At 59.2% G+C, this 57671-nt stretch carries 51 protein-coding genes and 1 tRNA gene (1 of these 52 running past the window's edge); 14 read left to right on the forward strand and 38 right to left on the reverse strand.

What is annotated here, in order from left to right; translation table 11 throughout:
- Nucleotides 1-91: 91 nt before the first annotated feature.
- The 7 genes from tadA to treP form a co-directional block, all read right to left on the reverse strand.
- Nucleotides 92-589 carry a tRNA adenosine(34) deaminase TadA gene (tadA, locus tag ACWIKB_RS16825; RefSeq protein WP_403019940.1) on the reverse strand — a complete coding sequence of 166 codons (498 nt, stop codon included), beginning with the start codon at nt 587-589 and terminating at the stop codon, nt 92-94.
- Nucleotides 589-1965: a multicopper oxidase family protein gene (locus tag ACWIKB_RS16830; protein ID WP_475268254.1), complete on the reverse strand. Its 1377-nt coding sequence runs from the start codon at nt 1963-1965 to the stop codon at nt 589-591. Before ACWIKB_RS16830 ends, tadA begins: the two co-directional genes overlap by 1 nt.
- 336 nt (nt 1966-2301) lie before the next feature.
- Nucleotides 2302-2601 carry a PTS sugar transporter subunit IIB gene (locus ACWIKB_RS16835; protein WP_475268256.1) on the reverse strand — a complete coding sequence of 100 codons (300 nt, stop codon included), beginning with the start codon at nt 2599-2601 and terminating at the stop codon, nt 2302-2304.
- A 2-nt stretch (nt 2602-2603) separates the two neighbouring features.
- Nucleotides 2604-5129 carry a phosphoenolpyruvate--protein phosphotransferase gene (gene ptsP, locus ACWIKB_RS16840; protein ID WP_475268257.1) on the reverse strand — a complete coding sequence of 842 codons (2526 nt, stop codon included), beginning with the start codon at nt 5127-5129 and terminating at the stop codon, nt 2604-2606.
- A 151-nt stretch (nt 5130-5280) separates the two neighbouring features.
- Nucleotides 5281-6504 (reverse strand): carbohydrate porin, encoded by a 1224-nt coding sequence (locus tag ACWIKB_RS16845; protein WP_475268259.1) that lies wholly within the window; start codon nt 6502-6504, stop codon nt 5281-5283.
- 95 nt (nt 6505-6599) lie between these two features.
- A complete protein-coding gene (gene treC, locus ACWIKB_RS16850; protein WP_475268261.1) occupies nt 6600-8249 on the reverse strand; it encodes an alpha,alpha-phosphotrehalase in 1650 nt (549 codons plus the stop codon).
- Nucleotides 8250-8369: 120 nt separating this feature from the next.
- The gene (treP, locus tag ACWIKB_RS16855; RefSeq protein WP_475268263.1) at nt 8370-9812 is read right to left on the reverse strand and encodes a PTS system trehalose-specific EIIBC component; all 1443 of its coding nucleotides are present in this window, start codon (nt 9810-9812) and stop codon (nt 8370-8372) included.
- 236 nt (nt 9813-10048) lie between these two features.
- Between treP and treR the strand changes: the two genes are divergently transcribed.
- Entirely contained in the window at nt 10049-10753 is a 705-nt protein-coding gene (gene treR, locus ACWIKB_RS16860) for a trehalose operon repressor (protein WP_163912275.1), read from the forward strand.
- 134 nt (nt 10754-10887) lie between these two features.
- Nucleotides 10888-15174, forward strand: coding sequence for a membrane-targeted effector domain-containing toxin (locus tag ACWIKB_RS16865; protein WP_475268265.1), 4287 nt, complete (start codon nt 10888-10890; stop codon nt 15172-15174).
- 74 nt (nt 15175-15248) lie between these two features.
- Here the strand turns inward: ACWIKB_RS16865 and guaA are convergent, their stop codons facing one another.
- The 4 genes from guaA to ACWIKB_RS16885 form a co-directional block, all read right to left on the reverse strand.
- Nucleotides 15249-16826, reverse strand: coding sequence for a glutamine-hydrolyzing GMP synthase (gene guaA / locus ACWIKB_RS16870; protein ID WP_054045341.1), 1578 nt, complete (start codon nt 16824-16826; stop codon nt 15249-15251).
- Nucleotides 16827-16909: 83 nt separating this feature from the next.
- A complete protein-coding gene (gene guaB, locus ACWIKB_RS16875) occupies nt 16910-18379 on the reverse strand; it encodes an IMP dehydrogenase (RefSeq protein ID WP_123368331.1) in 1470 nt (489 codons plus the stop codon).
- A gap of 210 nt (nt 18380-18589) precedes the next feature.
- A complete protein-coding gene (locus ACWIKB_RS16880; RefSeq protein WP_475268267.1) occupies nt 18590-19138 on the reverse strand; it encodes a sugar ABC transporter ATPase in 549 nt (182 codons plus the stop codon).
- Between the two features lie 162 nt (nt 19139-19300).
- Entirely contained in the window at nt 19301-20068 is a 768-nt protein-coding gene (locus tag ACWIKB_RS16885; RefSeq protein WP_475268269.1) for a sulfite exporter TauE/SafE family protein, read from the reverse strand.
- Nucleotides 20069-20169: 101 nt separating this feature from the next.
- Between ACWIKB_RS16885 and ACWIKB_RS16890 the strand changes: the two genes are divergently transcribed.
- From ACWIKB_RS16890 to leuA, 4 genes are all read left to right on the forward strand, one after another.
- Nucleotides 20170-21120: a LysR family transcriptional regulator gene (locus tag ACWIKB_RS16890; protein WP_475268271.1), complete on the forward strand. Its 951-nt coding sequence runs from the start codon at nt 20170-20172 to the stop codon at nt 21118-21120.
- Nucleotides 21121-21209: 89 nt separating this feature from the next.
- The gene (gene xseA, locus ACWIKB_RS16895; RefSeq protein WP_475268272.1) at nt 21210-22589 is read left to right on the forward strand and encodes an exodeoxyribonuclease VII large subunit; all 1380 of its coding nucleotides are present in this window, start codon (nt 21210-21212) and stop codon (nt 22587-22589) included.
- 3 nt (nt 22590-22592) lie between these two features.
- Nucleotides 22593-23414 carry a peptidoglycan DD-metalloendopeptidase family protein gene (locus ACWIKB_RS16900; protein WP_475268274.1) on the forward strand — a complete coding sequence of 274 codons (822 nt, stop codon included), beginning with the start codon at nt 22593-22595 and terminating at the stop codon, nt 23412-23414.
- Between the two features lie 479 nt (nt 23415-23893).
- A complete protein-coding gene (leuA, locus tag ACWIKB_RS16905; RefSeq protein WP_054045357.1) occupies nt 23894-25576 on the forward strand; it encodes a 2-isopropylmalate synthase in 1683 nt (560 codons plus the stop codon).
- A gap of 180 nt (nt 25577-25756) precedes the next feature.
- Here the strand turns inward: leuA and ACWIKB_RS16910 are convergent, their stop codons facing one another.
- The 21 genes from ACWIKB_RS16910 to trmJ form a co-directional block, all read right to left on the reverse strand.
- Nucleotides 25757-26548: an amidohydrolase gene (locus tag ACWIKB_RS16910; protein WP_475268277.1), complete on the reverse strand. Its 792-nt coding sequence runs from the start codon at nt 26546-26548 to the stop codon at nt 25757-25759.
- Complete coding sequence (locus ACWIKB_RS16915; RefSeq protein WP_475268279.1) at nt 26536-27684, reverse strand: pyridoxal phosphate-dependent aminotransferase; 1149 nt, start codon at nt 27682-27684, stop codon at nt 26536-26538. The genes ACWIKB_RS16910 and ACWIKB_RS16915 overlap by 13 nt, the downstream gene beginning before the upstream one ends.
- Before the next feature lie 230 nt (nt 27685-27914).
- The gene (gene der, locus ACWIKB_RS16920; protein WP_475268280.1) at nt 27915-29384 is read right to left on the reverse strand and encodes a ribosome biogenesis GTPase Der; all 1470 of its coding nucleotides are present in this window, start codon (nt 29382-29384) and stop codon (nt 27915-27917) included.
- Nucleotides 29385-29524: 140 nt separating this feature from the next.
- Entirely contained in the window at nt 29525-30676 is a 1152-nt protein-coding gene (bamB, locus tag ACWIKB_RS16925; RefSeq protein WP_475268282.1) for an outer membrane protein assembly factor BamB, read from the reverse strand.
- Complete coding sequence (locus tag ACWIKB_RS16930; protein WP_213938435.1) at nt 30669-31310, reverse strand: tetratricopeptide repeat protein; 642 nt, start codon at nt 31308-31310, stop codon at nt 30669-30671. The genes bamB and ACWIKB_RS16930 overlap by 8 nt, the downstream gene beginning before the upstream one ends.
- A gap of 40 nt (nt 31311-31350) precedes the next feature.
- The gene (gene hisS, locus ACWIKB_RS16935; RefSeq protein WP_475268284.1) at nt 31351-32640 is read right to left on the reverse strand and encodes a histidine--tRNA ligase; all 1290 of its coding nucleotides are present in this window, start codon (nt 32638-32640) and stop codon (nt 31351-31353) included.
- Between the two features lie 23 nt (nt 32641-32663).
- Nucleotides 32664-33773: a flavodoxin-dependent (E)-4-hydroxy-3-methylbut-2-enyl-diphosphate synthase gene (ispG, locus tag ACWIKB_RS16940; RefSeq protein ID WP_213938437.1), complete on the reverse strand. Its 1110-nt coding sequence runs from the start codon at nt 33771-33773 to the stop codon at nt 32664-32666.
- 3 nt (nt 33774-33776) lie between these two features.
- Nucleotides 33777-34793 (reverse strand): RodZ domain-containing protein, encoded by a 1017-nt coding sequence (locus ACWIKB_RS16945; RefSeq protein WP_475268286.1) that lies wholly within the window; start codon nt 34791-34793, stop codon nt 33777-33779.
- The gene (pilW, locus tag ACWIKB_RS16950; RefSeq protein WP_475268288.1) at nt 34793-35551 is read right to left on the reverse strand and encodes a type IV pilus biogenesis/stability protein PilW; all 759 of its coding nucleotides are present in this window, start codon (nt 35549-35551) and stop codon (nt 34793-34795) included. Before pilW ends, ACWIKB_RS16945 begins: the two co-directional genes overlap by 1 nt.
- 17 nt (nt 35552-35568) lie before the next feature.
- Entirely contained in the window at nt 35569-36711 is a 1143-nt protein-coding gene (rlmN, locus tag ACWIKB_RS16955; protein WP_054045377.1) for a dual-specificity RNA methyltransferase RlmN, read from the reverse strand.
- A 28-nt stretch (nt 36712-36739) separates the two neighbouring features.
- Nucleotides 36740-37165 (reverse strand): nucleoside-diphosphate kinase, encoded by a 426-nt coding sequence (gene ndk / locus ACWIKB_RS16960; protein WP_007916882.1) that lies wholly within the window; start codon nt 37163-37165, stop codon nt 36740-36742.
- A gap of 92 nt (nt 37166-37257) precedes the next feature.
- The gene (iscX, locus tag ACWIKB_RS16965; RefSeq protein WP_017340315.1) at nt 37258-37458 is read right to left on the reverse strand and encodes a Fe-S cluster assembly protein IscX; all 201 of its coding nucleotides are present in this window, start codon (nt 37456-37458) and stop codon (nt 37258-37260) included.
- Between the two features lie 14 nt (nt 37459-37472).
- Nucleotides 37473-37814: an ISC system 2Fe-2S type ferredoxin gene (gene fdx, locus ACWIKB_RS16970; protein WP_427634536.1), complete on the reverse strand. Its 342-nt coding sequence runs from the start codon at nt 37812-37814 to the stop codon at nt 37473-37475.
- Nucleotides 37814-39679 carry a Fe-S protein assembly chaperone HscA gene (hscA, locus tag ACWIKB_RS16975; RefSeq protein WP_475268290.1) on the reverse strand — a complete coding sequence of 622 codons (1866 nt, stop codon included), beginning with the start codon at nt 39677-39679 and terminating at the stop codon, nt 37814-37816. Before hscA ends, fdx begins: the two co-directional genes overlap by 1 nt.
- 51 nt (nt 39680-39730) lie before the next feature.
- The gene (hscB, locus tag ACWIKB_RS16980) at nt 39731-40252 is read right to left on the reverse strand and encodes a co-chaperone HscB (protein ID WP_123509360.1); all 522 of its coding nucleotides are present in this window, start codon (nt 40250-40252) and stop codon (nt 39731-39733) included.
- 8 nt (nt 40253-40260) lie between these two features.
- Complete coding sequence (iscA, locus tag ACWIKB_RS16985) at nt 40261-40584, reverse strand: iron-sulfur cluster assembly protein IscA (RefSeq protein WP_007903589.1); 324 nt, start codon at nt 40582-40584, stop codon at nt 40261-40263.
- A gap of 34 nt (nt 40585-40618) precedes the next feature.
- Nucleotides 40619-41005, reverse strand: a complete 387-nt coding sequence (iscU, locus tag ACWIKB_RS16990) for a Fe-S cluster assembly scaffold IscU (protein WP_003443374.1) — start codon at nt 41003-41005, stop codon at nt 40619-40621.
- Nucleotides 41006-41089: 84 nt separating this feature from the next.
- Nucleotides 41090-42304, reverse strand: a complete 1215-nt coding sequence (locus ACWIKB_RS16995; RefSeq protein ID WP_475268293.1) for an IscS subfamily cysteine desulfurase — start codon at nt 42302-42304, stop codon at nt 41090-41092.
- Between the two features lie 50 nt (nt 42305-42354).
- The gene (gene iscR / locus ACWIKB_RS17000; RefSeq protein ID WP_121734138.1) at nt 42355-42846 is read right to left on the reverse strand and encodes a Fe-S cluster assembly transcriptional regulator IscR; all 492 of its coding nucleotides are present in this window, start codon (nt 42844-42846) and stop codon (nt 42355-42357) included.
- Between the two features lie 239 nt (nt 42847-43085).
- Nucleotides 43086-43862, reverse strand: a complete 777-nt coding sequence (cysE, locus tag ACWIKB_RS17005) for a serine O-acetyltransferase (protein ID WP_475268295.1) — start codon at nt 43860-43862, stop codon at nt 43086-43088.
- Between the two features lie 2 nt (nt 43863-43864).
- Entirely contained in the window at nt 43865-44635 is a 771-nt protein-coding gene (trmJ, locus tag ACWIKB_RS17010) for a tRNA (cytosine(32)/uridine(32)-2'-O)-methyltransferase TrmJ (RefSeq protein WP_054613614.1), read from the reverse strand.
- Between the two features lie 146 nt (nt 44636-44781).
- Between trmJ and suhB the strand changes: the two genes are divergently transcribed.
- Nucleotides 44782-45597 (forward strand): type III secretion system regulator SuhB, encoded by an 816-nt coding sequence (suhB, locus tag ACWIKB_RS17015; RefSeq protein ID WP_008147729.1) that lies wholly within the window; start codon nt 44782-44784, stop codon nt 45595-45597.
- Nucleotides 45598-45850: 253 nt separating this feature from the next.
- On the opposite strand, the gene ACWIKB_RS17020 is transcribed toward suhB, so the two are convergent.
- The 6 genes from ACWIKB_RS17020 to queA form a co-directional block, all read right to left on the reverse strand.
- Entirely contained in the window at nt 45851-46399 is a 549-nt protein-coding gene (locus ACWIKB_RS17020; RefSeq protein ID WP_054045393.1) for a glycine zipper 2TM domain-containing protein, read from the reverse strand.
- Nucleotides 46400-46520: 121 nt separating this feature from the next.
- On the reverse strand, nt 46521-47435 hold the full coding sequence (gene secF, locus ACWIKB_RS17025; protein ID WP_403028794.1) for a protein translocase subunit SecF: 915 nt from the start codon (nt 47433-47435) through the stop codon (nt 46521-46523).
- Between the two features lie 9 nt (nt 47436-47444).
- Nucleotides 47445-49313 carry a protein translocase subunit SecD gene (gene secD, locus ACWIKB_RS17030; protein WP_475268299.1) on the reverse strand — a complete coding sequence of 623 codons (1869 nt, stop codon included), beginning with the start codon at nt 49311-49313 and terminating at the stop codon, nt 47445-47447.
- A 63-nt stretch (nt 49314-49376) separates the two neighbouring features.
- Entirely contained in the window at nt 49377-49715 is a 339-nt protein-coding gene (gene yajC / locus ACWIKB_RS17035) for a preprotein translocase subunit YajC (protein ID WP_003185175.1), read from the reverse strand.
- A gap of 43 nt (nt 49716-49758) precedes the next feature.
- Nucleotides 49759-50874 carry a tRNA guanosine(34) transglycosylase Tgt gene (gene tgt / locus ACWIKB_RS17040; RefSeq protein ID WP_161807656.1) on the reverse strand — a complete coding sequence of 372 codons (1116 nt, stop codon included), beginning with the start codon at nt 50872-50874 and terminating at the stop codon, nt 49759-49761.
- 5 nt (nt 50875-50879) lie between these two features.
- The gene (gene queA / locus ACWIKB_RS17045) at nt 50880-51944 is read right to left on the reverse strand and encodes a tRNA preQ1(34) S-adenosylmethionine ribosyltransferase-isomerase QueA (protein ID WP_462036318.1); all 1065 of its coding nucleotides are present in this window, start codon (nt 51942-51944) and stop codon (nt 50880-50882) included.
- 107 nt (nt 51945-52051) lie between these two features.
- Between queA and ACWIKB_RS17050 the strand changes: the two genes are divergently transcribed.
- From ACWIKB_RS17050 to ACWIKB_RS17080, 7 genes are all read left to right on the forward strand, one after another.
- A tRNA-Leu gene (locus ACWIKB_RS17050) sits at nt 52052-52136 on the forward strand.
- A gap of 164 nt (nt 52137-52300) precedes the next feature.
- Nucleotides 52301-53542: a tyrosine-type recombinase/integrase gene (locus ACWIKB_RS17055; RefSeq protein WP_475268302.1), complete on the forward strand. Its 1242-nt coding sequence runs from the start codon at nt 52301-52303 to the stop codon at nt 53540-53542.
- A gap of 506 nt (nt 53543-54048) precedes the next feature.
- The gene (locus ACWIKB_RS17060) at nt 54049-54366 is read left to right on the forward strand and encodes a helix-turn-helix transcriptional regulator (protein ID WP_223450880.1); all 318 of its coding nucleotides are present in this window, start codon (nt 54049-54051) and stop codon (nt 54364-54366) included.
- Complete coding sequence (locus ACWIKB_RS17065) at nt 54363-54668, forward strand: hypothetical protein (RefSeq protein ID WP_123368306.1); 306 nt, start codon at nt 54363-54365, stop codon at nt 54666-54668. Before ACWIKB_RS17060 ends, ACWIKB_RS17065 begins: the two co-directional genes overlap by 4 nt.
- Nucleotides 54669-55199: 531 nt before the next feature.
- Nucleotides 55200-55490: a hypothetical protein gene (locus ACWIKB_RS17070; protein WP_475268305.1), complete on the forward strand. Its 291-nt coding sequence runs from the start codon at nt 55200-55202 to the stop codon at nt 55488-55490.
- The gene (locus ACWIKB_RS17075) at nt 55487-55774 is read left to right on the forward strand and encodes a DUF3077 domain-containing protein (RefSeq protein WP_475268307.1); all 288 of its coding nucleotides are present in this window, start codon (nt 55487-55489) and stop codon (nt 55772-55774) included. The genes ACWIKB_RS17070 and ACWIKB_RS17075 overlap by 4 nt, the downstream gene beginning before the upstream one ends.
- Nucleotides 55764-57671: the 5' portion of a DUF927 domain-containing protein gene (locus ACWIKB_RS17080; RefSeq protein WP_475268309.1), read on the forward strand. 975 nt of this gene lie beyond the right edge of the window; 1908 of the gene's 2883 nt are visible here — the first part of the coding sequence; the start codon lies at nt 55764-55766; the stop codon falls past the right edge of the window. The genes ACWIKB_RS17075 and ACWIKB_RS17080 overlap by 11 nt, the downstream gene beginning before the upstream one ends.

The following is a 57671-nucleotide window of genomic DNA, read 5'->3' on the forward strand; positions in this document are numbered from 1 at the left end:
TTGCTCGCGAAAGCGATAGATCAGTCAACATCTCTGTTGAATGTTAATCCGCATTCGCGAGCAAGCCCGCTCCCACATTTTTGATCGGTGTTTACTCGGCGGGCTTGGCTCTTCGGGCCTTGAAGAATTCGCTCAGCACCGCGCCACACTCTTCGGCCAACACCCCGCCCTCAAACAACACCCGGTGATTCAAGAATCCCTGGGTAAAAAACTCTCCCTGGCTCTGCACAATCCCGGCCTTGGGCTCCAGGGCGCCGTACACCACCCGAGCGATGCGCGAATGCACGATCAGGCCGGCGCACATGCTGCACGGCTCCAGGGTCACGTAGAGGGTGCTGCCGGGCAGGCGATAGTTGCTGGCGGCCAGGGCGGCGGCGCGGATCGCGACCATCTCGGCGTGGGCGCTGGGGTCGTTGCCGCTGATCGGGCAGTTGAAGCCGCGACCAATGATTTCCCCGTCCTGCACCAGCACCGCGCCCACCGGCACTTCGCCGAGGGCCGCGCCTTTAGCGGCGAGGGCCAGGGCTTCGCGCATGAAGTCGCGGTCACGGCTGCGGTCGATGATCGCGGCGGGACGAATCTGACGCATCACGCCACCTCGATAGCGGCCATCAGGCCGGTTTCCATGTGGTCGATCACATGGCAGTGGAACATCCAGATCCCCGGGTTATCCGCCACCAGCGCCACTTGCGCGCGCTCGTTCTTGCCCAACAGGTAGGTGTCGGTGAAGTACGGGATGACCTTGTGCCGGTTCGAGGCAATCACCTTGAAGCTCATGCCGTGCAGGTGAATCGGGTGCTGATACTGAGTCATGTTCTTCAATTCGAAAATGTAGCTCTTGCCCTTCTCAAGCTTGGCAATCGGGCGGTCGGCGCAGGTCTTGTCGGTGATGTCCCAGGCCTTGCCGTTGATCTGCCACAGGCTCGGCGGCTTGCCGTTGTCGACGTTGACCGACACCGAGCCCACCCATTCGAAATTGAAGTTGAGTTTCTCGGCATTGGCCAGGTCCGGCTCGGCCACCGGGTTGGCGGGCAGCGCGGGCGGCCATTGGGTCGGTGCGTCGGTGTTCGCCACTGAACGCAGCGTGCCCAGGCGCACCGGGCCATTGCGCAAGGATAGCTCTTCACCGGCCGGCGGGGCCTTGATCGCCAGGCAGATGCGCATGCCCGGGCCCAGCCAGTATTCCTTGCCCAACGGGCGCGGTTCGATGGGATTGCCGTCCAACGCGTAGATCTGCGCTTCGACGCCGGGGATGTTGAGGCGATAGGTCAGGGTGTTATCGAGATTGAGCAAGCGCACCCGGGTGATTTGCCCGGCAGGCAAGTCGATCACCGCTTGCGACACGCCGTTGATGGTCGACAACCGCCCCGCCGTGCCACCGCGCGCCGCTTCACGCGGAATGCTGAAGGCAACGAATGCGCCTTCTTCGTCGACGTGCCAACTCTTGAGGCTGAGGGTTTTTTCGTACTTGAAACCGGTGGGTTCGCGCTCCTCGATGATCAGCGGACCGACCAGGCCGCGACCGAGTTCTTCGCTGCTGTTCACGTGCGGGTGATACCAGTAGCTACCGGCGTCGGGCACGCGGAATTTGTAGTCGAAGTACTCACCCGGCAACACCGGCAGTTGCGAGACATAGGGCACGCCGTCCATTTCCAGCGGCAGGCGAATGCCGTGCCAGTGGATGGTGGTCGCGACCGGCAGGTGGTTAATGAAGCGCACCCGCAGCCATTCACCCTGACGCACGCGCAACTCGGTGCCCGGTGCCGACGGACCGAAGGCCCAGGCCTCGGTCTTGTGCCCGGCCACCAGTTCGACGTCCAGCGGCGCCGCAATCAGTTCGTAGTCGTGGCCCGCGTCGGCGTCGGCCATCTTGCCCAACCAGTAACGCGACGCGCCACCGGCCCCCACGCCAACCACCACAAGACCGGCCAGACCACCGAGTATTTGTCGACGGGTAAAGGACATGAACTCAACTACCTCACGTATCAGCGACAGGCCTGGGGCCCGCAAAAGGCGAATACGATACACCTGCGGTTGAGAAACAGTAAGGGCGGGGCGGCGGATGGCCGCAGGCGTCTGCAAGGGCCCCCCCTCACCCTAACCCTCTCCCCAGAGGGTAGAGGGGACTGACCGAGTTGATCTTGGAGCTACATCGACCTGAAAAACCGAGTCGAACTCAGGTTTGTCTTCGCGATTTAATGTCGAACTCTGAACCTGAAAACCATGGAGATCTGCTCCCTTTCCCCCCTCTCCCCTCTGGGGAGAGGGCTGGGGTGAGGGGTCGCTCTTGACCCTGCCCACCTAACGCACAGCAACCACCAATCCCATCAACAAATGCACCACCCCGTCATCCAGCAGCATGACCCCCGGCACACCCGACCGATTCAATGCCTGCCGGTCCATCTGCCCCACATCCCGCAACTCCACCCGCACCCGCGTCAGCGCCACGGGCCTCTGCGACTTGAGGTTATCCACCCCGCCCAACGCGGCCACGACATCCGCGGCCAAAACTGCGACCGGTTGAACAGCCTGCTTGGGCTCATCCACCACCAGATCCGGGGTCAACGCTTTCCAGAACGCCCGCTGCATTTTCTCGAACATGCTCAGTTCTCCAGAACCAGTGAAGTATCGACCGTCGCCTCGTGATACAGCCGCAACGCCTCGCGCACCTGCTCGGCGCTTTCCAGCCCCAGCACTTGCTGGGCGATGGCCTGGCAATCCACCAGATCCACTTCCCGCACCGCCGCTTTGACCGCCGGAATCAGCGGCACGCTCACCGACAACTCATCCACCCCCAACCCCAGTAACAACGGAGTCGCCAGGGTTTCCGAGGCCAGCGCGCCACATACGCCGACCCATTTGCCGTGGGCATGGGCCGCTTTGACGGTGCTGGCGATCAAGCGCAGGACCGACGGGTGAAAGCTGTCGGCCTGACTGGCCAAGCGCGGATGATCGCGGTCCATGGCCAGGGTGTATTGGGTCAGGTCGTTGGTGCCGATGGAGAAGAAGTCCACCTCGGGCGCAAACAGGTCCGCCATCAACGCGGCGGCCGGCACTTCGATCATGATCCCCAGCTTCGGCAGTTCCGTGAGGCCCAGCGCCAGCGCCTCTTCTTCCAGCAGTTGCCGGGCCAGACGCAACTCCGATAGCTGCGCGACCATCGGCAGCATGATGTGCAAACGGGCGAGCCCGGCACTGGCGAGAATTGCCTTGAACTGGTCCCGCAGCAGTTGCGGACGCTCCAGACATAAGCGAATCCCGCGCATGCCGAGGAACGGGTTGGTTTCGCTGTCCATCGGTACGTAGGCCAGCGGCTTATCGCCGCCGACATCCAGGGTTCGCACCACCAGATTGCGCGTTGGCCCCAGCGCGCGGGCGATGGCGCTGTAGGTGGACGCCTGTTCGTCATGGCTCGGCGCGTGGTTGCGATCCAGATACAGAAACTCCGAACGCAACAACCCGACACCTTCGCCACCGAGGGTCATGGCCTGCTCGGTTTCAGTCAGCGAGGCGACGTTGGCCGTGACCTCGATGTGATGACCGTCGCGAGTACACGCGGCGAGCGAGGCATTCGCGAGTTCATGCTGATGACGTTTCTGTTGTTGCTGACGATTGGCTTGCAGTTGCGCGATGGCCGTCAAATCCGGATCAAGCTGCAACTCGCCCTTGTCGGCATCGAGCAACACTTGCGTGCCGTCGGCCAGTGCCAGCACCTGGACCGGCAAGCCACAGATCGCCGGCAAACCAGCGGCCCGGGCCAGAATCGCGACATGGCTGGTGGCGCCGCCACCGACCGTGGCGAAACCCAGCACCTTGCGGGTATCGAGCCCGGCGGTCTGGGACGGCGTCAGTTGTTCGGCGATCAGGATCGCCCCTTCCGGCAACTCCATGGCACGATCCTGCACGCCAAGAATTCGCTTGAGTACGCGCTGACCGACATCCGTCAGATCTGCCGCGCGCTCCGCCAGCAATGGGCTGCCGAGACCTTTGAACAGCGCTGCGGTGGCCTCGGTGGCAGCCCGCCAGGCGAACGCTGCACTTTTGCCCTCGCCGATCAGCGACTGAGCCTGATCCAGCAGACTCGGGTCTTCGAGCAGTTCCTGATGCGCCTTGAAGATTTCGGCCTGAGCGTCGCTGGTGGCGTTGTCGCGCAGTTGCTGCAAACCCAGAATCGCCTCAGCCAATGCGCGAGACAAATGCTCGCGCTCAACCTGCGCGCCCTTGCCGAACTCGCTCACGTCCAGCGTCGGCTCGGCAATCTGCACCACCCGGCCAAACGCCGAACCCGCCGAGGCGCAGACCCCACGCAACACGGTCAGCGTCGAGGTCGCGACCGTCTCCTCAGCTGCCACCGTCACCGTTTCCCCGCAACCTGAGACCAGCAACTCGGCCAGGGTCTTGATCGCCGCTTCAGCATCAGAACCCGCCGCGCTGACTTGCACAATGTCACCGTGGGCCGTCTGCAACGCCATAATCGCCACCAGGGATTTGGCGTTAGCACTGTCCTGTTGTTTATGCAGACAAATGCTCGCAGAAAAGCTTTTCGCCGCTTGGGCAAACACTGCCGCCGGACGCGCGTGCAAGCCGTTCGGGTTAGCCAGTGTCACCGGTTTGGAGAACAGCGCTTCGCCCTCGTCCACCGGCACCTCTTCGGCCGCAGGCCCGGTGCTGTTCAATCCCAGCAACGGCTGGCCGCTTTCGACCAGGCCCGTTTCGGGCACCAGCCAGGTGAACGGTTCGCCACTGACCACCAGCATCAAGGTCAACAAACTGCGCGCGTGCAAGGCGATGTAGTCGGCATCGAATTCAATCAGCGCCTGCCCCGCTTCGACACGCTGGCCCTCTTCCACCAACCGCGTGAATCCCTTGCCCGCCAGGTTCACGGTGTCGAGGCCGATGTGTATCAACACCTGCACGCCATTGTCGTCGGTGATGCTGACGGCATGACCACTGGCCTGCACATTGCTGATCACCCCGGCCAGCGGCGCGCACAAAGTTTGCGAAGTCGGGTCGATGCACAAACCGTCACCGATCACGCGGCTGGAGAACACCGGATCGGGCACCTGGTCCAGCGGCATCAGCACGCCGGACAGTGGCGCGAGCAGTTGCAAATGTTGGGGTGTGGCCATGACGTCACCTGCTGTTTTGTTCTTTTGAAAGACGCTTGCGATACCCGGTAGGAGCTGCCGAAGGCTACGATCTTTTCTTTTGGACTCGCTTGAGTCAAAAGCGAAAGATCAAAAGATCGCAACCTTCGGCAGCTCCTACAAAGTTATGCGTTTATTTCCACCAGTACTCGACCTGCAATCCGACGTTCGCACCGTGGCGCGCCGTGCCGAAGGCGCCGGTGTCGGACAACGCCGAACCCGCCGCCAGTTCATTGGCCGCCCGTTTGGCCGCCTCGTTCCAGCTCGCATAGGTGTAATACAGGCGCACCTCGGGGCGCGCCCAGAATTCCGGGCCCTTGGGCGACCAGGTCGGGGCGAAGGTAAATTTGCTCAACTTGCGCGTTCCGCCGGGTGCATCGACCTGATCGTGACCCAGTTCGGTCACCAGTTTAAATTGCTCGGTAATCGCATAGGCCGGGCGCACGCCGATGGACATCCAGTTCTGGTCTGCGCCGTCCGGGCGAATATCTTTCTGATACACCGCCTCGATCTGCCCGCCAAAGCGCGGCGTCACCTGCCAGTCGAAGAACTCCACCACGCGATAGCTTTTGTTGCTGTCGTCGAGCTTCACGTTACCGGTATACCCCAACCCGGTGCCGGGGCCTTCGCCGTACTGGAAAGCCAGTTTGTTCTTGCCGCCGAGAAAGCCCTTCTGCACATGCTGAGCGGTAACCGCCCAGCCACGGTGCGCATCGCGGCTGTCGGGCTTGTCGATGTAGCTCAGGCCCAGTTCCAGCTCGCCGCCGGGGTTGGTGTCGAACCCGGCGACGTTGAAGTCATGCCGGTTGATGTAGTCCTTCTGGTACAGGTTGTCCTTGCGCGAGTAGGCGTAGCTGTATTTCAGATCGCCGATCAACACGTCTTCGATACCGCCGCCGGTGGCGCTCTGGTTCCAATAGTAGAAGTCGGAAATGTGGATATCGTTCCGCTTGTAGTAACGCCGACCGGCCCAAAGAGAACCGCCATTGAGGCTCGGCAGGTTCGACCACTGCGCATACATCTGTGGCATGCGCACCGAGCCGTTGTCCCCGTTGAAGGTCAGGTCCTTGTCGTACTGGTTATACAGCGAAGCCATGCCGTCAACACTGAGCACCGAGCCATCGTCCAGGGTGTACAGGTCTTGTCGCAGTTCCAGTTCGGCGTACTGTTCGCATTCGTTGCCCAGACGGTATTTGGTCTGCGCGCCCGGTAGTTGAAAACACTGTTGTTTGCCGCTATTGACCGAAGTCCCGACGCCGCTGCGCAAGTAACCGGCGAACTCCAGCGCCTGGGCCGACAGTGGTAAAGCAAGGCACACGCCCGCCGCGACAAGGCTGCGATTTATTGTTGTTTTCAAGAGCCACCCCATTATTTTTATTGTGTGCTACAGCAAAAAACGGCGCGCAAAACTCCCCCGCGCAGCGTTCTGCGTGTTTTTTAAACTGATGTTTTTTAGTGGTTAGTCAGGTGCAATACGAACGACTCAAAGGGCCGTAGAAACACCTGCCGATTGCGCGGCGGACAATCCGGGTAGTTGCTGATGACCAGGCGTTGCGACATCGCTTCGCTGATCACCTCAACCGGCAATTCAACTTCGCACGGTGTGCCGTAGAAGTTGTTCAGCACCAGCAATCGCTCGCCATGGCCTTCCCTTGTGTATGCCCAGATTTGCGTATGCTCCGGCAGCAATTGCCGGTACACGCCGTCGGACACAAGGGCTTCTTCGCGGCGCAACGCAATCAACCGGCGATAGTGATGCAACACCGAATCCGGGTCGTCGAGTTGGCTGGCGACGTTGATCTGCGCGGCGTTGGCCGGCACGCTGATCCACGGTTCGGCCACGCTGAAACCGGCGTTCGGCTCGGCATTCCAGTGCATCGGCGTACGGCCGTTGTCCCGGGATTTCTGCATGATGGCTGCCATGTTGTCGGCATCGCTGACACCGGCGTCGCGCTGGAGGCGATGGATGTTCAGGGTTTCGACATCGCGGTACTGGTCGATGTGATCGAAGCCTGGATTGGTCATGCCCAGTTCTTCGCCCTGGTACACGAACGGCGTGCCCTGGAGAAAGTGCAGCGCCGTGCCGAGCATCTTCGCCGACACCACCCGATGCTCGCCGTCATGACCAAAACGCGACACCACTCGCGGCTGATCGTGGTTACACCAGAACAACGCGTTCCATCCGCCGCCGGCCTGCATGCCAGTCTGCCAATCCGAGAGAATGCGCTTGAGTTGCAGGAAGTCGAAGTCGGCGCGAATCCACTTTTGCAGGTTCGGGTAATCAACTTTCAGGTGATGAAAGTTGAAGGTCATCGACAGTTCTTTCGACTCTGGCCGCGAGTAACGAATGCAGTGTTCAAGGCTGGTGGAAGACATTTCGCCAACGTTGATCAGGTCATGTCCTTCAAACACTTCGCGGTGCATTTGCTGCAGGTATTCATGAACGTTCGGGCCGTCGGTATAGAAACGCCGACCGTCGCTGTTGTCCTCGGGAAAATCCGCTGGTTTGGAGATCAGGTTGATCACGTCCAGACGGAAACCGCCCACGCCTTTGTCGCGCCAGAACCGCATCATCTTGAAGACTTCGGCGCGCACCTGCGGGTTGTCCCAGTTCAGGTCAGCCTGGGTGTGGTCGAACAGGTGCAGGAAGTACTGGCCGGTCTGGGCTTCGTACTCCCAGGCGGAGCCACCGAACTTGGATTCCCAATTGTTCGGCTGGTCGCGCCAGATGTAGAAGTCGCGGTACGGGTTGTCGAGGCTGCTGCGGGCCTGCTGGAACCAGGTGTGCTCGATGGAGGTGTGGTTGACCACGATATCGAGCATCAACTTGATCCCGCGCTTGCCGGCCTCGGCGATCAGCAATTCGCAGTCGGCCATGGTCCCGTAGCTCGGGTCGATGGCGTAGTAATCGCTGATGTCGTACCCGTTGTCGCGTTGCGGCGAACGCAGGAACGGCGTGATCCACAGGCAGTCGACACCCAGCCAGTGCAGGTAATCGAGCTTGGCCACGACACCGAGCAAATCACCCGTGGGGTTGCCGGCATGGCTGTGGAAGCTTTTCGGGTAGATCTGGTAGATCACCGAACGTTGCCAGTCTTGCATGGCTGGGTTCCTTCAATTGGATGTGTATTGGCCTTGAGGGCCTCTTCGCGAGCAAGCCCGCTCCCACATTTTGGAATGCGGTCAACCTGTGGGAGCGAGCCTGCTCGCGAAGGCGATCGATCAAGCGACCCGAAAACCCGGCCGAACAATCTTCATGCTCAACCCGCAGGTCAAAACAAACGGCACGACCATGGCGATAATCATCCCGATCACAAACATCGGAATGAACTGCGGAATGATCGAGATAAAACCGGGCAAGCCACCGACACCAATCGCCGAGGCCTGGACCTTGTTCAGCGACAGGAAAATGCAGCCCAACGCCGACCCGATCAGCGCCGAATAAAATGGAAATTTGTAGCGCAGGTTGACGCCAAACATCGCCGGTTCAGTGATGCCGAAATAAGCAGAAATCGCCGAGGTCGAGGCCATGCTTTTGTCCCGCACGTTGCGGGTCATGTAGAACACCGCCAGTGCCGCACTGCCCTGGGCGAGGTTGGACATGACGATCATCGGCCAGATAAAGGTGCCGCCCTGAGTGGAAATAAGTTGCAGGTCCACGGCAAGGAACATGTGGTGCATGCCGGTGATCACCAGCGGCGCATACAGCAGGCCGAAAATCGCCCCGCCAACCATCGGCGCCAGGTCGAACAGTGTGACCACGCCTTCGGTGATCAGAATCCCCAGATGCCGGGTCACCGGGCCAATCACCGCCAGCGCCAGCACACCGGTGACGACGATGGTGGTGATCGGCACCACCAGCAATTGCACGGCGTTCGGCACTCGCGCCCGCAGCCATTTCTCGATGACGCTCATCACGTAAGCGGCCAGCAGGATCGGCAGGATCTGCCCTTGATAACCAACCTTCTCGATTTTGAACCAGCCGAAAATATCGAAGTACGGGAGGCTCTGACCATCGAGCCCGGCGACCGCTTTTCCGTAGTTCCAGGCATTGAGCAGGTCCGGGTGCACCAGCATCAGGCCGAGCACGATGCCAAGAATTTCGCTGCCACCAAATCGCTTGGCCGCTGACCAGCCCACCAGGGCCGGCAGGAACACGAACGAGGTGTTGGCCATCAGGTTGATCAGGCTCCAGACGCCATCCAGATCCGGATACGCATCAAGCAGGGTCTTGCCCTCAATGAACATGCCCTTGGCGCCGATCAGGTTGTTGATGCCCATCAACAGGCCGGCAATGATCAGCGCTGGCAGGATCGGCATGAACACGTCGGAGAACACCCGCACCAACCGTTGCATGGCGTTGATCTTGTCGGCGCTCTTTTGTTTAACGTCGGCGATGGTCGACGCGGCGAGGCCGGTTTGCCGGCGCAGTTCGGCGTAGACCTTTTCCACTTCGCCAGGACCGATGACCACCTGGAACAGGCCACCGGTGAAGAACGAACCCTTGACCAGATCGATCTGGTTCAGCGTGGCGCTGTTGACCAGGCTTGGGTCCTTGAGGGCCAGGCGCAAGCGGGTGACGCAGTGCGCGGCCTGCTCGAGGTTGTCGCTGCCACCGAGGCTGTGCAGCAGCTCGCAGGCGATATTCGGATAGTCGTGGCTCATGCTTGTTCTTCCGCTGTAGTTTTTTGTTATTGGCAGCACGCCGAAACGAAAAGTACTCGTCTGTACGAGTTAAAGCAACAACTCGTACAGACGAGTTTGATTTTGTTTGCCTCGAACCCGACCGGCGGCGAAATTTCCTACCTCTGAAGTCAAAGAAACCTATTGCCGCATGGACAAAGCCCTACCCTGCCCTTAAGGTTCCAAGCCTTGAGTACAGCGCGGCATAGAGCCATCCCATGAGTAAATACAACCAGATCTACACCGATCTGCTTGCCAGCATCACCACCGAACGTCTGGAACGCGGCGCACGCTTGCCTTCCGAAACCGAGTTGATGGACAGCTATCAGGCCAGTCGCGGCACCGTGCGCAAGGCCATCGAGCAGTTGCAAGAGCGCGGCTTCGCCCAGAAAGTCCACGGCAAAGGCACCTTTGTGCTGTCGACCAACCCGATCGAATTCCAGCTCGGCGGTATCGTCAGTTTCCAGGAAACCTATCCACGGCTGGGCAACGACGTCAGCACCGAAGTGGTCGAGTTCGATCAGATACCGCTTGAAGGCGCGCTGCTGGAACACATCCAGGCCGAAGCCGGCAGCCTGATCACGCGGATCAAACGGGTGCGGCGCATCGACGGCAAACGGGTGATCCTCGACATCAACCATTTCGTCAGCGATGTGATCCCCGGCCTGTCACGGGACATCGCCGAACAATCGATCTACGCCTTCATCGAACAGACCCTGCAACTGCAAATCGCCTACGCCCAGCGCACCATCGAAGCGGTGCCCCGCAGCAAGGACGACCAGTTGCTGCTGGACCTCGACGGCCAAAGCCACGTGATCGTGGTCAGTAACCAGACGTTCCTGCAGGATGGCCGCCAGTTCGAGTACACCGAGTCGCGGCATACGCTGGATAAGTTCTACTTTTCGGACGTGGCGCGGCGCTGATTCGCACAGCAGGCGTGGCTCTATTCTGCGCTTCCGAGTGGCCAAAACCTGCAACGGATGGCGTCCGGGTCTGACAGATTTGTCGGCGTCGCCTTGGGATAGTGAGGATCAATTCTCTACCCAAGAAGCACGACATGACCGCAACAAAAACACTTTCAGACTTGCCCAACGCCGCCGATGCGCAGGCGCTCAAGGCCTTGGTCCCGGCCCTGGTCGAGGCTTGCCCCGACCTGTACGACATGGCGACCACCTTCGCCAAACGTATCCTCACCGATCACGGCATTCACCACCTCGAGCCGGATAAGGTTTACTGGCATCGCTTCCACGGCTCCCAAAGCAACGACAAGACCTTCACCGGCTGGGAACATATCGAGCACCCCCACGACTCGATGACCCTGACGCAACTGGTGATCCAGCGCTTCACTGTGCATGATCAGGACAACGCCGACATGCTCGACAACGACTGCGGGTTCTACACCGCAGGTCCGGGGGTCGGGACGTACAACGAGACAAACGAGGTTCGCCTGTTCGGCAGCGACGTGCTCAAGGCGTTTTGGGCCAACAACTTCATCGATCACTACAAAGACAAGGTCGAGGCGTTCTGGAACACCCAAAGCCAGACTTTCCGCACCCTGGCCAAGTGCACTTTCCTGGCCAAAGCCATTGAAGATTACGAAGCCGGGCGTTTGACCGCTGACCATTTGCGCACGGTGATCAAGGCCTGCGCAGGCACGGTCAATTGGCCCGCAACGCAGCACATGCTGGAAGAAGAATTCCAGCCCTCGAAAACCCTGCGTATCCGTCGACTGTGTGTTGGCAGCTTTGTCTCTACCGACATCCTCTGCATCGTTGATGGTGATAACCGGCAGATCGTTTACGTTCCCGGCGAGCTGTGGGGGTTTCACGTGTTCGAGAGCGTCGAAGACCTGCACTGGTGGATTCTGTCAGCCATCGAAAACCCTTCCGGCCGCCAGCGCTTCCTGTCGCACTTCCAGGCCGCGGATCACGACATCATGGAAGACACCGCGCAGTACGATAAAACTACTGAATGGGTGCTGGCGCCGTTCCCAGCCATCGACCTGATGGCCCATTTATTCAGGGAACCGAAGATCGAGAATGTCGGCCTCAACAGCGTGCTGGACTTGTTGTTCAACGCCTGGAAACACAACGATCATCAGTTACTCGAGGATCAAGGGGAATTCATCCAGCAGGACGCCTTCACCTACCTGCGCGATGCCACCCACGCGCGCATGCTCAGCGACGCCACGTTCTTGATGACCTCCAACGGCGAGCTGCGAAAAAAACTCTGGATGGGTTACCTGAATGCCTTCGGCCGCATGTTCGGGCCTTTGGCGGCTGTGGGTTGGCCGGTGGCGTTGGCGGTGGTCGGTGCCGGGCTGGCTAATGTCGGCCTGAACATTGATCAAGCGGTGAACGGCAAAACCCCTACCGAGCGCAAGGCCGGGGTCACCGGTGCGATTTTCGCGGCCATCGATACCCTGTTCAACGCGATGTTCCTCAAAGGTGGCGGCGTACCGGAAATCTCCGAAGCCGACGGCGTGCTGGCCACCGAGGAAAGGATCAGCAAACCGCCCCTTGAGCCGACCGCCGCACCGCCTCTCGAAGAACTGCTCCCTGAACGCTTTCCATCGATGGAGCAGGAAGACTATCTCACTTCGTTCAGGGACGAGATCACCGAGCCCACGCGCGAGGGCACCGGTGCGGCCCAAGGCATAATCGAAACCCTCTCCGGCAAGAAGTACATCTTCATGCAGGTCGGCACCCAGAAGTATTACTACCAGGTCCGCTATGTCGGGCAGATGAAGTGCTGGGTCATCATCGACCCGGCCAACCCGTGGTCGTTCTATCGCAACATTCCCGTGCGCCTTAACGAATACCTGCAATGGGAGCCCGTGAAGCCGCTGGGCCTGAAAGGTGGCGTGGGCGGCAAGATCTTCGGCCTGAAACTCTGGGGCCAGACGCCCGAACCGCTGCCGCAGGTCGAGACCCCGCCCACACCCTACGACATGCCTGAAAACTTGAGGCCCCGAATCAGGCCGGCAGGCAATGGCTCATCGACGTTCGATAATATCGATGGCAGCCTCGAAGCCTTTCGCCGCTACCGCCAGTTGCAGGCAGACACGAGTACATTTTTTGCCGATGTCCAGTTACCTGCACGCCCGAAAATCCCGACTTTCAGCACCCTGGCGACGCCCAAGGAAATCCTCAAGGGTTTGCTCAAGGACACACGAGGCCTGGTGATCGGTGAAGGCCGGGGCAGTATGGCGAGCAAACAGTTCCTGATCGAAAACATGCCACTGCTGAGCAAATTGAAAGTCCGGACCTTGTACTTGCAACAGGTGCTCACTGACTTTCAGCAGGCCGATCTGGATACGTTCACCAGGACCGGCAATATGTCTCAAAGACTTGAGCGCTATCTCAACGAAATCGATCAAGTCGAAAGCGCTGACCCCAGCGGCCAGCTTACCTTCCTGGAGTTGGTAAAGACTGCGCAGAAAAATCACATTCGGGTTCAGGCCATTGATTGCTTCTCCAGTTATCGAGAGGCAAGCCCAACGGCGATCAAAAATCCCTTTGATGTACAGATGAAAAATTACTTCGCCCGCACGGTGATCGATGCCGATCAGGCTGCCCGTGGTGCCCACCAATGGGTGGCGCTGGTCAGGGAGAGCGACGCCAGCACCCTGGACGGTGTCGCCGGGCTCAGCGAACTGGAAGGTGCTGTCGGAATGCGCATCGAGGAAGTGCCCGCAGGGAAAGCGCGTGGCATTGAAGCGGATCCGGGCACGACGATTGAGCATGAGGGCACGGCGTTGGCGCTCCGCAGCGATCTGCGTTTGCAAATGGACACGCCTTCGGTCGTCAGCAGCATGCGCAGGGCGGACACCTTCCTGACCGAAAAAGGCATGTTCACACTGCTCAACAAACACGCACCGGTGCTGGTGAACCGCAACCGCGATGGGATGCTGGTGCTAACACCCATCTACAAGGAAAACGGTGGCTTCCGGGTCGACAACGCCAACTGGGAAACGGTAAACGGGCGCCACTTCAGAACACTGGAAGGCTTGCGCGACGCCCTCATCGCCCGAGGCATGCGCCTGGTCAGGATACCGGCCGAAGACAGCACCGAATTGGCCGCGCCAGCCCCTGCGAAACCTGGACCCTCCACCCACATTCACCTGCCTCTGACGCCCAATAAAATTCAGCCGGAACTTGGCTTCCCTTACGAAATCTCGCCGAACCGCAGGCCCGACATGAAAAACTGGGTGCTCAAGACCGAAGGACAACGCGGACAAGCCCTTTCGGGGGAAAGTGGCCTGGACACCACCATCAACACCAGCAAATTGACCGAACTGCGAGGCAAGCTACGCATCGATTCGCAACATCTCCCGGATGATTTGCAATTAAAACGCTCGCCAGAACGCCCACGGGTGCCCACTCAAAACGCGACTGCGATCGACTTCATCACAAAGGCCTTCAGTGAGGCCAAAGGAATGGTTATCGGTGAAAGCCCCGATCGCATTGCCAGCAATCGCTTTCTGATCGAGAACATGCCCCAGTTCGCCCGCGAGGGTGTCGAGGCCCTGTACATGCCGCGCCTGCTGAGCGATTTCAACCAGGCTGATCTGGATTTTTACTTCGCCTCCAGAGCAGGCGCCATGCCCAACGACCTGGAAAACTACCTGAAGATCATCAGCGCTGACCAGGAAACGCCGTTCACCTATCTTGAGGTGGTAATGCGCGCCAGACAGAATGGCATCCGCGTTCAGGCGATTGATTGCGCGGCCACCTATACCCTATCGACGCTCAGGTTTCCAAGTGTCGAGGAGCAGCGCTTGAGCAACTACTTCGCAACTCAGATCATTCAGGCTGACCAGGTGTCTCGCCCCGGAAAATGGCTTGCGCTTACCGCACCTGAAAACACCAACACATTCAGAAACGTCGCCGGGCTCAGTGAGCGTAACGGCGGTATCGGCTTGAGAATCGAGGAAACGGGGCCGGGTGAAGGGGTGGAAGTGCGATTGGACCCTGGGGTCGAAGTACATCGCATCGCAGCCGCGGAGCCGATGTTCCGTGGCCAATTCGATACCCTTTACGCCGACATGTACCTGCCCATGGAAACGCCCATGCTGGTCAGAACGGCCGCGCAACGGGAACGGCTGTTGTACAACCCCGGTTTTTTCTGCATTGAGCGTTCCGGTGAAACCAACACGCTTTGGCATCGCAGCCGGACCGATGGCATCGTCTCGACCCCGATAGAACGGCTGGCGGATGGGCGTTATTCCATCAGTCGCCCTAATTGGCCGACGATCAGTCAAACCCCTTACGCGAACCTGTTCGACCTGTTCGCAGCCCTGAGCAACCATGGCTTGCGCGGCGTGGGTCGTATCCCCGGATAACCCCTGAGCCGAAAACGCAAAACCCCGGCACCAGGCCGGGGTTTTGTTTATTCAGCAGCGGTCAGCGTGGGGGATTATTCCCACTCGATGGTCGCTGGCGGCTTGCTCGACACGTCATAAGTAACGCGGGAGATGCCTTCGATTTCATTGATGATGCGGCCGGAAACGGTTTCCAGCAGTTCGTAAGGCAGGTGAGCCCAACGCGCGGTCATGAAGTCGATGGTTTCTACGGCACGCAGGGCGACAACCCAGGCGTAACGGCGGCCATCGCCAACCACGCCAACCGATTTCACCGGTTGGAACACCACGAAGGCCTGGCTGACTTTGTGGTACCAGTCGGCCTTGCGCAGTTCTTCGATGAAGATGTGGTCAGCACGACGCAGCAGGTCGGCGTATTCCTTCTTCACTTCACCGAGGATCCGCACGCCCAGGCCCGGGCCCGGGAATGGGTGACGGTAGACCATGTCGTACGGCAGGCCGAGTTCCAGGCCCAGACGACGGACTTCGTCCTTGAACAGCTCACGCAGCGGCTCGACCAGCTTCAGGTTCATCTCTTCCGGCAGGCCACCCACGTTGTGGTGCGACTTGATCACGTGGGCCTTGCCGCTTTTGGCGCCAGCCGACTCGATCACGTCCGGGTAGATGGTGCCCTGGGCGAGGTACTTGATGTTGTCCAGTTTGTTGGACTGGGCATCGAAGACGTCGATGAAGGTGCGACCGATAATTTTGCGTTTCTTCTCTGGGTCGGACTCGCCGGCCAGGTTGTTCAGGAACTGATCTTCAGCGTTGGCGCGGATCACTTTGACGCCCATGTTCTCGGCGAACATGGCCATCACTTGCTCGCCTTCGTGCAGACGCAGCAGGCCGTTGTCGACGAAGACGCAGGTCAGCTGGTCGCCAATGGCTTTGTGCAGCAGCGCGGCAACTACCGAGGAATCCACACCGCCGGACAGGCCGAGCAGTACGTTGTCGGTGCCGACCTGGGCGCGAATGTTGGCGATGGCGTCTTCGGCAATTTTCGAAGGCGTCCACAGGGCTTCGCAGCCGCAGATGTCGAGGATGAAACGCGAGAGGATGCGACCGCCCTGCTTGGTGTGGGTCACTTCCGGGTGGAACTGCACGCCGTAGTAGCCGCGAGCGTCGTCGAACATGCCGGCAATCGGGCAGCTCGGGGTGCTGGCCAGGATGTGGAATTCCTGCGGCATCTTGGTGACTTTGTCACCGTGACTCATCCATACGTCGAGGCCGAACAGGCCGTCGGCGTCGATGTGATCTTCGATGCCGTCGAGCAGACGGCTCTTGCCGACCACGTCTACGCGGGCATAACCGAATTCGCGCAGCTCGGAACCTTCGACCTTGCCACCCAGCTGTTCAGCCATGGTTTGCATGCCGTAGCAGATACCGAAAACCGGCACGCCCAGGTCGAACACCGCTTGTGGGCAGCGCGGGCTGTCGGCGACGTGCACGGACTCGGGGCCGCCAGCAAGAATGACGCCTTTTGGAGCGAATTCGCGAATCGCTTCGTCGTCCATGTCGAACGGATGCAGTTCGCAGTACACGCCGATTTCACGCACGCGGCGGGCAATCAGCTGGGTGTACTGGGAACCGAAGTCGAGGATCAGGATACGGTGGGCGTGAATGTCGAGGGCCATGGAGTCAGTCTCGTCTATGGAATTCAGAAACAACTCGGGGCTGAATAGAACAGCCCCGGTTACTTAACTTATTGCTGGAAGCCTCAACCTACGCGGTAGTTTGGCGCTTCTTTGGTGATTTGTACGTCGTGCACGTGGGACTCGGCCATGCCAGCGCCGGTGATCCGCACGAACTCAGGCTTGGTGCGCATTTCTTCGATGTCGGCACTGCCGGTGTAACCCATCGAGGAACGCAGGCCGCCCATCAGTTGATGGATGATGGCGCTCAGGGTGCCTTTGTAAGGAACACGCCCTTCGATGCCTTCCGGTACAAGCTTCTCGGCGCCTGCCGAGGAATCCTGGAAGTAACGATCGGAGGAGCCTTGAGCCTGGGACATGGCGCCCAGCGAACCCATGCCGCGGTAAGCTTTGTACGAACGACCCTGGAACAGTTCGATCTCGCCCGGTGCTTCTTCAGTACCGGCGAACATCGAGCCCATCATCACGCAGGAAGCACCGGCAACGATGGCCTTGGACAGGTCACCGGAGAAACGGATGCCGCCGTCGGCGATCAACGGAACACCAGTGCCTTCGAGGGCAGCGGCAACGTTGGCGATGGCACTGATTTGCGGGACGCCGACACCGGCGACGATACGGGTGGTGCAGATCGAGCCAGGGCCGATACCGACCTTGACTGCGTCAGCGCCTGCTTCGGCCAGAGCCTTGGCGGCAGCGCCGGTGGCGATGTTGCCGCCGATGACCTGCACTTCAGGGAAATTCTGTTTGACCCAGCGAACGCGGTCGATCACGCCTTTGGAGTGACCGTGTGCGGTGTCGACCACCACCACGTCCACGCCGGCATTGACCAGAGCAGCGACGCGGTCACCGGTGTCTTTACCGGTGCCGACCGCAGCGCCAACGCGCAGACGACCTTGATCGTCCTTGCTGGCCAGCGGGTAAGCCTTGGCTTTTTCGATGTCGTTGACGGTCATCATGCCTTTGAGGGCGAATTTGTCGTCGACAATCAGTACGCGTTCGATGCGGTTTTTGTGCAACAACTCGCGAACGTCGTTCTTGTCGGCGCCTTCCTTGACCGTGACCAGACGCTCTTTAGGCGTCATCACTTCACGGACGGTAGCGTCCAGACGGTTTTCGAAACGTACGTCGCGGGAAGTGACGATGCCGACCAGGTCGCCATCGTGCAGTACCGGAACGCCGGAGATGTTGTGCATGCGGGTCAATTCGAACAGTTCACGAACCGTGGCGTCAGCCTCGATGGTGATCGGGTCCTTGACCACGCCGGCTTCGTAACGCTTGACCTTGCGCACTTCGGCAGCTTGCTGCTCGATGGTCATGTTCTTGTGGATGATGCCGATGCCACCTTCCTGAGCCATGGCGATTGCCAGACGGGCTTCAGTGACGGTGTCCATTGCGGCAGAAACCAGAGGAATATTCAGCTCGATGCCACGGGTTAGGCGGGTCTTGAGACTGACTTCGTTAGGAAGCACCTCGGAATAACCGGGCACTAGGAGAATGTCGTCGAATGTCAGAGCTTCTTGGCTGATACGCAGCATCGCGGGGGCTCCCGAGCGGGAAAATGGAAGCGCGCCATTATAGTCAGACACCCCCTCGGGTTCAATGTAAAACTCTGTCTATTATCGATGCAGTGATCGACGGGGGTTTTGGCACACAAACCCCGTAGGAGCGAGGCTTGCCCGCGAAGGCGTCATCACTGGCGCTAAAAGCTTCGCGGGTAAGCCTCGCTCCTACGGTTTTGATTTTGGTTACAGTTCGACCTTGACCCAACTCACGGGCTGGTCGAGCCAATCGGCAAACTCGTCGATAAAGCTTTGCTTGAACCCGGCTTCAGCCCAGTTGTTGAAGATGAACCCCAGGTTGGAGAAGCCGCACTCCTGCAAAAACAGAAACCCGTTGATGTCATCTTCATGCCCGCACTCGGGGCAGGTGAAGTTGTCAGTGCGCCCCGGCATCCACTCTTCCAGGCTTTCGAACAGCGCTTCGCCGATTTCCTTGCGACATTCGGCGCACCCCGCTTCGCCCAGGAAGCCCTTGGCCGGCGTGTAGATGCAGCGTTTGGTGATGATTTCCAGGCCATTGACCGGCTCGCCGAACGGCAGCGCTTCCGGGTGCAGCACCACTGCGCGGGCGCCATCGCCGATGGCGTGGCCCATGCGATTACCGGTGCGGCCGCAGGTGGTCAGTTCTTCCTTGATGATGTTCTTGCGCACCAGCCACCGCACGACCGCCCGGGCCCGGGGTTCGTGCACCGGCAGGGTGGAGATTTTCGGGACGATGATGCTTTGGGAATTCATGGTGCAAGCCTACTGCGTCAAATGGGGAGTTCTGCGGCGTGCCGGATGACGCCTTCGCGGGCAAGCCTCGCTCCTACAGGTTTTGCGCCGACCTTTGTAGGAGCGAGGCTTGCCCGCGAAGGCGTCAGGACGGCCGGCAGCTTAATCCCTGACACACACAGGTCAAGTACTCAAATACCGTCCGATCAAGGCAATCCCGCTGGCCAGCACCAACCAAGTCACCAGCCGCACGAACGCTTCCCGGGACAGTTTCATCGTCAACTGCCGGCCGACCCACAACCCCAACGCCATGGCCGGCAACAAACACACGGCCAGTACCAACAAGGGTAGCTCGGCATACACACCCGCGACGGCAAACAGGCCCAAACGCACCACGGTGCTGCAACTGATCAGCGCACTCTGGGTCGCCCGGGCCGCGTCCTTGGGCAGGCGACTGTTCAAATAGATCGCATATAAAAAGCCGCCACTACCAAACAATGCGCCGAACATCCCGCCCACCGTACCCATCGGCACCGCCCAACCAGCGGACAATTGGGTCGGCCGGGTTTTGACCCACAGGCTGTAAACCGCATAGGTGCTGATAAACAGCCCCATCAACAGTAGCAACAGATCGGATTTGAGGTTCAGCAGGAAGATCACCCCCAGCGTGCAACCCACCGCCATGCACGGCAGCAAGCGCAGCAGCTCCGGCTTGGCCACATCTCGCCGCGATGGCAGCAAATTGCCAAACGCCGCGACGAAATCCAGCAGCACCAGCAAAGGCACGATCTTCGACAGCGGCATAAACAGAATCAGGATCGGCCCCGCCACCAGCGCGGTACCAAACCCGGCAATGCCAAACACGATATAAGCCAAGGCAATGCCCAGCCCGATCACCAGCCAATCCGTCGCGCCGAACGGCCATTGGCTCAACAACTCAAGCACATTCATTTACAGAGCTTTCTTTGAATACCTGAGATGACTTTAGCCAGCGCCGAGGGTTGCGACTAATATCTTCCAGGTCGCCCACCCATCTCAAAAAGGCATGCCTTGTGCTTTCAACCCGCCAATTGCGTTACTTCGTGGAAATCGCCGAGTGCGGCAGTTTCAGCGCTGCGGCCGAACGCTTGTTTATCGCACAGTCGGCCCTGAGCCGGCAGATCAAGGACATGGAAACCCGCCTGCAAACCCCATTGTTCGAACGCACCGCGCGCCAGCCTCGACTGACGGCTGCTGGCGAAGCCTTTTTGCCCCGTGCGAGAAATTTATTGCACGAATTGACTAAGGCCAGCGAGATGGCGACCCAAGTCGGCACAGGCCAACTCGGCACCTTGCGCCTGAGCCATTCCAGCACCGTGCCGATGAGCGGTCGGTTGTTGCGGGGCATCAGCGCTTATCTGGATCAGCACGCGGGCGTGTCCATGGACATCGTCAAACTGTCCTCCGAAGCGCAGCTGGAAGAGTTGGCGGAAGGTCGCCTGGATGTTGGCCTGTTGCGCTTGCCGGTGCTACGTCAACGTGAAGGGGTGCAGATTGTTCCTTTATATAGCGAGCGATTGTTGCTGGCGGTGCCGCCGAATCATCGCCTGGCTGTGGATAACTCGGGGCAAGGCATAGATCTGGCGCAGTTGAAGAATGAAGCGTTTATCTCCATTCCTCATCCGCAACGCGGTGGCTTGAGTTACTTGTCTGCAGAGTTGTGCATGCGCCAGGGATTCTTTCCCAAGGCCGCCCGGGTGGTGTCGCGCAAAACCACGCAATTGCAGTTGATCCAGGCCGGGTTTGGCATTGCACTGCTGCCGGAGTCGATGCAGGACATCGCGCCGCCGGATATCCATTTCCTGCCGCTGGCCGATCCAGACTGCCACAGCACCGTGGCCCTCGCCTATCGGCAACATCCCACGGCGCTGGTCCAACACTTCATCAACACCTGCACACAAATCCCTTGTGGGAGCGGGCTTGCTCGCGAAGAGGCCGTGTCAGTCGGCATCATTGTTGAATGATCCACCGCCTTCGCGAGCAAGCCCGCTCCCACAGGGGATTTGTGTTGAGTCATGGAGATTCATGGACGAATGCCTTTAAACTGCGCCCCATGATTAAAGATCCCTTTGCAAGACTCGGCCTGGACCGTGAAGTCCTGACTGTCAGCCAGCTCAACGGCCGCGCGCGGGTGTTGCTGGAAGACGTGTTCAGCAATATCTGGGTCGAAGGCGAAATCTCCAACCTCGCCCGCCCGGCGTCCGGCCATGTGTATTTCACCCTCAAGGACAGCGGCGCCCAAGTCCGTTGCGCGCTGTTCCGGCAGAACGCCGCGCGGGTGCGCCAGGCTTTGAAGGATGGCCTGGCGGTCAAAGTCCGCGGCAAAGTCTCGCTGTTCGAGGGCCGAGGCGACTATCAACTGATCCTCGACACCGTGGAGCCGGCCGGCGACGGCGCCCTGCGACTGGCCTTCGATGCGCTGAAAGAAAAGCTCAGCGCCGAAGGCCTGTTCAGCGCCGACCGCAAAGTGCCGCTGCCAGCCCATCCGCAACGCATCGGCATTATCAGTTCGCCGACCGGCGCAGTGATCCGCGACATCATCAGCGTGTTCCGCCGTCGCGCGCCGCAGGTGCAACTGACGTTGATCCCGACGGCCGTGCAGGGCCGCGAAGCCACCGCGCAGATTGTCCGTGCATTGAAACTGGCGGACGCTCGTGGCTTCGACGCGTTGATCCTGGCCCGTGGCGGCGGTTCGCTGGAAGACCTCTGGTGCTTCAACGAAGAAGCCGTGGCCCGCGCCGTGGATGCCTGCGTAACGCCGATTGTCAGCGCGGTCGGGCATGAAACCGATGTGTCGATCAGCGACTTCGTGGCCGACGTTCGCGCGCCGACGCCTTCTGCTGCCGCTGAATTGCTGGCACCGGACTCCAGCGACCTGGTGCGCCGGGTCGAAAGCCTGCATCGCCGTTTGGTGATGCGCATCCGCGACCGTTTGATGCGTGATCGCCTGCGCCTGGAAGGCATGTCCCGCCGCCTGCGGCATCCCGGCGAACGACTGCGTCAGCAAGCACAACGCCTGGACGACCTGGACATGCGCATGCGCCGCGCCTTCGAGCGCAGCCTCAACACTCGTCGTGAACGCTTGATCCGCCTGGAAACCCGCCTCGCCGGGCAACATCCGGGCCGGCAACTGGCGATGTTGCGCCAGCGTTTGGACAGCCTCGCCGAACGCCTGCCCCGAGCCATTCGCGAAGGGCTCAAAAGCCGTCGACTGCAACTGCAAAGCCAAGTGCAAACGTTACAAGTGGTCAGCCCGCTGGCGACCCTCGCCCGTGGCTACAGCATTCTACTGGACGAGCGCGGCAACGCGATCCGCAGCGCCGAACAAACCCACAACGGCCAGCGACTGAAAGCCAAACTGGGCGACGGCGAGCTGCAAGTGCGCGTCGAAGACAATCATCTGACGCCTGTCACCCTCTCTTTACTGGATTGATCCATGCCCCGTTTCCTGGCTCCACTGCTGTTGCTGTGCCTGACCTTCAACGCCCACGCCGACAGTTACATCACCCGTCTGCTGAACAAACCGGTGCCGGGCGGTGTAGCCGTGGTGGACCTGGGCACGGCGGCCCAGGCGCCGAAAGCCACGTACCAAGGCAAACCTGTATTGGTGGTCAAGGAACAGAGCAATTGGCTGGCGATTGTCGGCGTGCCGCTGACGGTTAAACCGGGCGCGCAACAAGTGAGCAGCGGTGGCCGTAACTTGAGCTTTACCGTCGGCAACAAGAAATACCCGGAACAGCACATCACGCTGAAGAACACCCAACAGGTCAATCCGAACCCGGAGAATCTGAAGCGTATCGAAGGCGAACTGGCCGAACAGATCCAGGCGTATCGCAGCTTCAGCCCCGTCACCCCGAGCAACCTGCTGCTGGACAAACCAGTCAACGGGCCGCTGTCGAGCAAGTTTGGTGTGCGCCGGTTCTTTAACGGTGAAGAACGCAACCCGCATGCCGGCCTGGACTTCGCGGTGCCGGCGGGCACGCCGATCAAGACACCGGCGGCGGGTAAGGTGATTTTGATCGGCAACTACTTCTTCAATGGCAACACGGTGTTTGTCGATCACGGCCAGGGCTTTATCAGCATGTTTTGCCACATGTCGAAGATTGACGTGAAGGTTGGTCAGCAATTGGCTCGGGGTGGCGTGGTGGGCAAGGTGGGTTCGACTGGCCGTGCGACCGGGCCGCATATGCATTGGAATGTCAGCCTGAATGATGCGCGGGTGGATCCGGCGATTTTTATTGGGGCGTTTCAGCCTTAGTCGTTGGTGAGGCGATCGACCTCTTCGCGAGCAAGCCCGCTCCCACATGGGATTTTGGTGTACGCACATTCTGTGTTCACACCGGCCAAAAATGTGGGAGCGGGCTTGCTCGCGAAGGCGGCATCAAATGCACCTCAAAATCCCACTGACTCAAAATTCTCAATTGCGCATCGATCAAACCCCACGCAAACATCCAAACAATCGATCCACATCACAGCAATAAAATCTCGCCAATCCCGCCTTTTCGAGTATTCCTCTCAATTTTTTTCGACTGCTTGCCAACCTCAACCCCGGCGGTTAGGGTTAAAGCCATGAAAACCTCTCACACCCTCATTCAGCTTCGCCAGCACCGCAGCCTGTGCCTCGTCAGTGCACGACTGCCGGGCTGAACTGCGGTGCCTCGCCTGACACGTTTCCCCCACAACTTTTGATCCACCGGCAGGCCGCCTTTTTTCGGCCCACACAATAAGGATTTCCCGATGAGCATGCTCAAAGACCCGTCTTCGAAATACCGCGCCTTCCCGACCATCGACATTCCGGACCGTACCTGGCCGTCGAAGACCATCACTGCCGCGCCGATCTGGTGCAGCTCGGACTTGCGTGACGGCAACCAGTCGCTGATCGAGCCGATGGACGCAGTCAAGAAGCTGCGCTTCTGGAAAACCCTGGTGCAAGTCGGTGTGAAAGAAATCGAAGCGTCGTTCCCGGCTGCTTCGCAAACCGACTTCGACTTCGTGCGCACCCTGATCGAAGACGGCCATATCCCGGACGACACCACCATCCAGGTGCTGACCCAGGGCCGTGAAGACTTGATCGAGCGCACTTTCGAATCCCTGCGCGGGGCGAAAAAAGCCATCGTTCACTTGTACAACGCGACCTCCCCTTCCTTCCGCCGCATTGTCTTCAACCAGGACAAGGACGGAATCAAGGCCATCGCCGTGAACGCCGCCAAGCTGTTCGTCAAATACGCGGCCCAGCAGCCGGACACCGAGTGGACCTTCGAATACTCGCCGGAAACCTTCAGCGCCACCGAACTCGAGTTCGCCAAAGAAGTGTGCGACGCGGTGATCGAAGTCTGGAACCCGACGCCTGAGCACAAGGTGATCCTCAACCTGCCAGCCACCGTCGAATGCGCGACCCCGAACATCTACGCCGACCAGATCGAATGGTTCGGCCGTCACATCAACCGTCGTGACAGCGTGATCATCAGCCTGCACACCCACAACGACCGTGGCACTGGTGTTGCCGCCACCGAGCTGGGCCTGATGGCTGGCGCCGACCGTGTCGAAGGTTGCCTGTTCGGCAACGGCGAGCGCACCGGTAACGTTGATTTGGTGACCGTGGCGTTGAACCTCTACACCCAGGGCATTCACCCTGAACTGGACTTCTCCGACATCGACGGCGTGCGCAAAGTCGTCGAAGAGTGCAACCAGATCCAGGTGCATCCACGTCACCCGTACGTCGGCGACCTGGTTCACACCGCGTTCTCTGGCTCGCACCAGGACGCGATCCGCAAGGGCTTCGCCCAGCAGAAACCGGACACCCTGTGGGAAGTGCCGTACTTGCCGATCGACCCGGCCGACATCGGCCGCAGCTACGAGGCGGTGATCCGCGTCAACAGCCAGTCGGGCAAGGGCGGTATCGCTTACCTGCTGGAACAGGAATACGGCATCAGCTTGCCGCGTCGCATGCAGATCGAGTTCAGCCAGGTTGTTCAGCGTGAAACCGATCGCCTCGGCCTGGAGATGACCGCCCAGCAAATCCACGCGCTGCTGCACAGCGAGTACTTGCAGGCCAACACCCCGTACGCGCTGGTCAGCCATCGCTTGCAGGAAGAGAACGGCAACAGCTCGGTGGAAGTGGAAGTCTCGGGCAAAGGCCAGGGCGAAACCAACCTGCACTGGCGCGGCAAGGGCAACGGCGCCCTGGAAGCACTGGTGGCCGGCCTGCCGATCCCGGTGGAAATCATGGACTACAACGAACACGCCATTGGCGCGGGCACCAATGCCAAGGCTGCGGCCTACATCGAGCTGCGGGTTGAAGGGCAGCGTGCGGTGCACGGCGTGGGGATTGATGAAAACATCACCACAGCGAGCTTCAAGGCCCTGTTCAGTGCGCTTAACCGCTCGTTGAGCCAGCCGGAAGCTAAAGAAGCGGCGTAAGCGTTCGCTGAAATGCAAAAGGCCCCAAGGTGCGAACCTTGGGGCCTTTTTGTTTGCCTGCCTGTTTTTGTGTTGTCTGTCCGGGCCTCTTCGCGAGCAAGCCCGCTCCCACATTTGGAATGCATTCCCCCTGTGGGAGCGGGCTTGCTCGCGAAGGCGCCGGTTCGGCCAGCGAAGATCTCAGGTGAACTCGAAAGTATCGGCATCCAGATTCGCCGGAAACCGTGTGCGATAAGCCGCCAGTTCCGCCGCATCCAGTACCACTTGAAACACCCCATCTGCCTCGCCCGCGCTGAGCAATGTCTCACCCTGGAAATCCAGCACCTGACTGTCACCGGTATACGCAAAGCCCTTGCCGTCAGTACCGATCCGGTTCACCGCTGCCACATAGCACAGGTTTTCAATCGCCCGGGCCGGCAGCAAGCGGTTCCAGTGCTGACGCCGCGCACCCGGCCAGTTGGCGGTGTACAGCAACAGGTCAGTGTCCTGGGCGTCACGGCTCCAGACCGGGAAGCGCAGGTCGTAGCAAATCAACGGCCGAATACGCCAACCCTTAAGTTCGAACTGCACCTGGCGCTCGCCGGGGGTGTAGTGATTGTGCTCGCCGGCCATGCGGAACAGGTGGCGCTTGTCGTAGTGCAACACCTCGCCGTCCGGCCGCGCCCAGAGCAGGCGATTGCGGTGGCTGCCATCGGAGGCCTGGACAATCACACTGCCGGTGATCACTGCATCGAGCTTCGCAGACTGGACCCGAAGCCATTTGGTGGTAGGACCGTTTTCCGCTTCGGCCAGGGTTTCGGACTGCATGGAGAAACCCGTGGTGAACATCTCCGGCAGGATGATCAGGTCCGCGCCGCGCGCCTGTTCCAGCAATTGCTCGAAATGCTCCAGGTTGGCCTGGCGATCGTGCCAAGCCAGGGTGGTCTGGATCAGCGCGATGTTCAGGTTGGGCAGCGCACTCAGATCACGCATAGTTTTTCCGCTGCTTCACGCAGGGTCTCCTCGCGTTTGGCGAAGCACAGGCGCACCAGGCGCTGGCCTTCGGGTGGGTTCTGGTAGAACACCGAGATCGGGATGCTCGCCACGCCGTGCTCGCGAGTCATCCACAGCGCCATCTCGACGTCGTTGAGGTCCGGGCGAATCTGCGAATAATCGACCAATTGGAAATAGGTACCCGTGACACGGGTCAAGCTGAAGCGCGAAGGCGCCAGCAGATCGCAGAACAGATCGCGCTTGGCCTGGTAGAAACCCGGCAGTTCTTCGACATGTTCCGGGTGCTCGGTCATGAAGTCGGCCAGGGCAAATTGCAGCGGGGTCACGCCGCAGAAACTGACGTACTGGTGAACCTTGCGCAATTCCGCCGTGAGGGCCGGCGGTGCGACGACGTAGCCGGTTTTCCAACCTGTGACGTGGTAAGTCTTGCCGAAGGAGCTGACCACGAAGGCACGCTGATACAGCTCCTCGTGATTCAGTACGCTGACGTGGGGGACGCCATCGAACACCAGGTGTTCGTAGACTTCATCGCTGACGATGTAGATGTCGCGATCACGAATCAGATCCGCCAACTGATCCAGTTCGGCACGGCTGATCAACGCGCCGCTTGGGTTGTGCGGCGAATTCAGCACGATCATCCGCGTGCGCGGCGTGATTGCCTCGGACAGCTTCTGGAAGTCGATGGAGAAATCATCCAGCCCGAGCTGCACATGCACGCAGCGACCGCCAGCCAGTTCCACCGACGGCTCATAACTGTCGTAGCACGGGTCGAAGACGATCACTTCGTCGCCGCTGTGGATAACCGCCTGAATCGCGCAGAAGATCGCTTGAGTGGCGCCGGGGGTGACCGTCACTTCATGATCGGCATCCACGCTGACGCCGTAGCTGCGAGCGATCTTCGCCGAAATCTGCTGCCGCAACGCCGGCAGGCCGGTCATTGGCGAATACTGGTTGTGGCCACTGGCAATGTGCCGGCCGACGGCATCGCACAGCGCCTTCGGGGCATCAAAATCGGGAAACCCCTGGGACAGGTTGATCGCCCCGGTTTGCGCCGCGAGCTGAGACATCTGAGTGAAGATAGTGATGCCGACATTCGGCAGCTTACTGGTGATCATCGGTGGTTCCCTGCTCAACACCCGGCTCTAACGGCGGCGCGGGAGAGCCCGAGGATAGCCCAAACGGCGCCCATAAAAAAAGGGCGCCTGGTGGCGCCCTCTCTATATTGATCGTTCCCACGCTCTGCGTGGGAATGCCGCCATGGACGCTCTGCGTCCACCGCGAATGTGACGCAGAGCGTCACGAGATGCATTCCCACGCAGGAGCGTGGGAACGATCAAAGCTACTTCTATTTCTTATCGCGGCGCTTTTTGTCGGCTTTTTTGTGGTGCGACATCATGCGGCGCTTCTTGTTGACCTGACGGTCGGTGAGCGTGGTCTTTTTGCCTTCGTACGGGTTCTCGCCGCCCTTGAACTCGATGCGGATCGGCGTACCGACCAGCTTCAAGACACGACGGTAAGTGTTTTCCAGATAACGCACGTAAGACTTCGGCACCTTCTCGATCTGGTTACCGTGAATCACGATGATCGGCGGGTTCGCGCCACCCAAGTGGGCATAACGCAGCTTGATCCGGCGATTGTTGACCATCGGTGGCGCGTGCTCGCCGACCGCATCTTCCAGGATCTGGGTGAGGCGGTTGGTCGGCCAGCGGGTGACCGCGGACTTGAACGAGTTCTGTACGGAAGCGTAGAGGTTACCCACGCCAGTGCCGTGCAGGGCCGAGATGAAGTGGATGTCGGCGAAGTCAACGAAGAACAGGCGGCGTTGCAGCTCGACTTTTACGAAGTCGCGCTCGCTCGGCGTCATGCCGTCCCACTTGTTGATCGCGATAACCAGTGCACGACCCGCTTCAAGGGCAAAGCCCAGCAGGTTGAGGTCGTGGTCCACCACGCCTTCGCGGGCGTCCATCACGAAGATCACCACGTTGGCGTCTTTGATCGCTTGCAGGGTTTTGACCACGGAGAACTTTTCAACTTCTTCGTGGATCTTGCCGCGCTTGCGCACACCGGCGGTGTCGATCAGCGTGTACTTCTCGTCGTTACGCTCGAACGGGATGTAGATACTGTCGCGAGTGGTGCCGGGTTCGTCATACACGATGACCCGGTCTTCACCGAGCATGCGGTTGACCAGGGTCGACTTGCCGACGTTCGGCCGGCCGATGATCGCGATCTTGATCCCATCTTTTTCGCTTGGGCCAGGAATGCGCTTGGCTTCCTCGCCTTCGGCAACGATTTCTTCATCGCCGTCTTCTGGCTCTTCTTCGTCTTTCGGGAAGGTGCTCAGGGCGATTTCGAGCATCTGAGTGATGCCGCGACCGTGGGCGCCGGCGATCGGAATCGCGTGGCCCATGCCCAACGGGGCGAACTCGGCGCGGGCCATTTCAGGGTCGATGTTGTCGACCTTGTTGGCAACCACGTAGGAACGCTTGTTACGTTTGCGCAAATGCTCGGCGATCATCTGGTCGGCGGCGGTGAAACCGGCCTTGGCATCTACCAGGAACAGAACGACATCCGCTTCTTCAATGGCCAGCAGCGACTGCTCAGCCATTTTTTCGTCCATACCGTGCTCGTCACCGGAGATACCACCGGTGTCGACCAGAATGTAGGAACGCCCTTGCCACTTGGCCTCACCGTATTGGCGATCACGGGTCAGACCGGACAAGTCGCCGACGATGGCGTCGCGAGTCCTGGTCAGGCGGTTGAACAAGGTGGACTTGCCGACGTTCGGTCGGCCCACCAGGGCGATTACGGGAACCATGCGGCTCTCCACTTCGTTATTTCAGAAAATACAAAAGCCGCTGCGAGGCAGCGGCTGGTGCTCGGGGCAGCGCTTGAAGGCGCCGCAAGCCTTGCAGAACAAGGCCGCTTGGGGGTTAAACCCCAAGCATAGTCAAATCTTTACTTAATGGTCAGGGCTTCCAGTTTGCCACTGTTGCCATATACATAAATCGTGTCACCCACCACCAGCGGACGGGCACGCAGGCCATCGCTGTCGATGCGTTCGCGGCCGACGAAGCGACCGTCCACCTGGCTCAGCAGATGCAGATAGCCTTCCATGTCGCCGACTGCAACGTAGCTGGAGAACACTTCCGGAGCCGACAGTTGACGGCGAGCCAGCGAATCGTTGCTCCACAAGGCTGTGGTGGAACGTTCGTCGACGCCTTCAACGGTGCCCGAGGACAGGCTCACGTAGACGCTGCCAAAACCCTGGGCGACACCGGCATAGCTGGAAGCATCACGCTGCCAGAGCTGTCGACCGCTTTGCAGGTCCAGTGCCGCAACGCGACCCTGGTAGCTGGCGACGTACAGAGTTTCGCCGGACAGCAGCAGACCGCCGTCGATGTCGACAACGCGCTCCAGTTCCGAACGACCCTGTGGAATCGCGACCCGTTGTTCCCATACCGGCACGCCGTTGGAAATGTCGAGAGCAACTACTTTACCAGTCGACAGGCCAGCCACCGCGAGGCGGTTGGTGACGACAGGGGCACTGGTGCCACGCAGGGTCAGGACGGCCGGGGTGCTGTCATACAACCAGCGCTGGGTACCGGTCGCAGCGTCGAGGCCGATCAGACGATCGTCCTGGGTCTGAACCACCACAACGTCGCCGTTGTTGGCTGGCGGTGCGAGGACTTCGCTGGACACGCGAGCGCGCCATTTCTCTTCACCGTTGGTGGCGTCCAGGGCAACGATTTCGCCCTTGAGTGTACCGATCGTGACCAGACCGTAACCTACGCCAACGGCGCCGGAGACAGGCAGTTCAAGATCTTTCTTCCATTTGACGTCGCCATTGCTGCGGTCCATCGCCACGATCACGCCAGTGACGTCGGCCGCAAAGATGGTGCTGCCATCGATCGCCGGCACCAGCATGTTGTAGGTTTCGCCCTGACCGTCACCGATCGAACGACTCCATTGCTTCTGCAGGACCACTTCTTCTTTGAAGTCGACCAGCTCGGCCGGCGGCAATTCTTTTTTGCTGTTGCTGCTGCAACCCGCGGCCAAAATGGCCAGAGCCAGCAATGCTGCATGTTTCCAACGGATCACGTCACGCATCCCCTTTGGCCAGGTCGTCCAGCTTGATTTGTAGGCCGCCAACTGCCGCTTCATCCGACAGTGCTGCCTTGGCTTTTTGATACGCCGTGTTCGCTTCGTCGGTACGACCCAACTGCACCAGCAGGTCGCCCTTGAGTTCTTCGCGAGTGGCCAGGAACGACTTGTCGGCATCGCCTTCAAGCAGTTTCAGGGCCTCTTCGACCTTGTTCTGTGCCGCCAGGACCTGCGCCAGACGCTGACGGGCGATTTCGCCCAGCGCCGGGTTGGCCGGTTTGTCGGTGATGGCTTTCAGCTCGCTGGCTGCGTCATCCAGCTTGCCGCTGTCGACCGCGACTTTCGCCACGAACAGGCTGCCGTATTGCGCGTAAGCAGAACCGCCGAACTCGCTGTTGAGCTTGCCGGCCAGGTCCGAAACCCGGGCTGCGTCAGGCTTGCCGTCAGGCGTCAGCGTGGTTTCGAGCAGTTGCTGATAGAGAATCGAGGCGCCTTGCGACTGATTGCTCTGATACTTGTGAAAGGCCTGCCAGCCGAACACGATGACCAGCGCCAACAGGCCGCCAGTGACCAGGGGCTTGCCGTTACGTGTCCACCAGTCCTTCAAATCCGCCAGTTGTTCGTCTTCGGTACTCGACACCCCAATACTCCTTAATCGCTAAATCGGCTGTTTGACAGCTTCAACCCTGCACGACGCAGGTGGCCAGGTGTGCAGCGAGCGCATCCCAGGCAATGCTTTGTTGTTCGCCCTGGCCACGCAGGGGTTTGAAACCTACCACTTGCTGGGCCATCTCGTCGTCACCGAGGATCAGCGCATACAGCGCACCGCTCTTGTCGGCTTTCTTGAACTGACTTTTGAAACTGCCGGCGCCGGCATTGACTTGCAGGCGCAGGTTAGGCAACTGGTCACGAACACGTTCACTCAAGGCCAGACCGGCCAGCTCGGCGGCTTCACCGAAGGCGCAGAGGTAGACGTCGACCTGACGGGAGATCTCTTGCGGGATCTGCTCCAGGGTTTCCAGCAGCAGCACCAGACGCTCGATACCCATGGCGAAACCAACGCCCGGGGTCGGCTTGCCGCCCATCTGCTCCACCAGACCGTCGTAACGACCACCGGCACACACGGTGCCCTGGGCGCCCAACTTGTCGGTGACCCATTCGAAAACGGTCTTGCTGTAGTAATCGAGCCCGCGAACCAGCTTCGGGTTGATCACATAAGGAATGCCGGCAGCGTCGAGGCGAGCCTTGAGGCCCTCGAAGTGCACGCGGGATTCTTCGTCGAGGTAGTCGGCCATTTTTGGCGCGTCGACCAATACCGCCTGAGTCTCGGCGTTCTTGGTATCCAGAACCCGCAAAGGGTTAGTCTTCAGACGGCGCTGGCTGTCTTCATCAAGCTTGTCCAGGTGTGCCGAGAGGAACTCGACCAGGGCTTCGCGATAACGACCCCGGGATTCACTGGTGCCCAGGCTGTTGAGCTCAAGCTTGACCGCATCGCGGATACCCAGCTCGCCCCACAGGCGCCAGGTCAGCACGATCAGCTCGGCGTCGATGTCCGGACCATCCAGGTTGAAAACCTCGCAACCGATCTGGTGGAACTGGCGATAACGACCTTTCTGTGGACGCTCGTGGCGGAACATCGGACCGATGTACCAGAGTTTCTGCACTTGGCCGCCGCCGGTGATGCCGTGCTCAAGCACCGCACGCACGCAGGCCGCCGTGCCTTCAGGGCGCAGGGTCAGGGAGTCGCCGTTGCGGTCGTCGAAGGTGTACATCTCTTTTTCGACGATGTCGGTCACTTCACCGATGGAGCGCTTGAACAGCTCGGTGAACTCGACGATCGGCATGCGGATCTGCTTGTAACCGTAGTTATCCAGCAGACGCGAGACGGTGCCCTCGAAATGACGCCACAGGGGTGTCTGCTCGGGCAGGATGTCGTTCATGCCACGTATGGCTTGCAGAGACTTGCTCACTATAAATCCTTAAATTCGTTCGATCAGCCGCGGGCGATGACTGCCGCGTCGGCTTCGACCTTTTCGGCCGCTTTCTGGCGGATCAGCTTTTCCAGCTCGTCCACCAGATTCTCATTCGTCAGTTTCTGCGACGGCTTGCCGTCGATGTAAATCAGGTTTGGCGTGCCGCCGGTCAAGCCGATATGGGCTTCCTTGGCTTCGCCCGGCCCGTTGACCACGCAACCGATGACCGCGACATCCAGCGGCACCAGCAGATCTTCGAGGCGCCCTTCCAGCTCGTTCATGGTTTTGACCACATCGAAGTTCTGCCGCGAGCAGCTCGGGCAGGCGATGAAGTTGATACCACGGGAACGCAAGTGCAGGGATTTGAGAATGTCGTAGCCGACTTTCACTTCCTCGACCGGGTCAGCCGCCAACGAGATGCGAATAGTATCGCCAATCCCTTCGGCGAGCAGCATACCGAGGCCCACGGCGGATTTCACCGTGCCTGAACGCAAACCACCGGCTTCGGTGATGCCCAGGTGCAGCGGCTGGACGATTTCCTTGGCCAGCAGGCGGTAGGCAGCGACGGCCATGAACACGTCGGACGCCTTCACGCTGACCTTGAAGTCCTTGAAATTCAGGCGTTCCAGGTGTTCGACGTGACGCAGGGCCGACTCAACCAGTGCAGCCGGGGTCGGTTCGCCGTATTTCTTTTGCAGGTCTTTTTCCAGGGAACCGGCGTTCACGCCGATGCGGATCGGAATCCCGCGGTCGCGGGCGGCATCGACCACTGCACGCACGCGATCTTCACGACCGATGTTGCCCGGGTTGATGCGCAGGCAGTCAACGCCCAGTTCGGCTACGCGCAACGCGATCTTGTAGTCGAAGTGGATGTCGGCAACCAATGGCACCTTGACCAGTTGCTTGATCTTGCCGAAAGCCTCGGCGGCGTCCATGTCCGGCACCGAAATGCGCACGATATCGACGCCAGCAGCTTCCAGGCGATTAATCTGGGCCACGGTGGCGGCCACGTCATTGGTGTCGCTGTTGGTCATGCTCTGCACAGCGATAGGCGCATCGCCGCCAACAGGCACGTTACCGACCCAGATCTTGCGGGATTCGCGACGTTTGATTGGAGATTCGCCGTGCATGACTTATTGACCCAACTTCAGGCGAGCAGTCTCGCCACTGGTGAACGGAGCGACATCAACCACCTGACCGTTGTAGCTGACCTGCGCGCCACGGGCGAAGCCCAGACGCACGGCAAACGGCGGCTTGCCGCTGACGGAAACATTTTCGCCTTTACGCTTGAGACCGCTCAATAGCACTTTGCCGTTGCCATCGGTCACTTGCGTCCAGCAATCAGCGGTGAACAGCAGTTGAACCTGGCCTTGACCCGCTACTGGAGCGGCTGCGGCAGTCGCCGCTGGAGCAGCAACAACAGGCGCTGCCACGGTCGGTGCCGGAACGGCTGGCGCGGTCGGCGCGGCGGCTACAGGCGCGGCGTTGTGAACCGGTGCCGCAGGCGTTGCAGCCGGGGTTACAGGTGCTGGAGCAGGTGCGGTGGCTTCGGCTTCGGCCGGTGCTTCAGTCGATGTTTCGGATTGCGGCAACGCCAGAGCAGTCCCCGCTTCAGTCTGACCTTCCGCGACGGCCTGGTCTTCCGGCTCGTCCAGCGGATGGATCTGGGTGGTGCCATCGGCGCCTTCGACTTCAACGTGTTCCGGGGCCAGGGTGGCCAAGTCCTTGGTGCGCAATGAGGTTTGATCCTGCCACCAGACAAAACCACCACCAATCACCGCGATCAGCAACAGCAGGCTGACAATGCGCAAAATGGTGTGGGAAACCCGAACCGGCTCTTCGATACGACCCAGGCTGTGGACGTTGCTGCCTTGGGAATCGGTGCCGGTGGACTGGTCGAACTGCTGGACCAGAACGGTCTGGTCCATGCCGAGCAATTTGGCGTACGCGCGAATATAACCGCGAGCGAAGGTATGGCCTGGCAGCTTGTCGAACGCGCCGGCTTCCAGATTGCCCAAAGAATTGACGGTGAGGTTGAGCTTGAGGGCCACTTCGGCCAGCGACCAGCCATTGCTTTCGCGGGCCTGGCGCAAAGTATCACCGGGGTTAACGCGATTCGCTGCTACAACTTCGGGATGCGCCGCTTTCATCATTGCTCCGACAGGTATTGCTGATATTCCGGCGTACCGGGATAGAGTCGTTTTAATTGCAGGCCAAAACTGGCGGCCTTGTCGCGATCTTCAAACACTTTTGCCAGCCGAACGCCGAGCAATAGACTACGTGCATTTTGTTCGGTGAGCAGGCTAAAACGGTCGTAATAGTCACGCGCGGGCACATAATGCCTGTCTTCGTAAGACAACTCAGCCATTTCCAGCAATGCACGCGGTTGTTGACGGTTCAAACGCAGGGCTTTTTCCAGTTGCTGCTGGGCCAGATCACGCTGGCCGAGCTTCGAAGCGGTCATGCCGAGGTTCTCGAACACCCGAGAACGCTCAGGATACAGGGTATCGGCGGCGGCCTGCTCAAAGCGCTCGTAGGCTTCCTTGTAACGTTTTTCTTCGTAAAGAAAACTGCCGTAGTTGTTCAGGATGCGTGCATCGGTGGGACGGGAGGACAGCGCCTTGCGAAAATGCTGGTCGGCCAGCTCCGGCTCCATCTCGGCCTGAAACACCAGACCCAGCGCCGCGTTGGCGTCAGGGTCCGAATCATCCAGGTCCAGCGCCTTCTTCAACGGCACTTTCGCCCGCTCGGTCATCCCTTGTTGCAAGTACCCAAGCCCCAACTGCACGTAGGCGGTTCGCGCTTCGTCGCGGCCCTTGCTGGTCTTCATCGGGTTGAAATCGCCCGACAGGACACAACCAGCACAAAGGCTGGCCAACAGCACAAGCAGCGCAAAGCGCAGGGACATAGAGATCCTCTCTTAATTTATTTCGCGGCGTTCTGTGCCATATCGTTCTCGGCGCTCAATTCACGCACCGCGATATAACGTTCGCTGCGACGGGTGCGATCCAGCACCTGTCCTACCAATTGGCCACACGCAGCATCGATGTCTTCGCCACGGGTGGTGCGCACTGTGACATTGAAGCCGGCATGGTGAAGCTGATCCTGGAAACGGCGAATGGCGTTGTTGCTCGGACGCTCATAACCGGAATGCGGGAACGGGTTGAACGGGATCAGGTTGATCTTGCACGGGATGTTCTTGAGCAACTCGATCATCTCGACCGCGTGTTCAACCTTGTCGTTGATGTCCTTGAGCAAGGTGTACTCGATGGTCAGCACGCGTTTTTCGCCCAGGGACGACATGTAGCGCTGGCACGACTCGAGCAGCATCTTAAGCGGATACTTCTTGTTGATCGGCACCAATTGGTTACGCAATGCGTCATTCGGTGCGTGCAGCGACAACGCCAGGGAAACGTCGATGTGCTTGGACAGCTCATCGATCATCGGCACCACGCCCGAAGTGGACAGGGTCACGCGGCGCTTGGAGATCCCGTAGCCCAGGTCATCCATCATCAGATGCATGGCGGCTACGACGTTGTCGAAGTTCAGCAGCGGCTCGCCCATGCCCATCATCACCACGTTGGTGATGGCACGGTCGGCGGTCGCCGGGATGCTGCCGAACGATTTATTGGCAATCCACACCTGACCGATGACTTCGGCGGCGGTGAGGTTGCTATTGAAACCTTGCTTGCCGGTGGAGCAGAAACTGCAATCCAGGGCACAGCCTGCCTGGGACGAAACGCACAGAGTGCCGCGTTTGCCCTGGGGAATGTAGACGGTCTCGACGCAGCTGCCGGACGCCACGCGCACCACCCACTTACGGGTGCCGTCGGTGGAAATGTCCTCACTGACCACTTCAGGACCGCGAACTTCAGCAATCACCTTGAGCTTGTCGCGCAAGGCTTTGCTGACGTTCGTCATGGCGTCGAAATCATCGACGCCAAGGTGGTGAATCCATTTCATTACCTGACCGGCACGGAAACGCTTCTCCCCGATTGAGTCGAAGAATTTTTCCATTTCCAGCTGAGTCAGACCCAGCAGGTTAGTTTTTACAGTCGATGTAGTCATGGATTCACCTTCACTCATAAGCCAATGCTTAGCGAGTGGTTACTTCAGTAGCTGCGAAGAAGTACGAGATTTCGCGAGCAGCAGCGGCTTCGGAGTCCGAACCGTGTACGGCGTTGGCATCGATGGAATCAGCGAAGTCAGCGCGGATGGTGCCGGCAGCAGCTTCTTTAGGGTTGGTAGCGCCCATCAGCTCACGGTTCAGAGCGATAGCGTTTTCGCCTTCCAGAACCTGAACAACAACCGGGCCGGAGATCATGAAAGCAACCAGATCGCCGAAGAAACCGCGAGCGCTGTGCTCAGCGTAGAAGCCTTCAGCTTCGGCTTTGGACAGTTGCTTCAGTTTCGAAGCTACAACGCGCAGGCCAGCTTTTTCGAAACGAGTAGTGATCTCGCCGATAACGTTTTTTGCAACAGCGTCAGGCTTGATGATGGAGAAAGTACGTTGAACAGCCATGGTGTAACTCCAGAAACGGTAATTTGTGAAAAATTAAACCCGCGAATTATACGCGGGTTCTTTGGTATTGCCTAACTGCGTACGGCGCAGACTCAGTCTGCTTCTTCGATCCAGGCGGCCTGAATGGCTTCAAGCACCTTCTCGCCACCGCGGGTCGGATCATCACTGAACTCCGGCAATGCCAGCACCCATTTGTGCAGATCGACGAAGTTCACGTAGCGCGGGTCCACTTCCGGCTTGGATTCAGCCAGTTGGATCGCGATTTCCAGCACATCAACCCATTTCAGACTCATAACACTTCCTTGAATCAGTGCGGCGCTTCAGCTGCATGGTTGAGCGAGTATTTCGGAATCTCGACGGTCAGATCTTCATTTCCGACGAGTGCCTGACAGGCTAGACGAGATTGCGCCTCCAGACCCCAGGCCCGATCAAGAAAGTCTTCTTCCAGCTCGTCCGCTTCTTCCAGCGAGTCAAAGCCTTCACGAATGATGCAGTGACAAGTGGTGCAGGCGCAGACGCCGCCACAGGCGCTTTCCATTTCGATATGGTGTTCATGGGCCAGCTCGAGAATGGAAGTCCCCGGCTCAGCCTCTACAACCATGCCGTCCGGGCAAAACTTTTCGTGTGGCAGAAAAATGACCTGCGGCATCAGTTATCCTCGATTTCATTCAGGTTGCGCCCCGCCAGCGCGGCTTTCACCGTCGAGTCCAGGCGGCGGGCGGCAAAGGCATCGGTCACTTGCGACAGACGTTTGGTCTGCTGCTCGATGGCGAAACCATCGGTGCCCTTCATCAATTCGGTCAGTTCCTGCACTTGCATCTCGATGACCATGCGCTCTTCGGCGTCGAGCAGGCGTTCGCCATCAGCCTCGAGGGCGCCCTGCACTGCTTCGATCAGGCGTTGGGCATCGACTTGTTGCTCACGCAGCACACGGGCGACTTTGTCGTCGTTGGCGTGCTGGAACGAATCTTTGAGCATCTTGGCGATTTCGCCGTCGGTCAGACCGTAGGACGGCTTGACCTGGATGCTGGCTTCCACGCCTGAACCCAGTTCGCGGGCCGCGACGCTGAGCAGACCGTCAGCATCGACCTGGAAGGTCACGCGAATCTTCGCCGCGCCGGCCACCATCGCAGGAATGCCGCGCAATTCGAAACGGGCCAGGGAGCGGCAGTCGCTGATCAGCTCGCGCTCACCCTGCAACACGTGGATCGCCATGGCCGACTGGCCATCTTTATAAGTAGTAAAGTCCTGGGCGCGAGCGACGGGGATGGTGGTGTTGCGCGGAATCACCTTCTCCATCAGGCCGCCCATGGTTTCCAGCCCCAGGGACAACGGAATCACATCGAGCAGCAGCAATTCGCCGCCATCGCGCTTGTTGCCAGCCAGGGTATCGGCCTGGATCGCGGCACCAATGGCCACCACTTGATCCGGATCGATTTCAGTCAGCGGCTGGCGACCAAAGGCTTCGGCCACAGCGTCGCGAACACGAGGAACACGAGTCGAACCACCGACCATGACCACGGCGTGCACTTCTTCCAGCTCGATGCCGGAATCACGCACGGCACGGCGGCAGGCTTTCAGGCTGCGAGCGACCATCGGCTCGATCAGCGCATCGAAGGCTTCGCGGGTCAGTTGAGCCTTCCAGTCGCCGTAAGCGACTTCAACGCTCGCGACCGTGGTCAGCGCTTCCTTGGCCGCACAGGCGGTTTGCAGCAGATTGCGTTGCGCACCCGGATCGAGGTCGGCGGACAAACCGGCGCTCTCGATGATCCAGCCAGCGATCGCGTGATCGAAGTCATCGCCGCCCAAGGCGCTGTCGCCACCGGTAGCCAACACCTCAAACACACCGCCAGTCAGGCGCAGAATCGAAATATCGAAGGTGCCGCCACCCAGGTCATAAATAGCGACCAGGCCTTCAGCGTGTTGATCCAGACCGTAAGCCACCGCGGCGGCGGTCGGCTCATTGAGCAAACGCAGCACGTTCAGGCCGGCCAGTTTGGCCGCATCCTTGGTCGCTTGACGCTGAGCATCGTCGAAATAGGCAGGAACGGTGATCACCGCGCCAACCAATTCACCGCCCAATGTCGCCTCGGCGCGCTGACGCAGCACCTTAAGGATTTCAGCGGAGACTTCGACCGGGCTTTTGGGGCCCTGAACGGTGTCGATGAACGGCATGTGCGACTCGCCACCGACAAAGCGGTACGGCAGTTGATCGCCCAATTGCTTGACGTCGGACAGACCACGACCCATCAAGCGCTTGACCGACAGCACGGTGTTCAAGGGATCGGTAGCGGCTGAAAGCTTGGCGGACTCGCCCACTTCCACGCGATCGGCGTGATAGCGCACGGCAGACGGCAGGATGACCTGACCGTTGTCGTCGGCCAGAGGCTCGGAAAGACCACTGCGCAATGCAGCGACCAGCGAATTGGTAGTGCCCAAGTCGATCCCCACAGCCAGACGACGCTGGTGCGGTTGAGGACTTTGGCCGGGTTCGGCGATCTGCAGTAGGGCCATCGTAATCAGGACTTATCTGTATATCAGGCGTGCGACCGGAGCGGCACTGGGTTAATCGTCGAGGCGCTCTTCTAACTGGCGCACTTCGTAGGTGAGCTTGTCGAGGAACTGCATGCGCCGCATCAGGCGTTCGGCCTGTTCACGTTGCGCTGCATCATCCCAACAGGCTGCGAAGCTTTCGTTCAGTTCATCCTGCGCGACTTTCAAGCGACGCTTGAACACGGCAATGCCGGCCAGGTCGGCGCTGTCTTGCAGGTCTTCGAGCTCTTCGCGCCATTGCATCTGCTGCAGAAGAAACTCCGGATCATGCACCGTGACTTCCAGCGGCAACTCGCGACCACCCATGGCGAGCAAGTAGCGCGCGCGTTTCGGGGGGCTTTTGAGCGTCTGGTAGGCCTCGTTGAGGTTCGCGGATTGCTCGAGCGCCAGCCGCTGCTCGCGCTCGGGAGCGTCGGCAAAGCGGTCTGGATGAACACCGCGCGCCAACTCACGATAGCGCGTGGCCAACTGCTCGAGATCCAGACGGAAGCTCGGCTGCAGTTCAAATAAAGCGAAATGACAAGGAATACCCACGCGCAGCCTCAGATGTTGAAGCTTTCGCCGCAGCCACATTCACCGCGTACGTTGGGATTGTTGAACTTGAAGCCTTCGTTCAACCCTTCCTTGACGAAATCGAGTTCGGTGCCGTCCAGGTAGGCCAGGCTTTTCGGGTCGATGATCACTTTTTCGCCGTGACTTTCGAACACCTGATCCTCTGCAACCACCTCGTCGACGAACTCCAGCACGTAGGCAAGGCCGGAACAGCCTGTGGTGCGAACACCCAGACGAATCCCTTCACCTTTGCCGCGCCCGTTGAGGGAGCGTCGCACGTGTTGAGCTGCCGCTTCTGTCATGCTGATAGCCATCGGTGACTCCTTACTCGTCGCCAAATCTTGAAAGTCAGATCAAGCCTTTCTTCTGCTTGTAATCGCGAACGGCCGCTTTGATAGCGTCTTCAGCGAGTACGGAGCAGTGAATTTTCACTGGCGGCAAGGCCAGTTCTTCGGCCAACTGAGTGTTCTTGATGGTCTCTGCTTCATCCAGAGTCTTGCCTTTCATCCACTCGGTCGCCAGGGAGCTGGAGGCGATAGCCGAACCGCAGCCGTAGGTCTTGAACTTGGCATCTTCGATGATGCCTTGCTCGTTAACCTTGATCTGCAGACGCATCACGTCACCGCACGCCGGAGCGCCGACCATGCCAGTGCCGACATCCGGGTCTTCCGCGTCCATCTTGCCGACGTTGCGCGGGTTCTCGTAGTGGTCGATGACCTTTTCGCTGTAAGCCATGATTCTTAATCCTCACTCATCAGAGAGTCGCTCTTGAGCCCTGCATACCTAAGTATTGCAGGGCCGGTTTGCGGCGACTTGAAATCAGTGTGCCGCCCACTCGATTTTCGAAATGTCGACACCGTCTTTGTACATGTCCCACAGCGGCGACAGGGTGCGCAGCTTGGTAACGGCCTCGCAGACTTTCTGCGCGGCGTAGTCGATCTCTTCTTCGGTGGTGAAACGGCCGAAGGTGAAGCGAATCGAGCTGTGTGCCAGTTCGTCGTTGCGGCCCAAAGCGCGCAGTACGTACGAAGGCTCAAGGGAAGCCGAGGTGCAGGCCGAACCGGACGAAACCGCCAGATCCTTGAGGGCCATGATCAGCGACTCGCCTTCAACATAGTTGAAGCTCAGGTTCAGGTTGTGCGGTACGCGGGCGGTCATGCTGCCGTTGATGTACAGCTCTTCCAGGCCTTCGACCTGTTTGAAGAAGCGGTCGCTCAAGGCTTTGATGCGAACGTTCTCGGCAGCCATGTCTTCCTTGGCTACGCGGAAGGCTTCACCCATGCCGACGATCTGGTGGGTCGCCAGGGTGCCGGAGCGCATGCCACGCTCGTGACCGCCGCCGTGCATGGTCGCTTCGATGCGAACACGCGGCTTGCGGCTGACGTACAGCGCGCCGATGCCTTTAGGGCCGTAGGTTTTGTGAGCGGAGAACGACATCAGGTCGACTTTCAGCTTCGACAGGTCGATATCGACCTTGCCGGTGGACTGAGCCGCGTCAACGTGGAACAGGATGCCCTTGGAACGGGTCAGTTCGCCGATGGCGGCGATGTCGTTGACGGTGCCGATTTCGTTGTTCACGTGCATGATCGAAACCAGGATGGTGTCGTCACGCAGGGCAGCTTCGACCATCTCAGGTGTCACCAGACCATCAGTGCGCGGCTCGATGTAAGTCACTTCGAAGCCTTCACGCTCCAGTTGGCGCATGGTGTCGAGGACAGCCTTGTGCTCAATCTTGGTGGTGATCAGGTGTTTGCCCTTGGTCGCATAGAAATGCGCCGCACCCTTGATTGCCAGGTTGTCGGATTCGGTGGCACCGGAGGTCCAGACGATTTCACGCGAGTCGGCGTTGACCAGGTCAGCGACCTGACGACGAGCGTTTTCGACGGACTCTTCAGCTTTCCAGCCGAACACGTGGGAACGGGACGCCGGGTTACCGAAGTTTCCGTCGACCAGCAGGCACTCACTCATCTTTTGCGCGACACGCGGATCAACCGGGGTGGTCGCAGAGTAATCAAGGTAAATCGGCAATTTCATGGACTATCTCCTAAATCAGGCTGGCTGGCGTGCCGCTAGCTCTTTGGCTGTCATTCGACTGCGGACGCTTCAATCTTGTCCAGGCGTGGCGCCTTGCCATTGCAACGGCGCTGGTCCTGACGCTGGGCTACTTCTTGCACCTCACGGCGAGTCACAAGGTCAGCCAAGCTGATACCACTCAGAAATTCGTGAATCTGCAGGCTCAGATCACACCACAAGTGGTGGGTCAGACAGGTGTCACCTTGATGGCAATCACCCTGGCCCTGGCATTTGGTTGCATCGACCGATTCGTTTACCGCATCGATCACCTGGGCGACCTGGATGCCCTGCATCTCGCGGGACAATTGGTAGCCACCGCCCGGGCCACGAACGCTGGAGACCAGATTGCTACGACGCAATTTGGCGAAAAGCTGTTCGAGGTAGGACAGGGAGATGCCTTGGCGCTCGGAGATATCGGCCAGGGACACCGGCCCGTGCTGCGCGTGCAACGCCAGGTCAAGCATGGCGGTCACGGCGTATCGGCCTTTTGTAGTCAGTCTCATGGACAATTACCACGGAGTTCGGAATGGGGGCGAGTATGCTATTCCCGAGTATTTAAGTCAACTATAAGACCTAGTACTTTAGTCAGGTTTACCCGCAAAAGAGCGCGCGCATCATAGCAAATGCTGGCTGCGTACCACCAGCAAATGCGCGTTATCGTTCTTCGCGGGCAAGCCTCGCTCCTACATGGATTACGCCGCCCCGTAGGAGCGAGGCTTGCCCGCGAAGCATTTGAAGCGGTTTAACCGGCCTTGGTTTCGTCTTTGTCTTTTACGCAGGCGAAGTCTTCTTCGCGCAGCGAAGGCAGATCTTTGGCGCAGTAGTTACTGCCCAGGTCCTTCAAGGCACCGCACATCCCTTCCAGACGGCCATCAACCGCCTGCAAATGATCGAGCAACTGATTGATGGCGCGAGCCACCGGGTCAGGCATGTCTTCACCGACGCCGTAGGCATCAAAACCGATCTTCTCAGCCATGGCCTTGCGCTTGGCATCTTGCTCTTCGTCGGACTTGACGATAATCCGTCCCGGAATCCCCACGACTGTCGCTCCCGGAGGAACGGCTTTGGTCACCACCGCATTGGAACCGACCTTGGCGCCGGCGCCGACTGTGAACGGACCGAGCACCTTGGCGCCCGCCCCCACCACTACGCCATCTTCCAGGGTCGGGTGACGCTTGCCCTTGTTCCAACTGGTGCCGCCCAGGGTCACGCCTTGATAAAGGGTGACGTCATTGCCGATTTCAGCGGTTTCGCCGATGACAATGCCCATGCCGTGGTCAATAAAGAAGCGACGACCGACTTTGGCGCCCGGATGAATCTCGATCCCGGTCAACCAGCGCCCGAAGTTCGACACCAACCGCGCCAGCCACTTCCAGCCCATACCCCACAGGGCCGACGACAGGCGATGGATCCAGATGGCGTGCATGCCGGGGTAGCAGGTCAGGACTTCAAAAGCGTTACGCGCAGCCGGATCACGGTGGAAAACACTCTGGATATCTTCACGCAAACGCTCGAACATTTTTAATCCTTCCGCTTAAGAAGCTCGCCACGGGCCGCTTTTTGGGTTTCCGTGAGGATGCCACGCAATATATTCATTTCCGCCCGGCTGACCGAGCTTCGTCCGTACAACCGACGCAGGCGCGCCATCAAGTGCCGTGGCTTTTCCGGGTCGAGAAATTCGATGGCCACCAGGGTTTGCTCCAGGTGCTCATAGAATCGCTCCAGCTCATCCATGGTCGCCAGCTCACCACTCTTGGTGGACGCCACTTCATCCTTCTCGACCTTGCTCGGCTGACCTTGGGCCGCGAGCCAGGACATGCGCACTTCATAACTCAACACCTGCACCGCTGCCCCAAGGTTCAGCGAACTGAACTCAGGGTCTGATGGGATGTGCACGTGATAATGACATCGCTGCAGCTCCTCATTGGTCAGGCCGGAATCTTCACGACCAAAGACCAAGGCGATCTCTGCACCTTGAGCGGCTTCCTCGACGACTTTCGTGCCGCATTCGCGGGGATCGAGCAGCGGCCAAGGGATACGACGGTCACGGGCACTGGTGCCGAGGACCAGATTGCAGCCGACCAAGGCATCTTCCAAGGTGGCGACGACTTGCGCGTTTTCAAGGATGTCCCCGGCGCCAGAGGCACGGGCATCGGCCTCGTGGTGCGGGAACAACCGCGGTTCGACCAGCACCAGCCGCGACAGGCCCATGTTCTTCATGGCACGCGCAGCCCCGCCGATATTGCCGGGATGGCTGGTATTGACCAGGACGACACGAATGTTATGCAGCACGGGAGGCGATCTCGAACACAGAATTGGGGAGCCGAATCTTACAGCTCACGCTACCGTTAAGCTATGAAAGCGAACACCGACCTTCACCTGTAGAAAAGTTCTGATAGAATGCCCGGCTTTCTTTAACAACCTTAGGTGACACATCCATGCAGCCCATGCTGAATATCGCGCTGCGCGCCGCCCGCAGCGCCAGTGAATTGATCTTCCGCTCCATCGAGCGCCTGGATACCATCAAGGTCGACGAAAAAGACGCCAAGGATTACGTATCCGAGGTGGATCGCGCCGCCGAACAGAAAATCATCGACGCGCTGCGCAAGGCCTACCCTACCCACGGCATTCTCGGCGAAGAAACCGGCATGCACCCGGGCAGCGGCGAAGGCGAAGAATACCTGTGGATCATCGATCCGCTGGACGGCACCACCAACTTCCTGCGCGGCATTCCTCACTTTGCTGTCAGCATCGCCTGCAAATACCGCGGTCGCCTGGAACACGCTGTTGTTCTGGACCCGGTTCGCCAGGAAGAATTCACCGCCAGCCGCGGTCGCGGCGCTCAACTGAACGGTCGTCGTCTGCGCGTCAGCGGTCGCACCAGCCTGGACGGCGCCCTGCTGGGTACCGGCTTCCCGTTCCGTGACGACCAGATGGACAACCTCGACAACTACCTGGGCATGTTCCGCGCCCTGGTTGGCCAGACCGCCGGCATCCGCCGCGCAGGCTCTGCGAGCCTGGATCTGGCCTACGTGGCTGCCGGCCGTTTCGACGCGTTCTGGGAGTCGGGCCTGTCCGAGTGGGACATGGCTGCAGGCGCCCTGCTAATCCAGGAAGCCGGCGGCTTGGTGAGCGACTTCACCGGCGGTCACGACTTCCTTGAAAAAGGCCACGTCGTTGCTGGTAACACCAAATGCTTCAAGGCAGTCCTGACGGCTATCCAGCCGCACCTGCCGGCTTCGCTGAAACGCTAAGCGAACGCCCACAAAAAAGCACCCTTCGGGGTGCTTTTTTTATGCCCGGGATTTGCCCTCAAGACCACCACAGCCCCCATGTGGGAGCGGGCTTGCTCGCGAATGCAGTCTTACATTCAACATATGCGTCGACTGATACACCGCTTTCGCGAGCAAGCCCGCTCCCACAGGAGATTTGTGGTGGCGGAGGAATTGAGGGCATAAAAAAAGCACCCTTTCGGGTGCTTCTTTTTTGCGCCTGGCAATCAGCTCATCACTGACCCGGCTCATTCTGCGACAGGATCAATTTACCTTCCTTATCGACCGGAATCTGGTTGCCCGGATCGCGGTCCATCCGCACCTTGCCTTCCTTGCCGTCCAGCGAATAACGGACGTCGTAGCCGACAACTTTGTCGCTGATGTCATTCACGGTGTTACAGCGAGTCTGGGTCGTGGTGTAGGTATCGCGATTCTGCATACCCTCCTGGACCTTGTTCCCCGCGTAGCCACCACCGACTGCACCGGCAACGGTGGCAAGCTTCTTGCCATTACCGCCGCCGATCTGGTTGCCGAGCAAACCACCACCTACCGCACCCAGGACCGTACCGAGGATCTGGTGTTGATCCTTGACCGGTGCCTGACGGGTTACTGCAACGTCCTTGCATACTTCACGTGGAGTCTTGATCTGTGTCTTAACCGGTTCAACGGCCAATACTTGCGCATACTCAGGGCCGCTTTTAACCAGGCTGTAGGTGGCAACAGCGCCCCCGGCAGTCACACCGACAGCACCCAGTACCGCACCAACCAGCAACGACTTGTTCACATGAACCTCCTGACCATCACATGCGGATCGTTGTCCGCGCTTCTCCCAGCCTTGGAGCATAAAAAAAGGCGCGAGTTCAACTCGCGCCTTTTTTGGCTGACAGCTGGAAAAACGAGGGCCGTTATGGACGGTCGTCGATTTCCTTCTCGGTCGCCGCAGGAGGAATCAGATCCTCGCTGCTCAGGTTCAGCCAGATCAGCACCACGTTCGCGATGTAGATCGACGAGTAGGTACCCGCCAGAACACCGATGAACAGGGCAATGGAGAAGCCGAACAGGTTATCGCCACCGAAGAACAGCAGTGCCGCGATCGCCAGCAAGGTGGAGATCGACGTCGCCATGGTCCGCAGCAGGGTTTGCGTGGTCGAGATGTTGATGTTCTCGATCAGGGTCGCCTTGCGCAGCACACGGAAGTTCTCACGAACCCGGTCGAATACCACGATGGTGTCGTTGAGCGAGTAACCGATGATCGCCAATACCGCCGCCAGCACCGTCAGGTCGAAGGTGATCTGGAAGAACGACAGGATACCGATGGTCACGATCACGTCGTGGATCAGCGAAACAATGGCGCCGACTGCGAACTTCCACTGAAAGCGGAAAGCCAGGTAGATCAGGATGCCGCCCAGCGCCATCAGCATGCCGAGGCCGCCCTGGTCGCGCAGCTCTTCACCTACTTGCGGGCCGACGAACTCGACGCGCTTGACCGTCGCCGGGTTATCGCCGCCGACCTTCAGCAGTGCTTCAGCTACCTGGTGACCCAGTTGCGGGTCTTCGCCAGGCATACGCACCAGCAGGTCGGTGGTTGCACCGAAGCTCTGCACGATGGCTTCGTGGTAACCCGACTCAGAGAGCTGGGTACGCACCTTGGATACATCAGCCGGACGCTCGTAGGTCAGCTCGATGAGCGTACCGCCGGTGAAGTCCAGGCCCCAGTTCATGCCCTTGTGCCAGCAGCTGAACAACGCCAGTGCGGTAAGGAACAATGTGACGCCGAACGCAAAGTTGCGAACGCCCATGAAGTTGATTGTACGTAACATGGCAGCCCCTTAAATCCACAACTTCTTGAAGTCCCGACCGCCGAAGATCAGGTTGACCATCGCGCGGGTCACCATGATGGCCGTGAACATCGAGGTAAAGATCCCGAGGGACATGGTCACTGCGAAGCCTTTGACCGGGCCGGTGCCCATCGCAAAGAGAATCCCGCCGACCAACAGTGTTGTCAGGTTGGCGTCGAGAATCGCGGTGAATGCCCGGCCGAAGCCTTCGTTGATTGCCCGTTGCACGGTCATGCCCGCCGCAATCTCTTCACGAATCCGCGAGAAGATCAGAACGTTGGCGTCGACCGCCATACCCATGGTCAATACGATACCGGCGATACCCGGCAGGGTCAGCGTTGCACCCAGCAGCGACATCAAGGCCAGCAGCAACACCATGTTCACTGCCAGAGCGACAGTGGCGATGATGCCGAAGAAGCGGTAGATGGCCATGATGAACAGCGAGACAAACAGCATGCCCCACAGCGACGCATCGATACCTTTGGTGATGTTGTCGGCACCCAGGCTCGGGCCAATGGTGCGCTCTTCAGCGAAGTACATCGGTGCAGCCAGACCACCGGCACGCAGCAACAGCGCCAGTTCGGACGATTCGCCCTGGCCGTTCAGGCCCGTGATGCGGAATTGAGCACCGAGCGGCGACTGGATGGTCGCCAGGCTGATGATCTTCTTCTCTTCTTTGAACGTTTGCACCGCGACGTCTTTCTCGACACCGTCAACCAATTGCTTGGTGTAGGTAGTGACAGGACGTTGCTCGATGAAGATCACCGCCATGCTGCGACCGACGTTGCTGCGAGTCGCACGACTCATCAGCTCGCCACCGTGACCATCCAGACGGATGTTCACTTCTGGCGTGCCGTGCTCGCCGAAGCCAGCCTTGGCGTCAGTCACCTGGTCACCGGTGATGATCAGGCCACGCTCGATCTGTGCCGGCGGACGCTTGCCTTCACGGAATTCGAAGGTTTCGGAAGTGGCTTTCGAAGCACCTGGCTCTGCAGCCAGACGGAACTCAAGGTTGGCCGTCTTGCCGAGGATACGCTTGGCTTCTGCGGTGTCCTGCACGCCTGGCAGCTCAACCACGATGCGGTTGGCGCCCTGACGCTGAACAATCGGCTCGGCAACACCCAGTTCGTTGACGCGGTTACGTACCGTGGTCAAGTTCTGCTTGATGGAGTATTCACGGATTTCCGCCAGCTTGGCCGGGGTCATCGCCAGACGCAGCACCGGTTGACCATTCAGGTCGGCCGGAACAATGTCGAAATCGTTGAAGTTCTTGCGGACCAGCGCGCGGGCTTGTTCGCGGGTTGCTTCATCAGTGAAGCCCAGCTGAATGGCGCCATTGAGTTGCGGCAGGCTGCGATAGCGCAGTTTCTCTTTACGCAACAGGCTCTTGACGTCGCCTTCGTAGACTTTCAGGCGTGCGTCGAGGGCTTTGTCCATGTCCACTTCCAGCAGGAAGTGCACACCACCGGACAAGTCCAGACCCAGCTTCATCGGGTGCGCGCCGAGGCTGCGCAGCCATTGCGGGGTGGTTTGTGCCAGGTTCAGTGCAACGACGTAGTCATCACCCAATGCCTTGCGCACAACATCCTTGGCAGGCAACTGGTCTTCAGCCTTGGTCAGGCGAATCAGGCCGCCCTTGCCGTTGGCCGACAGCGTGGCTGCCTTGACGTTGATCCCGGATTCCTTGAGCGCAGTGCTCACACGATCCAGATCAGCCTGATTGACCAACAGTGCAGTACTTGCACCGCTGACCTGAATGGCCGGGTCATCAGGGTAAAGATTGGGAGCGGAATAAATCAGACCGACCGCCAGCACCGCCAGGATCAGAATGTATTTCCACAGAGGGTATTTGTTCAGCATCACGCCGCCCGCTTATGACGCGGGGCGCCTTGCGCGCCCCGTCGATTGAGTAGAAGTTGAAACTTAGATCGCTTTTAGCGTGCCTTTTGGCAGCGTGGCGGCGATGGCGCCTTTCTGGAACTTCATTTCCACGGTGTCGGAAACTTCCAGAACCACGAAATCGTCTGCCACTTTAGTGATCTTGCCGGCGATACCACCGGTGGTCACAACTTCGTCGCCTTTTTGCAGGCTGCCGAGCAGGTTCTTCTGTTCTTTGGCGCGCTTGGCCTGTGGACGCCAGATCATCAGGTAGAAGATGACCAGGAAACCGACCAGGAAAATCCACTCAAAGCCGCCGCCCATTGGGCCTGCAGCTGCCGGTGCAGCAGCGTCGGCCATGGCATTAGAGATAAAAAAGCTCATTTAGCACTCCAGTTGCAAATGTTGAATCTTGGGGTCAGAAAACTCAGTCCAAAGGCGGAACAGGTAGCCCGCGTTTGGCGTAGAAGGCATCGACAAAGGCGGCCAATGTACCCTGTTGAATAGCCTCGCGCAAACCAGCCATAAGCACCTGGTAATGGCGCAAATTGTGGATGGTATTCAACATGCTACCCAGCATTTCGCCGCACTTGTCCAGATGGTGCAGATAAGCACGGGAGAAGTTCTGGCAGGTGTAGCAATCGCAGGTCGGATCCAGCGGCGAATCATCATGGCGATGGAACGCGTTACGGATCTTCAGCACGCCTGTATCAATGAACAGATGCCCATTGCGGGCATTACGGGTTGGCATCACGCAATCGAACATGTCCACACCGCGGCGCACACCCTCAACCAGATCTTCCGGTTTGCCAACGCCCATAAGGTAACGAGGTTTGTCAGCCGGCATCAGGCCCGGCAGATAATCCAGCACCTTGATCATCTCGTGCTTGGGCTCGCCCACCGACAGACCGCCAATGGCCAGGCCATCGAAGCCGATCTTGTCGAGGCCTTCCAGGGAGCGCATGCGCAAGTCCTGATGCATGCCGCCCTGCACGATGCCGAACAGCGCCGCCGTGTTGTCGCCATGGGCGTTTTTCGAACGCTGGGCCCAACGCAACGACAGTTCCATGGACACGCGAGCGACATCTTCGTCGGCCGGGTACGGGGTGCATTCGTCGAAAATCATTACGATGTCGGAGCCCAGGTCACGCTGGACCTGCATCGACTCTTCCGGGCCCATGAACACTTTGGCGCCATCGACCGGGGAAGCGAAGGTCACGCCCTCCTCCTTGATCTTGCGCATCGCGCCCAGGCTGAACACCTGAAAACCGCCGGAGTCTGTAAGAATCGGGCCTTTCCACTGCATGAAATCGTGCAGGTCGCCGTGCTTCTTGATCACTTCGGTGCCCGGACGCAGCCACAAGTGGAAGGTGTTACCCAGAATGATTTCCGCGCCAGTGGCGGTGATATCCCGCGGCAACATGCCCTTGACCGTACCGTACGTGCCCACCGGCATGAAGGCCGGGGTCTCGACGGTGCCGCGCGGGAAGGTCAAACGACCGCGACGCGCCTTGCCGTCAGTGGCCAGCAGTTCAAACGACATACGACTCATACAGTTTCCTCAGGGCCCGATTCTTTAGGGGCAGTCGGCGCAGGATTACGGGTGATAAACATCGCATCACCGTAGCTGAAAAAGCGGTAACCATGCTCCACCGCTGCTTTGTAGGCAGCCATGGCTTCGGGATAACCGGCGAACGCCGAAACCAGCATCAACAGCGTGGATTCGGGCAAATGGAAGTTGGTGACCAGGGCATCGACCACATGAAACGGCCGGCCCGGGTAGATAAAGATGTCCGTGTCGCCACTGAACGGCTTGAGCACGCCATCGCGGGCGGCGCTTTCCAGGGAACGCACGCTGGTGGTCCCCACCGCCACCACCCGACCGCCGCGCGCGCGGCAAGCGGCCACCGCATCCACCACGTCCTGGCCGACTTCCAGCCATTCGCTGTGCATGTGGTGATCTTCAATCTTCTCGACCCGTACCGGCTGGAACGTGCCCGCACCGACGTGCAAGGTCACGAACGCGGTCTCGACGCCCTTGGCGGCAATCGCCTCCATCAGCGGCTGATCGAAATGCAGCCCCGCCGTCGGCGCCGCCACCGCACCCAGGCGTTCGGCGTACACGGTCTGATAACGCTCGCGGTCCGAACCTTCATCCGGGCGATCGATATAAGGAGGCAACGGCATGTGCCCAACACGATCGAGCAGCGGCAACACCTCTTCGGTGAAGCCCAGCTCGAACAACGTGTCGTGCCGCGCCAGCATTTCTGCCTCGCCGCCGCCGTCGATCAAGATCTTCGAACCGGGCTTGGGTGACTTGCTGGAACGCACATGGGCCAGCACGCGATGACTGTCGAGCACCCGCTCCACCAGGATTTCCAGCTTGCCGCCGGAAGCCTTCTGGCCAAACAGCCGCGCCGGAATCACCCGGGTATTGTTGAACACCATCAAATCACCCGGGCGCAAATGCTCGAGCAAATCAGTGAATTGACGGTGCGCCAGGGCGCCGCTGACCCCATCCAGGGTCAACAGGCGACTGTTGCGACGCTCGGCCAAAGGGTGGCGAGCAATCAGCGAATCAGGGAGTTCGAAAGTAAAGTCAGCAACGCGCATGATGGGGTTCGTCTAGCAGGGGCCGGAAGTCTAGCCGAAATAGTGAAAATTCTCTATGTACCTGATTGACCGACGGTAATCTCATCTCTATACTTCGCCGCCATTGAGCCCTGATGGCGGAATTGGTAGACGCGGCGGATTCAAAATCCGTTTTCGAAAGGAGTGGGAGTTCGAGTCTCCCTCGGGGCACCATATAGCAGTATCTGAAAGTCTCTACCAGGCTTTCAGACCCAGAGAAACCGGCCACTTGGCCGGTTTTTTTGTGCCTATCTATCTACCCCTGTCTCTCCCTATACGTTGTATCCCTGTATCCCTGCTTGTATCCTGAGAAAAATACCGAACTTTGGGATACAAGGATGAAGCGCGCAGATATCAAGCGCCGCCCTCTCGCTGACACGACACTTGCGGGGCTGGAGCCGGAATCAAAGGAATACCGGGAGCTGGACGGAAACGGTCTCTACTTCAGGGTCAAACCTGATGGTGGTAAATCCTGGCAGCTCCGCTACAAACGTCCGGCGGGTAATTGGGCCTGGATGGGGCTCGGGGGATACCCGGAAGTAAGCGGTGCATTGGCACGGGACAAAGCTACCAATCTACGCAAAGTAGTGAGTAGCGGTGCCGACCCCCTTGAACAAAAGCGATCCGCGAAAGCTGCTATTGACGCGGCCAAAACCCGAACCTTTCGAGCTGCTGCTGATGCCTGGCTAAAGGCGAAAGAGGAAAAGGGTCTTGCGTCCTCCACCCTCAACAAAATCCGCACCTACCTCGACAAGGACATACTCCCGGCACTGGGAGACAAGCCTCTAGACGAAGTCACGCGCACTGATTGTGCAGAGCTTCAGGCATCCATTGAGGCCCGGGATGCACACAACGTGGCTGAAAAATGTCGCACCTGGATAAATCAGATCTTCGGGCGAGCCATCGGCTTAGGCCTGACTGAAAACGATCCGGGCAGCCGCCTTCGGGATATTGCGGCCAAAGCACCTAAGACTCAGCAGCATCCACATTTGTTGGAGCCTGAACTGGGGGAGTTTCTCCAGGCACTCAAAAACACACCGGCCAGATTGACTGCTCGCACTGCTGCTTGGCTTTGTGTATGGACGGCATCGCGACCCGGCATGGTCCGTTTGGCTGAATGGAAGGAGTTTGACCTTGAGAAAGCCATTTGGACCACGCCTGCCGCCAAGATGAAGATGCGTCGAGATTTTGTCTGCCCACTTCCCCACCAAGCAGTTGCAGCGCTGAAAGAACTGCATTGCTTAACCGGGCGGAGTCGCTGGCTCTGCCCTGGTGTCGGAGCCAAAAATCCAACCATCAGCGAAAATACGATCAATAAGGTCTTCGCTACTATTGGCTATAAAGGCCGCTTAGTTGGACACGGTACTCGGCACACTGCGAGTACGCTGCTTCGAGAACATGGCTGGCCGAAAGAACATGTTGAAGCGCAACTTGCTCACAAAGAGGAAGGTATTTCGGGGATATACAACAAAGCTCAATACCTTGAGCAACGCATTAAAATGATGCAGTGGTATGCAGATCACCTTGATGCGCTAGCCGCTGGAAATGTGGGGCAAAGGAAGTTCGGAAAGGCACTCTGACAACCATGATAGCCCCCCCTAAAAAATCAGTGTAACGCGTGTTACAGGTGTAACAATTAAATACAAGCTATTGATATTATTGAATGTTTTAACCGTAACACCTGATCATGAGTCAACGTACACGAAGTGTAACTCGGCTATTACGTGTAACAGCCGTACGAATCTCACATCGCAACCGCCTTGCTCGATGAGCGCCCTCACCTCTGCGGGCCAGACCTCGTTTGCGAATGCTTAACTGACATACGTCGCTGGTTGAGCGATAAAATCTAGGGCGTGGGATCGCCGATGAGTGAGTGTCCAAACTCTCTCTCGATGAATAATTCACCACCCTGAACGCCATCTCCATCACAGTCAAAAACTGAGCAGACGCAATTACTGTACTGCTGCGTTCACCCTGTGTTGCACCTGTATTGACTACACATTCACCGATCTAGAGATAAAGTAGTTTTCTTCGTCTAGATAAATGTATAGATAGATACCCCTGTATCCATACCCAGGGGTTTTCCATGACACACCAGACCTTCAAATCAGCAAATTCTTTCGAAACTCACTCGCCGCAAGCGACCGATATAAACGCCAGGCGAGCCAGTCACCCTGCCGCTGACCCTTCAGCAATTTTGATTCGAATGCCGGAATTAATCGCCATCGTTGGACTAGCACGTCCAACGATTTACAAACTGATGCGGCAAGCGGATAGCGAATTCCCACTTCCAGTAAAACTAAGCGGCAGTAAAGCTCGCGGAGCGCCTGTCGCATGGGTTCTTGATGAAGTCCAAAGTTGGGTTCGGGCCCGCATTTCGGCAAGAAACAAGGTGGCAGCATGAGAAGACCACCTCCTTCGCTCTCAAAACTCAGGTCATTTCAGACATTGCACGAAGTTGGATTCTCCAAAACACGTATCCAACGTTTCGAGCGATTGCGCAGAAAACACGAGCAAAGCGGAAGGACTCTAGGCGTATTGAGCTGGCCGGATGGAGTTTGGTGCCTGCTGATCATGCATGCGGACAAGTTGGGTGTTGTCGTCCTGGATAAAGCCCAGGCAACAGATGCTTATCACGATGCTCGCCAGATGATTCGCGATGGCTATTCCCCCGTACTCACCTTGCGCCACGAGCGTGATGCTTGAAATGAAAACGCCCCCGGGAGCGATCCGGAGGCGTTGAGGTAAATCTATATGCTCGAACAATTTATGTCGCACCAAAAAAATGCGCAAGGTTTCTGTACGGTTGCACTTTTGAAAACAGGACGTTACTCTCGGCCTGTCGCTGCAAATTCAGCGACCGGGCTTGGTCGCCCGACAAGCAAAAGGCGCAACAGCGCCCCTATACAGATTGCAGGCGCTTTTTTTGCGTCCGCATTTCCGTTTTATGGCGGCTGTGCGTGGGAGGCCTTAGGGCCTGCTGGGTTCCTTTTGCCCCGGTCGACCAACCCGCGTACAGCTGCCACCCCAATTCGCTTGGTCGCGAACGGTGGCAGCTCCCCAGCAAAAGGAGCTTCGCCACATGCACGCCTTAAATCCGTCCAAAAATCGCGCCGCGGCACATCGTGCAATGGCTCTCGCCGCTTTACACGCCAACTCCAGCCTTGCAACACGCCTCACCCGATACAACGCCCATATGGCCAAAGCCCGCGCTCTCGAAGCTGCTGGCGGTGCCCAATGAGCCAAGCCCTGAGCTTCTCCCTACCCGAAGATCTGCTCGACGTCAGCGACAATATTGAAGCCGGCATTCCTATCGACGCGATCACCTGCGCTATTGCCCGCGCCGACTCGGTGCTGACGTTGCTTGAAGATCACTTCGAAAGCGAAAGCGACAGACCGCGTTTGGCCAATCACGTACTGGCGGCCGTTATTTGGGACGTGCGCGGCACCCTGGGTCTGATCAAAACCTTGACCCTGCACGGTGATGCGACTTCGGCCCCTCGGGCTAAAACTGGGGGTGCGCAATGACCCCTCAAACTAACGTCACCACCCAAGGCGCGACCACGTTCGCTCAGTGTGGTGACACGACTCAAATGCTGTTCCGTCTCAGCGCCAATGTGCCCCTGACCGACGCGCTTGAACACGCCTCAAATCTGCTGAGCTGCGCGACTCGCATGTCGCTCCTGGCCACCCACGGAGACGGCGCAGAAGACTGCGCGATGGCTGCTCACTACCTCAGTGAAATGAGTAAGGCGGTAATTGACGATGTGACCACCGCCCTCCTGAAGTCGGAGGCTGGCCATGACCAATAAGACGAAACGGCCCAGCTTCGCCGACGTGAAAGCGGCCTCTCTGAAAGAGATCGACCAGGTGCTTGCCCGTTGGTTGCCAAAGGGCAAACGCGTCGATGGGGGGAAGGAATACACTGCCGCAAATCCAACCCGCGCCGACAAACGCGCCGGCTCCCTCAAGGTCAACTTGAGCAAAGGTACCTGGGCGGATTTTGCCACCGGTGACAAAGGTGGCGACCTGATCGATCTGGTGCGCTATCTCGACGGCGGCACCGACGTCGAAGCCTGCAACAAGCTGGCGGATCTGCTGCGCGTTACCGCTGGGTCGGCTCAATCGAAACCCAGCCCCAGCAAAAGCAAAACACCGGAATGGCTCGCCATTCAGCCGATCCCGGCCGAGGCCATGAATAAATGTCCGGCCAAACACCGGCAACACGGCGTACCGTCCAAAGTCTGGATTTACCGCGACGCCGAGGGCCGGCCAGTCATGGCGCTCTATCGCTTCGACTTGGGCCCGGATGAAGACGGCAAACCGCGCAAGGTGTTTGCCCCCTTAACCTGGTGCCAACGTGCAAACGGTCAAACGCAGCAATGGCGTTGGCAAGGGCTGCCTGAGCCGCGTCCACTGCTGCGCCAGGATGAACTGGCGCAACGAGCAGAGGCCCCGGTCATTCTGTGCGAAGGCGAAAAGGCCGCCGACGCCGCATCGGAGTTGCTGCCCAGCTACGTGGCCACGTGCTGGCCGAACGGCTCGAACTCTTGGCACAAAGCTGACCTGACACTGCTCAAAGGTCGGCCCGTGGTGTTGTGGCCCGACAACGACGCCAGTGGCAAAAGCTGCATGGAGGCCGTCGCCGAACATCTGCAAAAAATTGGCGTCGCATCGGTACGCGTGATCGCCTTGGACGTCTTTGAACGTAAACCCACGCTCAAGAATGACCAACCAACTTTTGCCAAGGGTGGTCAATGGGACGACGGCGACGACGCGGCGGATGCACAAACCAAAGGATGGACGACGGCACATTTCGCTGAGCTGGAACGCAGCGGTGAACTGTTCGGTGTTGAGCCGGAGAAAGCATCGGCCGAACCGCCCGAAGCCAAGACCAAGCCGGCGACCAAGCGCGCCGCAAAACCTAAAAACGATCTGCTGCCCGGAGGCTTTCGCCTGACGGCAGAAGGTGTGTTTTATTCCGGTGACGATGGCGAGGCTCGCCCGGTGTGCTCGCCGCTGGAGATCCTGGCGCGCACCCGGGATGCACAGGGCCATAACTGGGGCTTGCTGGTCGAGTTCGACGATCCTGACGGGGCGAAAAAGCGCTGGAACATTCCGGCGCGGACCATGACCGGTGACTTCGGCAAAGACGTGCTCGGACCATTAGTGGACATGGGCCTGCGCTTGGCCGGCAGTCGCTCCGGTCGCAATGCCCGCAACGACCTGCAGAGTTACCTCGGTGGCTTCGACAGCGCCCAGCGCGCTCGACTCGTCACCCGTTTGGGTTGGCACGACAGCGCCTTCCTGCTGCCCGAACAACAGGTCGGCTCGCACGTTGAACACCTGCACTTTTATGAGGCCGGCGCTCAGCTGCCACCCATCAGCGAATCCGGCACTCTGGAGCAGTGGCAAGAACAAGTCGGTGCCTTGTGCATTGGTAACCACCGCTTGGCATTTGTGGCAAGCGTAGCGTTTGCCGGTCCGCTGCTGCACATGCTTGGCCATGAATCGGGCGGCTTTCATCTCTACGGCGACAGCTCGGGCGGCAAGACCACCCACTTGCAAGTGGCCGCCTCGATCTACGGCGGGCCCCGCCTAGTGCGTTCCTGGCGCTCCACGGATAACGCCTTGGAATCTATCGCTGCCGCACATTCGGACGGGTTACTGGTGCTGGATGAAATCGGCATGTGCGACCCGCGCATCATT

This window comes from Pseudomonas sp. 5Vm1k (assembly GCF_056161485.1).

Bases quoted from the DNA above. Each gene is read 5' to 3' on its own strand.
- tadA (WP_403019940.1), bottom strand. From the start codon at position 589: ATGCGTCAGATTCGTCCCGCCGCGATCATCGACCGCAGCCGTGACCGC.
- ACWIKB_RS16830 (WP_475268254.1), bottom strand. From the start codon at position 1,965: ATGTCCTTTACCCGTCGACAAATACTCGGTGGTCTGGCCGGTCTTGTG.
- ACWIKB_RS16835 (WP_475268256.1), bottom strand. From the start codon at position 2,601: ATGTTCGAGAAAATGCAGCGGGCGTTCTGGAAAGCGTTGACCCCGGAT.
- ptsP (WP_475268257.1), bottom strand. From the start codon at position 5,129: ATGGCCACACCCCAACATTTGCAACTGCTCGCGCCACTGTCCGGCGTG.
- treC (WP_475268261.1), bottom strand. From the start codon at position 8,249: ATGCAAGACTGGCAACGTTCGGTGATCTACCAGATCTACCCGAAAAGC.
- treP (WP_475268263.1), bottom strand. From the start codon at position 9,812: ATGAGCCACGACTATCCGAATATCGCCTGCGAGCTGCTGCACAGCCTC.
- treR (WP_163912275.1), top strand. From the start codon at position 10,049: ATGAGTAAATACAACCAGATCTACACCGATCTGCTTGCCAGCATCACC.
- ACWIKB_RS16865 (WP_475268265.1), top strand. From the start codon at position 10,888: ATGACCGCAACAAAAACACTTTCAGACTTGCCCAACGCCGCCGATGCG.
- guaA (WP_054045341.1), bottom strand. From the start codon at position 16,826: ATGGCCCTCGACATTCACGCCCACCGTATCCTGATCCTCGACTTCGGT.
- guaB (WP_123368331.1), bottom strand. From the start codon at position 18,379: ATGCTGCGTATCAGCCAAGAAGCTCTGACATTCGACGACATTCTCCTA.
- ACWIKB_RS16880 (WP_475268267.1), bottom strand. From the start codon at position 19,138: ATGAATTCCCAAAGCATCATCGTCCCGAAAATCTCCACCCTGCCGGTG.
- ACWIKB_RS16885 (WP_475268269.1), bottom strand. From the start codon at position 20,068: ATGAATGTGCTTGAGTTGTTGAGCCAATGGCCGTTCGGCGCGACGGAT.
- xseA (WP_475268272.1), top strand. From the start codon at position 21,210: ATGATTAAAGATCCCTTTGCAAGACTCGGCCTGGACCGTGAAGTCCTG.
- ACWIKB_RS16900 (WP_475268274.1), top strand. From the start codon at position 22,593: ATGCCCCGTTTCCTGGCTCCACTGCTGTTGCTGTGCCTGACCTTCAAC.
- leuA (WP_054045357.1), top strand. From the start codon at position 23,894: ATGAGCATGCTCAAAGACCCGTCTTCGAAATACCGCGCCTTCCCGACC.
- ACWIKB_RS16910 (WP_475268277.1), bottom strand. From the start codon at position 26,548: ATGCGTGATCTGAGTGCGCTGCCCAACCTGAACATCGCGCTGATCCAG.
- ACWIKB_RS16915 (WP_475268279.1), bottom strand. From the start codon at position 27,684: ATGATCACCAGTAAGCTGCCGAATGTCGGCATCACTATCTTCACTCAG.
- der (WP_475268280.1), bottom strand. From the start codon at position 29,384: ATGGTTCCCGTAATCGCCCTGGTGGGCCGACCGAACGTCGGCAAGTCC.
- bamB (WP_475268282.1), bottom strand. From the start codon at position 30,676: ATGCGTGACGTGATCCGTTGGAAACATGCAGCATTGCTGGCTCTGGCC.
- ispG (WP_213938437.1), bottom strand. From the start codon at position 33,773: ATGCACGGCGAATCTCCAATCAAACGTCGCGAATCCCGCAAGATCTGG.
- ACWIKB_RS16945 (WP_475268286.1), bottom strand. From the start codon at position 34,793: ATGAAAGCGGCGCATCCCGAAGTTGTAGCAGCGAATCGCGTTAACCCC.
- pilW (WP_475268288.1), bottom strand. From the start codon at position 35,551: ATGTCCCTGCGCTTTGCGCTGCTTGTGCTGTTGGCCAGCCTTTGTGCT.
- rlmN (WP_054045377.1), bottom strand. From the start codon at position 36,711: ATGACTACATCGACTGTAAAAACTAACCTGCTGGGTCTGACTCAGCTG.
- ndk (WP_007916882.1), bottom strand. From the start codon at position 37,165: ATGGCTGTTCAACGTACTTTCTCCATCATCAAGCCTGACGCTGTTGCA.
- iscX (WP_017340315.1), bottom strand. From the start codon at position 37,458: ATGAGTCTGAAATGGGTTGATGTGCTGGAAATCGCGATCCAACTGGCT.
- fdx (WP_427634536.1), bottom strand. From the start codon at position 37,814: ATGCCGCAGGTCATTTTTCTGCCACACGAAAAGTTTTGCCCGGACGGC.
- hscA (WP_475268290.1), bottom strand. From the start codon at position 39,679: ATGGCCCTACTGCAGATCGCCGAACCCGGCCAAAGTCCTCAACCGCAC.
- iscA (WP_007903589.1), bottom strand. From the start codon at position 40,584: ATGGCTATCAGCATGACAGAAGCGGCAGCTCAACACGTGCGACGCTCC.
- iscU (WP_003443374.1), bottom strand. From the start codon at position 41,005: ATGGCTTACAGCGAAAAGGTCATCGACCACTACGAGAACCCGCGCAAC.
- ACWIKB_RS16995 (WP_475268293.1), bottom strand. From the start codon at position 42,304: ATGAAATTGCCGATTTACCTTGATTACTCTGCGACCACCCCGGTTGAT.
- iscR (WP_121734138.1), bottom strand. From the start codon at position 42,846: ATGAGACTGACTACAAAAGGCCGATACGCCGTGACCGCCATGCTTGAC.
- cysE (WP_475268295.1), bottom strand. From the start codon at position 43,862: ATGTTCGAGCGTTTGCGTGAAGATATCCAGAGTGTTTTCCACCGTGAT.
- suhB (WP_008147729.1), top strand. From the start codon at position 44,782: ATGCAGCCCATGCTGAATATCGCGCTGCGCGCCGCCCGCAGCGCCAGT.
- secF (WP_403028794.1), bottom strand. From the start codon at position 47,435: ATGTTACGTACAATCAACTTCATGGGCGTTCGCAACTTTGCGTTCGGC.
- secD (WP_475268299.1), bottom strand. From the start codon at position 49,313: ATGCTGAACAAATACCCTCTGTGGAAATACATTCTGATCCTGGCGGTG.
- yajC (WP_003185175.1), bottom strand. From the start codon at position 49,715: ATGAGCTTTTTTATCTCTAATGCCATGGCCGACGCTGCTGCACCGGCA.
- tgt (WP_161807656.1), bottom strand. From the start codon at position 50,874: ATGTCGTTTGAACTGCTGGCCACTGACGGCAAGGCGCGTCGCGGTCGT.
- queA (WP_462036318.1), bottom strand. From the start codon at position 51,944: ATGCGCGTTGCTGACTTTACTTTCGAACTCCCTGATTCGCTGATTGCT.
- ACWIKB_RS17055 (WP_475268302.1), top strand. From the start codon at position 52,301: ATGAAGCGCGCAGATATCAAGCGCCGCCCTCTCGCTGACACGACACTT.
- ACWIKB_RS17060 (WP_223450880.1), top strand. From the start codon at position 54,049: ATGACACACCAGACCTTCAAATCAGCAAATTCTTTCGAAACTCACTCG.
- ACWIKB_RS17065 (WP_123368306.1), top strand. From the start codon at position 54,363: ATGAGAAGACCACCTCCTTCGCTCTCAAAACTCAGGTCATTTCAGACA.
- ACWIKB_RS17070 (WP_475268305.1), top strand. From the start codon at position 55,200: ATGAGCCAAGCCCTGAGCTTCTCCCTACCCGAAGATCTGCTCGACGTC.
- ACWIKB_RS17075 (WP_475268307.1), top strand. From the start codon at position 55,487: ATGACCCCTCAAACTAACGTCACCACCCAAGGCGCGACCACGTTCGCT.